A 54,653-nucleotide genomic window follows, 5' to 3' on the forward strand; every position below is an offset into this window, starting at 1 on the left:
TGCTATTTCGTCATGGCCGTTTACAAATTAGTATGCCCACACATCTCGGGGAAGGGACAAGACTGTCCCTGAAGAGAAAGAGGGAGAGCCCGATGTCAGCAGCCGAGGGTCCGCTCGTCGTCGGCGTGGACACCTCCACCCAGTCCACGAAGGCGCTGGTCGTCGACGCGTCCACCGGACGGGTCGTCGCGAGCGGCCAGGCGCCGCACACCGTCTCCTCCGGGGCCGGCCGGGAGAGCGACCCGCGCCAGTGGTGGGACGCCCTGTGTGAGGCGCTGCGCCAGTGCGGCGACGCAGCCCACGAGGCCGCGTCCGTGTCCGTCGGCGGCCAGCAGCACGGGCTCGTCACCCTGGACGCCCGGGGAGAACCGGTGCGGCCGGCCCTGCTGTGGAACGACGTGCGCTCGGCACCGCAGGCCCGCCGGCTGGTCGAGGAGCTGGGCGGCCCGAAGGCCTGGGCGGAGCGCACCGGGAGCGTGCCGGGCCCCTCCTTCACGGTCACGAAGTGGGCCTGGCTGGCCGAGAACGAACCGGAGGCGATCCGCGCCACCAAGGCCGTACGCCTCCCCCACGACTACCTCACCGAGCGCCTCACCGGTCTGGGCACGACCGACCGCGGCGATGTCTCGGGCACCGGCTGGTGGGCGTCGGCGACCGAGTCGTACGACGACGAGGTCCTCGCGCGCGTGGGGCTCGATCCCGCGCTGCTGCCCCGTGTGGTCCGCCCCGGTGAGGTGGTCGGCACCGTGCGAGACAGCCACGACCTGCCGTTCTCCAGGGGAACCCTGGTCGGAGCCGGCACCGGTGACAACGCGGCCGCCGCGCTGGGACTCGGTCTGCGCCCCGGCACCCCCGTGCTGAGCCTCGGCACCTCGGGCACGGTGTACGCCGTCTCGAAGCAGCGCCCCGCCGACCCGACGGGCACCGTCGCGGGCTTCGCCGACGCCCGCGGCGACTGGCTGCCGCTGGCCTGCACCCTGAACTGCACGCTCGCCGTCGACCGCGTCGCCGCCCTGCTGGGTCTCGACCGCGAGGCGGTGGAACCCACCACGGAGGTCACCCTCCTGCCCTACCTCGACGGCGAACGCACCCCCGCCCTGCCCGGCGCCTGTGGACTGCTCCACGGGCTGCGCCACGACACGACCGGCGGACAGCTCCTCCAGGCCGCCTACGACGGTGCCGTCCACTCCCTGCTGGGCGCGCTCGACCTGGTCCTGGACGCGGACGCGGACCGGTCGACCCCGCTGCTGCTGATCGGCGGCGGAGCCCGGGGCACGGCCTGGCAGCAGACCGTGCGCCGGCTGTCCGGGCGGCCCGTCCAGGTACCCGAGGCCAGGGAACTGGTCGCGCTCGGGGCCGCGGCGCAGGCGGCCGGTCTGCTGACCGGTGAGGATCCGGCGGCGGTCGCCCGGCGCTGGCACACGGCCGCGGGACCCGTGCTCGACGCGGTGGAGCGGGACGAGGCGACGCTGGCCAGGATCTCCGGAGTACTCTCCGACGCGGCCCCGCTGCTGGAGCGCGGGACGGACCCGCGCTGACCGACCCCCGACCGAGGACTGACCCAGGCATGACGGCACCGCTGCACCAGGCGCACCCGGCCGGTTCGGGCCGCGCGCTGCCCGACACCCAGCAGGGCATGCGCCGTCGCAACCTCGCCCGGGTGATGCACACCGTCAGCGCCGAGGGCCCGCTCTCGCGAGCCGCCGTCGCCTCGCGCATAGGGCTCACCCGGGCTGCGGTGTCGACCCTGGTCGACGAGCTCGTCCGCTCGGGTCTGCTGCAGGAGCTGGGACCCGAGCGGCCCGGCCGGGTGGGCAGGCCCGGGTCGGCGCTCGCCGTCAGCGGACACGGTCCCGCGGGGATCGGTGCCGAGGTCGGCGTCGATCACCTCGCGGTCTGCGCGGTCGACCTGCGGGGTGAGGTGCGGGCCAGGGCGGTGCGCCACGGAGCGAACCGCGGCCGCTCCCCCGCGCCGGTGATCGAGGAGCTGACCGGGCTGGTGCGCCGGGTCGTCGCCGAGGCGCAGGGCCAGGGTCTGTGGCCCGCGGGGCTCGCCGTGGCCGTACCCGGCCTGGTGGCCCGCGATGCCCGGACGGTCGTACGCGCCCCGAACCTCGACTGGCACGACACCGACCTGGGCGGCCTGCTCCCCGTCGGTATCCCGCTGACCGTGGACAACGAGGCCAATTTCGGCGCGCTGGCCGAACTCTGGCTCGGCGAGGACACTCCGCGCGACTTCCTGCATGTGTCGGCGGAGATCGGCATCGGCGCGGCGGTCGTCGTGGACGGACGGCTGCTGCGCGGAACGCGCGGGTTCGCGGGCGAGCTGGGGCATGTGCCGGTCCGCCCGGACGGGCCCGAGTGCCCGTGCGGCGGCCGCGGGTGTCTGGAGCAGTACGCCGGTGAGGAGGCGGTGTTGCGCGCGGCCGGTCTGGAGCCGGGCGAGGACCGTGTCGGGCTGCTGGCGGGGCGTGCCGAGGACGGCGACGAAGACGTACGAGGGGCGCTGCGCGACGCGGGAGAGGCGCTGGGCATCGCCCTGACCGGGGCGGTCAATCTGCTGGACCCCGAGAGCGTCGTGCTCGGCGGTGCGCTGTCCGGGCTCTCGCCCTGGCTGCTGCCGTCCCTGCAGGCCGAGTTGGCCCGGCGCACGGCGGGCCCGGCCTGTCCGGTGACCGTGTCACGGCTGGGTCCCGAGGGCCCATTGCTGGGTGCGGCGCACTCGGTTGTGCGGGGGGTTCTGGACGATCCGGCGTCGGTGGCGGAACGGGTCTGAGGCGGAGCCCGGCCTCCTGCACGCCTGATCGGGCGTGCGAGTTCGCCCGATCGGGTGAGCGAGTTTTCCACAAAGGCTCAGCCGTCCACCGGAACAGGTCGCGTTCCCCTGCTCAACTCTCAGGCGTCGTACGGTGATCGCCACCAGCTCGCAACCACGACCGTCGTGTCGCCGTTGGGCAGGTCCCCCCACCGTCAGAGAGGCAATCGTTCATGGAACGCGCACGACCGCACCTCACCAGGCGACGGCTCCTCCAAGGCGCCGCCCTTACCGCAGTCCCGTTCGCTCTGCTCCCCGGGACACGGGCCGCAGCCGCCGGGACCCGGACCGTCGACTGTCCGGCGGCCGAGTGGGCGCCGGCGAGCACGGCCAACTACACGGCGTCCAGCCGCCCCGTGTCCCATCCCGTCGACCGCGTGATCATCCACGTCACCCAGGAGACGTACGCCACCACGCTGTCCATCTTCCAGAACCCGCAGAAGAACGTGTCGGCGCACTACGTCGTCCGCTCGGCCGACGGACACGTGGCACAGTGCGTCCGCGAGGCCGACATCGCCTGGCACGCCGGGAACTGGGACTGCAACACACGCAGTATCGGCATCGAGCACGAGGGGTGGGTGGACCGGCCCGACTGCTTCACCGACGCGCTGTACGAGCGGTCGGCCGGGCTCACGGCCTCGGTCTGCGCGAGATACGGCATCCCCATGGACCGGGCGCACATCATCGGACACCACGAGGTACCGGGGACGGATCACACCGACCCCGGACCGGACTGGGACTGGGTGCGCTACCTGAGGCTTGTCAACTTCGTGTGAGCGAAGGGTTGTCCACACCCACACCCGGAGTGACGATATCCCTTGCCGCTTCACCTTTCGGGAGGTCGAATTGACCGATCCATGGGTGGCCCTCGAGCCGGGGGCCGACCCCGCCGAGCGGGTCCGGATACTGCGCCGCGCACACGAGACGTTCACCGCGGTGGGTGCCGTGCCGCAGCCGGTCCGCGCGGTGGTGGCCGACTCCTGGCGGCGTTCCGCGCGGGCCGGCGTCGGCCCCGACGGCACCGCGAGCGTCGAGCTCTCCGACGGCGACCTCGGCGCATACCGTGCCGAGCACCCGCTCGCCCGGGTGATGCCGCTCTTCCGCGAACTCATGGGCACGTTCGCCGCCGACGGCGAGCACCTCCTGGCGGTGTGCGACGAGCACGCGAGGCTGCTGTGGGTCGAGGGCCATGCGACGACCCGGCAACGAGCGGGGCGGATGAACTTCGTACCGGGAGCGCGGTGGGCCGAGACAGCGGTGGGCACGAACGCGCCGGGCACGGCCGTCGCCGTCGGCCGGCCGGTGCAGGTGTTCGCGGCCGAGCACTTCATACGGCGAGTACAGCCCTGGACGTGCACGGCCGCCCCCGTGCACGATCCGCACACCGGCCGGGTGCTCGGTGCGGTGGACCTCACCGGCGGGGACGGGCTCGCGCATCCGCACAGCCTGGGTTTCGTGCAGGCCGTGGCGCGGGCCGCCGAGTCCCAGCTGGCGCTGCTCGCACCGGAGAGGCACACGGCCGACACGCCCGAGCTGATCGCGCTGGGGCGCGACGAGGCCCTGTTCCGGGCCGGCGGCCGCTCCCTCAGGCTCAGCCGCCGGCACAGCGAGATCCTGGTGCTGCTGACCCGCCACCCGGAGGGTCTGACCGGCGACGAGCTGCTGTGCGCGCTGTACGAGGACGAGTCGGTGACGCCGGTGACGCTGCGGGCCGAACTGGCGCGGCTGCGCAGGATCCTCAGCCCCGGCCTGCTGGCCTCGCGGCCCTATCGGCTCACGGCGCCGGTCGACACCGACGTCGATGTGCTCGAACGGCGGCTGGAGACCGGTGCGGTGACGGCCGCGGCCACCGCCTACCCGGGCCCGCTGCTGCCCGCCTCCCGGGCCCCGGCGGTGGTGCGGCTCAGGAGACGTCTGGCCGACGGCCTGCGTACGGCGCTGATCGCCCGCCGCGATCCCGACCTGCTGGCGGACTGGGCGCACGCGGTGTGGGGCGAGGACGACCTCGACGTATGGCGGGCACTCGCCGCGATACGGCCGACGGCGGCGGTCCGGTCCCGGCTCGCCGCGCTGGAGGCGGAACTGGCGGCGCCGGTACCACCGGCGGCGTGGCCGCGTTCCACGAGCCGCTGACCGCGCCGGGCACCCGTCGGCTGCGCGCAACGTATCTGCAACCTCCTCTTCCCTAGCCTCGCGTCGAGAGCTGCCCAACGGTGGGCGGCGCTTGTGAAGGAGGCCCATCAGCATGACCCGTTACGCGGCGCCCGGCACCGAGGGCGCGATCGTCTCCTACCAGGCGCGCTACGACCACTTCATCGGCGGCGAGTACGTGCCTCCGGCGCGCGGGCAGTACTTCGAGAACCCGTCCCCGGTGACCGGGCAGCCGTTCACCGAGGTCGCGCGCGGCACCGCGGAGGACGTGGAGCGGGCCCTGGACGCGGCCCACGCGGCCGCACCGGGGTGGGGCCGCACCTCGGTGACCGAGCGTTCCGACATCCTGCTCAAGATCGCCGACCGTATGGAGGCGTACCTCGAACCGCTGGCGGTGGCCGAGAGCTGGGAGAACGGCAAGCCGGTGCGGGAGACGCTGGCGGCCGACATTCCGCTCGCCATCGACCACTTCCGCTACTTCGCGGGGGTGATCCGCGCCCAGGAGGGTTCGCTCGGCGAGGTCGACGACGACACGGTGGCGTACCACTTCCACGAGCCGCTCGGCGTGGTCGCACAGATCATCCCGTGGAACTTCCCCCTCCTCATGGCGACCTGGAAGCTCGCACCCGCGCTCGCCGCGGGCAACGCGGTCGTCATCAAGCCCGCCGAGCAGACCCCGGCCTCCATCCACTACTGGATGAGCCTGATCGCGGACCTGCTCCCGCCCGGTGTGGTGAACATCGTCAACGGGTTCGGCGTGGAGGCCGGCAAGCCGCTCGCATCCAGCCCGCGGGTGGCGAAGGTCGCGTTCACCGGCGAGACCACGACGGGGCGGCTGATCATGCAGTACGCCTCGGAGAACATCAAGCCGGTCACGCTGGAGCTCGGCGGCAAGTCACCGAACATCTTCTTCGACGACGTGTGGGCGAAGGACGACGACTTCCGTGACAAGGCGCTGGAGGGCTTCACCATGTTCGCCCTCAACCAGGGCGAGGTGTGCACCTGTCCGTCGCGGGCGCTGGTCCAGCGCGGCCACTACACCGAGTTCATCGAGGCGGCCGTCGCCCGCACCGAGCTGATCAAGCCGGGCCATCCCCTCGACACCGACACGATGATCGGCGCCCAGGCCTCCAACGACCAGCTGGAGAAGATCCTCTCCTACCTGGACATCGGCCGGCAGGAGGGCGCGCGGGTCCTCACGGGCGGCGAACGTATCGAGCACGAGGGTGAGTTGAAGGGCGGCTACTACGTGCAGCCGACCATCTTCGAGGGCGACAACCGTATGCGGATCTTCCAGGAGGAGATCTTCGGACCGGTGGTCTCGGTGACGTCGTTCGACGACTTCGACGACGCCATGAAGATGGCCAACGACACCCTGTACGGCCTCGGGGCGGGCGTGTGGACGCGGGACATCAACACCGCGTACCGCGCCGGCCGCACGATCCAGGCGGGCCGGGTGTGGACGAACTGCTACCACGCCTACCCGGCGCACGCGGCGTTCGGCGGCTACAAGCAGTCCGGGATCGGCCGGGAGACGCACAAGATGATGCTGGAGCACTACCAGCAGACGAAGAACCTGCTGGTGTCGTATTCGCCGAAGAAGCTGGGCTTCTTCTGATCGTGCGCGTTGCCCGGTCGGCGCCCAGCGGCTGTCACACGCAGTTGATCTCCGGCCGGGCGGCGTCGCCCGCGAAGCGGTCCGCCGCGAGGGGTGTGACGTCGACGAACGGTTTCCTGCCGAGGTACAGGTCGCGCAGCACCTCCCCCACCGCCGGGCCCTGGAGGAATCCGTGGCCGGAGAAGCCGGTGGCGTACAGGAATCTGGAGAGCTGCGGGGACTCGCCGATGAGGGCGTTGTGGTCGGGTGTGATCTCGTAGAGGCCGGCCCATGCGCTGCTCATCCCCATGTCGAGGACGGCCGGGGCGCGCATTTCCATGGCCCGGGTCAGCCGCGGCAGCCACGCGTCGGAGACGCTCAGCTCGTAGCCGGGTGTCTCCTCGGGGTCGGACATCCCGAGGAGCAGGCCCTGCCCCTCGCCGTGGAAGTAGAAGGTCGTCGAGAAGTCGATGGTCATCGGCAGGTCCGGCGGGAGGTCCGCGACCGGCTCGGTGAAGGCGATCTGCCGGCGCAGCGGCTCCACCGGCAGATCGATGCCCACCATGGCGCCGAGTTGTGCGGACCAGGCACCGGCGGCGCAGATCACCGTGGATGTGGCGATCCGCCCCCGCGTGGTGACCACGGCGCTGATCTCGTCACCGGCGGTGTCGATGCCGATGACCTCGCAGTTCCGGACGATCCGCGCGCCGTGCCGGCGGGCCCCTACGGCGTAGCCGTGGACCACGGCCTCGGGTGTGCAGTGACCGTCCTGCGGGGAGAACGCCGCGGCGAGCAGCCCGTCCGTCTCGATCAGCGGGGACAGCCGCTTCGCCTCCGCCGGGTCGATCATGCGGCTGGGGACGCCGAGCCGGTTCTGCAGGGCGACACTCCGTTCGAAGGAGGTCACGTCCTCGGGTTCGGAGAGCAGGAACAGATAGCCGACGCGGCGCAGGTCGATCTCGTGTCCGGGCTCGGTGCCGAAGCGGGCGAAGGCCTCCAGACTGCGGGCGCCGAGCAGGATGTTCAGCTCGTCGGAGAACTGCGCCCGCACCCCGCCCGCCGCCCGGCTGGTGGAGCCGGAGGCGAGTTCGTCGCGCTCGACGAGTACGACGTCGGTGACCCCGGCGCGTGCCAGGTGGTAGGCGGCGCTGGTTCCCATCACCCCGCCGCCGACGATCACGACGGCTGCCGAGGAGGGCAGCCCGCCTGCCGAAGTCGCCGCTGGCTCGCTGTTCACGGGCGGCCCCTTCCTGGATCCGGGGGATCCCGCTGGGATGCGAAGATCCTGCCGACACTGGAATGTGCCCTGGTTCAGAGCCCCGAACACGCGCCCGATACGCACATTCGGGGTCTGCCCGCCTGGGTGATCAGCGGTGGCGAGCGGGAACACCCGCTCATAGCTTCGCCATATGACCAAACGACAGATGATCTACCTCGCCTGCGCCGCTGGTCTCCTGGCGACGGGGCTGGGAGCAGCCCCGTCGGCGGACCTGACCATCGTGCACCGTGTGACCCCCGGCGAATCCATCCAGGAGGCCGTGAACGCGGCCCGACCGGGGGACACCGTCGTCCTGTCCCCCGGCACCTACCGTGAAAGTGTCCGCATCACCACGTCGGACGTGACGCTGCGGGGCTCCGGTCCCGGGACCGTCCTCGTGCCCGGCGCCGCCTCCGACAGCACGTGTGCCACAGCCGGCCACGGGATCTGTGTGACAGGGACCGCCGACAGCTCCGTCACCGGCGTCACCGTCCGCGCGCTGACCCTCAGGGGCTTCGCCAAGAACGGACTGTGGGCGTCACGGACCGACCGGCTTGCGGTCCGGGGGGTGACCTCCGAGAAGAACGGTCAGTGGGGCATCGCGCTGGAGCGGTCCCTGCGCAGCGCGCTCAGCCACAACGTCGCCCGGGACAACGGCGATGCCGGGCTGTTCGTGTCCAACACCATCGACGAGGAGGCCGGGGCCCTGGACACCAAGGGCACGGCGGTCCACCACAACCTTCTCGCCGGCAACCGGGTCGGCGTCACGGTCCGGCGGCTGCGGAACGTGTCCGTCGACCACAACGAGGCGACCGGCAACTGCTCGGCCGTCTTCCTCGTGGGCGACGAGACCACCCCGCGCGCGGGTGCGCTGAGCGTGCGCCACAACTACATCCACGCCAACAACAAGTACTGTGCGAAGACGCCACGGCTGCCCTTCCTGCAGGGTTCGGGCATCGTCCTCACCGGCGTCGAGAAGTCCGTGGTGACGAAGAACCTGGTCCAGGACAACGTGGGCGCATCCCCGCTCTCGGGCGGCATCGTGCTGTTCAAGAGCTTCGTGGGTGCCCTCAACGAGAGCAACGACATCCGCGACAACGTCGTCCTGCGCAACGGCACGGCCGATCTGGCCAACCGGGACACGGCCGGCAGGGACAACACCTTCCGGGGCAACACCTGCGCGGTCTCCGAACCCGCGGGACTGTGCTGACCGGTCCACACCGCACTCCCCCCAAGAACAGCACGCCAGCAAAGCGAGGCAATCAATGACAACCGTTGATCCGGCCCCTCCGCCGCCCATGCGGCTGAGGGAGCTCGTTTTCGGGGCGGCCTGCGCCGCCGCCGTTCGCGCGGCCGCCCGCCTGGGTGTCGCCGACGCCCTGGAAGACACGCCCATGACGGTGGAGGACCTGGCCTCGGCGGTGAAGTCCCAGCCGAAGACCCTGCGGCGGCTGCTGCGCGCGCTGGCCTGCCAGGGGATCTTCGTGGAGCGCCCCGACGGAACCTTCGCGCACACGGAGATGTCCCGGCTGCTGCGCGAGGACGACCCGCACAGCCTGCGGTACATCGCCCTGTGGTGTACCGAGCCATGGACGTGGGACGTCTGGCCGAAGCTCGACGAGGCGGTCCGCTCCGGCCGGAACGTCTTCGAGGACGTGTACGGCAAAGAGTTCTTCGAGTACCTCAACGAAGAGGCTCCCGAGTCCGCGCATGTGTTCAACCGGGCCATGACGACGTCCAGCGAGCAGTCGGCGCGGGACGTCGCGAACCTGCTCGATCTGAGCGGGGTGTCCTCGGTCGCCGACATCGGGGGCGGCCAGGGGCAGGTCGTGGCCAGCCTGCTGGAGAAGCACCCCGGGATGCACGGCACGCTGCTCGATCTGCCGGGTGTGGTGGAGAACGCCGATCCGCGTCTGCGCGAGGGCGGCGCGCTGGCCGACCGGGTGAGCATCGTGGCCCGGGACTGCCGCGAGGACATCCCCGTCCAGGCGGACATGTACATCATCAAGAACATCCTGGAGTGGGACGACGACAGCACCCGCAGGGCACTGGCGAACGTCCGCAAGGCGGCCCGGCCCGGTGCCCGTGTCGTGGTCATCGAGAACCTGGTGGACGACACCCCGTCGATGAGGTTCACGACCGCCATGGACCTGTTGCTGCTCCTCAATGTGGGCGGCGCGAAGCACACCCGGCAGAGCATGGTCGACCGGCTCACGGACGCGGGGCTGGTCATCGGCGAGATCCGCCCGGTCAACCCGTATCTCCACGCCTTCGAGTGCACCGTTCCCCGCTGATCGGGAGAAACCCGAGGCCGCCGGCTCCGCGTCTGACGCGGAGCCGGCGGCCTCGGGTTTCTCCGAGCGGGCGCTCAGGAGGCGGCGTCCCGCTCCCAGCGGTAGAAGCAGTGCGCCATGGCGTCCTTGGGGCTGCGCCAGGTCTCGGGGTCGTAGGCGCTGACGAAGGCCGACAGCTTCTCGCTGACGCTGCGGAACTCGGGGTGGCCCGCCACCTTCGCGATGGCGGGTCCCGGGTCCTGGTCGGCTTCGATGAGGTGCAGATAGACGTCGCCGAACTGGAAGAGGCTGCGCCGCCGCACCCCGACCAGGTGCGGGAGTTCACCCCGGTCGGACTCGGTGAACACATCGGCGATCGCCGGCGCCGAACCGGGCGCCATACGGGCGACGATCAGGGCGTGGTGCATCGGGGGTCCTTCCTGAGCGTCCGTCAGCGGGGCATGACGGCCGCGTCCTTGTGGTCACGGGCCGCCTGCTCGACCTTGTCCCGGATGAGGGCCATCTGCGTAAGGGAGTTGCGGTTGATGTTGTCCGTCATCCACTCGTCGTCGACGGGGGCGTCGGGCTTCATCGCGAAGTCCTGCACCCAGCGCATGTGGATGCCGCCCGGCATCTCCGTGTACTCCCACAGGATGTTCATGTGAGCGAACGGGCCGGTCTCCACACGGCGGGCCCGGACGGTGAGCTTGTCGCGGTCCACGGTCCGCTCCGAGACCCAGCTCCAGACCTTCCCGTTCTCGTCGGGGTGCATGGTCAGGCGGAAGGTCGTCGAGTCGCCCTCGCGGGAGAGCACTTCGACGGACGCGTACTCGCTGAAGAGCTGCGGCCAGCTCTCGATGTCGTTGGTCATGTCCCAGACGAGGTCGAGAGGGGCGTCGATGGTGATGCTGTTCTCGGTGTGTCCTGCCACTTCAGGCTCCAGCCTTGAGGGTGTTGTTGACGAGGTCGAGGAATTCCCGGGGGGTCTTGCAGCGCTCCGCGTCGGGGGGCAGCGGCCGGCTGTAGCGGTTCTCCAGCTCGCCGACGATGCCGAGCAGGCCGAGCGAGTCGAGGCCGAAGGAGGCGAAGGGGGTGTCCGCCGCCTGCTTGAGTTCCTTGGGGTCGACGGTGATCCCGGCCGCCTTCTTCATCAGGGTGGCCAGTTCGTCGAGGGTCACTTCGGTGGTGATCATGGGGTGTTCTCCTTCCCGCCCGGTCCTACCGGGCACAGTCCCCGCCGCGGCGCAGCACGAGCGCCGCGTTGGAGCCCATGAGTCCTCTGCTGAGGACCAGGGCCGTGCGCAGCTCGGCGGGGCGAGCGCGAGACATCACGAGGTCGAGGTCGTGGCAGATGTCGAACACATTGGGGGTGGGCGGCACCTGCCCGTGTTCCATGGCGAGCACCGCGGCCGCGATGTCCAGCAGGGGCGCTCCGCAGTAGGCACGCCCGATACCGGTCTTGGGCGCTGTGACGGGGACCCGGGTGCCATGCGCCCCGAGGGCGTCGGCGATGGCCAGTGCCTCGGCGCGGTCGGCCTCCGGGACGCCGAGCGCGTCGGCGAACACGACGTCGATCTCCTCGGGGGCGCACCCGGCCTCGTCCAGGGCTCCGCGGATCGCGCGGGCGAGTCCCTCCCTGGACTGCTCCCACCGGGAGGCTCCGGTGAAGGTGGCGGCATGGCCGGCCACCACGGCCCGGACGGCCGTGCCACGGTCGCGGGCCTGTGCCTCGTCCTCCACGACGAGCATCGCGCCGCCCTCCGCGGGCACGAAGCCGCAGGCTGCCCTGGTGAAGGGGCGGTAGGCGCGATCGGGCTCCTCGACGGTGCTCAGGTCGGGATATCCGAGCTGGCAGACCATCGAGTACGGGGCGAGGGGTGCCTCGGCGGCGCCGACGACGACCGCGCCGGTGCCGCGCCCCACGGCGCGGGCGGCGTGCGCGACGGCGTCGAGGCCGCCCGCCTCGTCGCTCGCGACCACTCCGCAGGGCCCCTTGAAGCCGCCGCGGATGGAGATCTGACCGGTGCTGGCGGCGTAGAACCAGGCGATGGACTGGTACGGGCCGACGAACTTGGATCCCTGTCCCCACAGTTTCTGCAGTTCGCGCTGTCCGAACTCGCCGCCTCCGGAGCCGGCGGCGGTGACCACGCCGATGGAGTACGGGTCCGCGGGGTCACCGCTGCCGAGTCCGGCGTCGTCGAGGGCGAGGGCGGCCGCGGCCATGGCGAAGTGGCTGAACCGGTCGGTCTGGACGAGGAAGCGCTCCTCGATGAGGGCCGCGGCGTCGAAGTCCCGGACCTCGCCCGCCACCCGGAGCGGCAGGTGGTCGCATCCCTCACGGGTGATCCGGTCCAGAACGCCGAGGCCTTCCCTGAGGGACTTCCAGTACGCGTCGACGCGTGTGGCGTTGGGCGCGATCACACCGATCCCGGTGACGGCCGCGCGCCCGGGGCGCTGAGTGCTCATCGTGTCCTCCCGCCCGGCCCGGTCAGGAGCACCGCGGACTGGAAACCGCCGAAACCGCTGCCGACGGAAAGCACGTTCCTGAGCTTCCGCGGACGTGCGGTGCGCGGCACGTAGTCCAGGTCGCATTCGGGGTCGGGGGTCTCGTAGTTCGCCGTCGGAGGCACGACCTGGTGAGTGATGGCCAGGACGCAGGCGACGACTTCGATCGCGCCGATCGCGCCGAGGGAGTGCCCCACCATGGATTTGATGGAGCTCATGGGCGTGTCGTAGGCGTGGGCGCCCAGGGACCGCTTGACCGCGGCGGTCTCGTGCCGGTCGTTCTGCCGGGTGCCCGAGCCGTGCGCGTTGACGTAGTCGATCAGCGTGGGGTCGAGGCGGGCCTGGTCGAGCGTGGTGTCGATCGCCCGGGCCATCTCCAGTCCCTCGCCGGTCAGACCGGTCATGTGGTAGGCGTTGCCGTAGGTGGCGTAGCCGCCGATCTCGCAGTACACGTGCGCGCCGCGGGCCCGGGCGTGCTCGTACTCCTCCAGGACGAGCACCGCCGCGCCCTCGCCCATGACGAAGCCGTTGCGGTGGGCGTCGAAGGGCCGGGAGGCGTGCTCGGGGTCGTCGTTGTTGGGCGACGTCGCCTTGATGGCGTCGAAGCAGGCCATGGTGATCGGGGAGATCGGCGAGTCCGACGCCCCGGCCATGCAGACGTCGGCGCGGCCCTCGGCGACGGTGTGGAAGGCGTAGCCCACCGCGTCGAGTCCGGAGGTGCAGCCGGTGGAGACCGTCTGCACCGGGCCCTTGGCACCGAACTGCTCGGCGACGACCGAGGCGAGCGTGCTCGGCGAGAACGCCAGGTGCAGTTGCGGTTCGGCCGCGCGGTGGTCGACGTCCCACCGCTGCCCGCCCTCGCTGACCAGGACGTAGTCGTGTTCCAAGCGGGTGGTGCCGCCGACGGCGCTGCCCAGGGAGACGCCGATGCGCCAGGGGTCCTCCTGGCCGGTGTCGAGTCCGGAGTCGCTTACGGCCTCTTCGGCGGCCACCGCGGCGAACTGGATGTAGCGGTCCGCGTGGTCGCGAAGCTCCGGGTCGAGGCCGTGCGCGAGCGGGTCGAAGTCGCATTCGGCCGCTATGCGTGAGCGCAGGCCCGCCGGATCGAAGAGGGTGATGCCGCGGGTCGCGGTACGGCCGCCCGCCAGGAGGTCCCAGAACGCCGCCGCCCCGGTACCGCCCGGAGCGACCACACCTATACCGGTGACAGCCACCCGCCGGGTCACTTTATGGCCCCGCTTCGCTCGGACGGCTGTCCGTGGTCCGGCGCGGACAGATCCGGTCCGCCGACGGCGAACTCGGGGCCGTGCGCGATGCCGTCGGTTCCCTCCGTGTCGACGTGGCCGAGACTCGGACGCGGGGCGAGCGGGCCCAGGTGGAAGACCATCCGGGCTTCCGCATCGCCGACGTTGCGGAAACGGTGCCGCATGTTGATCGGGATCAACAGACCCTGATCGGGCTTGAGCGCATGCGTGTCGCCGTCCAGATCCACTTCGAGGGCGCCGGCGACCACGAAGACGAACTCTTCGGAGTACGGGTGGTAGTGCTCGCCGATGCGCTCGCCGGGCTGGATGATGGCCAGGCCCATGAAGCCGCTGGTGGACCCGACGGTGGCGGGGGTGAGCATGGCCCGCAGGTCGCCCCCGCGCCTGCGATTGGGTTCCGTCTCGTTCAGATCCACGATGCGTGGATGCTGCTTGATCATGGTTGATACCTCCGGGTGTGGCAGTGACGTCCGGGGGAAGCCGCCGAGGACACCGCCTCGGCCGTCCGTCAGGACTCCGCCGAGCTGCGGTCGGTGATGGGCATCATGTCGGCGTGCGACAGGAGCCGGTTGATGTTGCGTTCCGTCTCCAGGGAGCCCTCGACACCGATCGCGGCACCGTCGAGGAGGCGCTCCAGCTCGGCGGTCTGCTGCATGCCCTTGAGGCCGAGGGAGGCGGCGGGGTCGGCGTCGAGTTCGCCCTCCATGTCGATGAGGCGCACCACGAGGTTGTCCCGCTGGAAGACGGTGCTGCCGTACACCGGGCTGTCCGGGTCGTCCGCGGCGATCTCGTCCTGATGCGCGAGCAGCCGCGCCAGGTCCATCCCGCAGCCTTCCTTGGCCGGGTAGTACAGCGCGTGACGCCGCAGATCGGCCGGTCTCGGCCGGTCCGACACCACATGGTGTACGGCGGGCAGCGCGGCCCGGGTGAAGAAGACCCGCGCGGAGTCGGGGTCGCTCAGGTCGCGGTCCTGCTCCAGGTACGGGTTGATGGCCTCCTCGACCGCCCGCACCTCGGGCTGGCGGGCGACATGACGCAGCGCCACCAGAAGGTCACCCTGGACCTCCACGGCCCGCACCACGCGGTTGCCGTGCATGAAGAGCGAGGTGCGGCGCAGCCGTGTGTGCTCGTCGACCTGGGCCTCGGGTGACTCGTACCCGGCCAGGATCTCCGCGACCTTCGACTCCGAGCCCGGCTTGACGGTGAAGGTGAGGGCGTGCCGGACCACACCGTCGCCCACCCGGGCCGCCACCTGCATGTCCTCAGTGGCCGGCTGCGAGGTGATCGGCTGGCTGGGGCTGGTCTCGCGGAGGATGCTGTAGCGCATCGAGCGGGTGTCCCGGACGCAGCTGTGCATCGGCCGGACGGTTTCGACGTGCTCCTCGCTGTTGACCCACGCCAGGAAGGGCGGGGCGCTCTCCCACTCGCTGGTGATGAGCCACTGCGAGGGGTTCTCGATCGACTGGCAGAGCTGGTCATTGATGTGACCGGGAACGGACGCAACCTGGTTGCGCATGTGCTCGTACGCGTCGAGGAACTGCTGCTGGGCGCCTTCGTACAGGTCCAGCAGCAGGATCACCCGCAGCCTGGCTCCGTCGAACGCCGACTGGGATATGCGTCCCGAGATGGTCATGCGACACCTCTCCCCTTCTCCATAACGAGGTCGGAAACGACCGCCGTGTCCGAAATGCCGGGGTCGTCTTGAGCTGATCGTCGACGGGAGCCCCGGGGAGCGCGAGCCCCGCAGGGCGGACGAGTGAACCGCGCGCCATTCGGGTGCCCTGGGCGCGCCCGCCCGGCCACGAAGGGGCATGGAGTCTGCGACCCATCCCCGACTCACCTCGCAGGTGACGCTGGAGGCAATGAATGAACCGCTTGAAAGAGGCCGACGAGGTCTGTCATCACACGCCGGTCCTCATCGTCGGCGGCTCTCTGGTGGGCCTGTCCACCTCCCTGTTCCTGGGGCGTCTCGGCGTGCCGCACATCCTGGTCGAGCGGCACTCCGACACCTCGATCCACCCGCGCGGGCGCGGGAACAACGTGCGCACGATGGAGCTGTTCCGGGTGGCCGAGACCCAGCGGCGCATCGAGGAGGCCGCCTCGGTCCTGGCCGACAACCACGGCATCCTGCAGACGCCGACGCTGGTGGGCGACGCGGGCGAGTGGCTGTTCAAGGACATCGACCCGGGCGGCGGGCTCGCCCGCTTCAGCCCGAGCACCTGGTGCCTGTGCAGTCAGAACGATCTGGAACCGGTGCTGCTGGAGTGCGCGCGCGAGCTGGGCGGCGATCTTCGGTTCTCCACCGAGCTGATGTCGTTCGAGCAGGACGCCGAGGGAGTGACCGCTCGTGTCAAGAACCGGGACACCGGCGAGCACACCACCGTCCGGGCGGACTACCTCGTCGCGGCGGACGGTCCGCGCAGCCCCGTCCGTGAGCAGCTCGGCATCGGGCAGAGCGGCCCGGGCGACCTCTTCCACAACGTGAGCGTCACCTTCACCTCCCGCGGCCTCGCCGACGTCGTCGGTGACCGGCGCTTCATCGTCTGCTACCTGACCAACCCGGACGCCGACGGGGCACTGCTGCCGGTCGACAACCGGGAGCACTGGGTGTTCCACGCTCCCTGGCATCCCGAACACGGTGAGACGCTGGAGGAGTTCACCGACGAGCGCTGCGCGGATCACATCCGGCGGGCCGTGGGTGTGCCGGACCTCGATGTGGAGATCACGGGCAGAGCGGCCTGGCACGCCGCCGAGAGGGTCGCCGAACGGTACGCGCAGGGCCGGGTGTTCCTCGCCGGCGACTCGGCCCACGAGATGTCCCCCACGGGGGCGTTCGGCTCCAACACCGGTATCCAGGACGCGCACAACCTCGCCTGGAAGCTGGCCGCCGTGCTGGGCGGCTGGGCCGGACCCGGCCTGCTGGAGTCCTACGACGCGGAGCGCCGCCCGGTCGCGGAGGCGACGAGCGCACGCGCCTCGTCGCGGTCGGTCGAGCACAGCCACCCCGGATACACCCCCGCCCCGGGCGCCGGCGGTCCCGGCGGCAAGAAGGGCGGAATCCTCAATGTGGTGCTCGGCTACCGCTATCCGCGGGGCGCCGTCCTGGGCGGCGATCCGGCTGCCCCGGTCGTGCCCGACGGCATGCGGCTGGCGGGCGAGCCGGGCAGCCGGGCGCCCCACATGTGGCTGCAGCGCGACGGCGCCCGTCTCTCCACCCTCGACCTGTACGAGCGGTCCATGGTGCTCCTGAGCTCCGGGGACGGCGCCGGCGAGTGGCATGCCGCGGCCGCGGGCATCGCGGAGCAGCTGTCCGTGCCGCTGGACTCGTACCGGATCGGCGCCGGGGCCGACTGCGAGCTGTGCACCGAGGGCGAGACGGACTGGGCGCAGGTCCATGGGATCACCGCGGACGGTGCGGTCCTGGTCCGCCCCGACGGATTCGTGGCGTGGCGGTCCGAAGGGGCGTCGGCGGATCCCGGGACGACCCTGCGGGCGGCCCTCGCCTCGCTCCTGGACCGGAGCTGAGCCGGCAGCCCCTGCAACCGACGCCGGACGCAGTCGCGCCGGCCTGACAAGCACCCGGCCCGGGACTGCGGCGAGACGCTCGCCGTGGTCACCGGGCCGGGGTGTTTCCGGGCCCTGCTATGCCGTCAGACATCGGTCAGGACGCGCGGCCGGCCGCGTTCCTGCGGCGCAGCGCGTACACGCCCGCGCCGGCGGCCGCAAGGACGGCCAGCCCGCCCGCGGCGGCACCCGGCGTGGCGAGCGTGCCCTCGTCGTCCGACGCGGCGAGCGCGCCGCCGCCGGTGTGCATACCGCCGTGGGGCTTGTGGTGACCCCAGTCCTTGCTGGGCTTCTCGGCCTCGGCAGCCGGGTCCTCCTCGCCCTTGGTCCAGTCGTCGCCGCCCACCGCGGTCAGCGCACCGCCGCCGGTGTGCATCCCGCCGTGCGGCTTGTCGTGCTCCCACTTCTTGCTGTGGGAGGAGTCCTCCTTGTTCCAGTCGTCCCCGGCGTGGGCGCCGGGCGCGGCGATCGCGAGGGCGGCCGTGGCCGCCGCAGTGGCGAACAGAATGCGGGCAGAGCGCATTGTGCAGTCCTTCCGCCTCAGCCGGGCCGCTGACCCCTTGTCAGCTGGCTAGACCCGGCTGCGACGTGATCCACCGTCAGCCCGTCGCCCTCGGCTCACCACTCGAGCCGGGCACCTGGCGGATCTCCGCCGGGGCCGCCGCTCGGCGTCCGTTCCCCTCAGCAATGTCCACAGGCCGCTCTGACCTGGCACTTCACCGCGTCACTGCCGTCGTGCCCGATCCCCTGCCCCGCCTCAGGGACTACCCGATCGGCGGAGACACGACTGCGCGAGCGCCTGCCCCGGCGGCGGCACGCAACCCTTTCGCAACCTTCCTTGTGCTCCTCTGCTCACCATGGACGAGGAATCCGAGATCGCCCGTGTAGAGCTCACCGCCGAGGCCGCCCGTCTGGTGCGCCGGCTCAGCGAGACCCACGGCCCCCTGATGTTCCATCAGTCCGGCGGCTGCTGTGACGGCAGCGCACCCATGTGCTACCCGGACGGCGAGTTCCGCACCGGCGGCTCGGACGTGCTGCTCGCGGAACTCGCCGTGGAGGGGGTCGAGGAGCCGGTGCGGTTCTGGATGTCGAGAAGCCAGTACGAGGTGTGGAGCCACACCCGGTTGATCGTCGACGTCGTCGAGGGCCGGGGCAGCGGATTCTCGCTGGAGGCACCGGAAGGGGTACGTTTCCTCACCCGTTCGCGTGTCGTCGACGGATAGCGGCCTCGCCGGTCATCTCCGTCTGGTGCACTTCCCCTGATTCCTGGGACAGTTGACGGGACGTCAGGGGGGACCTGTGACGCTTCGGCACCAGCGGTGGGATGTCAGATCCGTTCTCGCGTCATGCGCGGCATGGGGCACTCTGGCCGGTGCGACCCTGGCGGGGGCGGCACCGGCCGAAGCATTGCCCGGCGCGACCCGCATCGCACCGGGTGTCACCTACCGGCACTACGACATACAGGCGGCCAAGGGGCTGACCCACGCCCATGTGCTGAGCGTCGACCTGCGCGACAGGCGCATACGCGTCGACCTGCTGTATCCGGGGGCCGTCGCCGCCCGGGGCACGGTCTCCCGGCTGGCGGACACCCAGGGCGCCGTCGCGGGCGTCAACGGCGACTTCTTCAACATCACCGAGACGCAGCACCCGGGCGTCGAGGCCACGGGAGCCGCCGTGGGACCGGCGGTCACACAGGGTCGCGCGCTCAAGGCGGCGGTGCCCGACGGCCAGCGCTTCGGCCCCCGCCTCCCGCCGGGCACGAACACCCGGAACGTGATCGGCGTGGGGACGGACCGCAGGGCGCGGCTGGACAGCCTGTCCTTGGACGGTTACGTCGGCACCTCGGAGGGGCGGTTGACGCTCGGCGGACTCAACCAGTACGCGCTGCCGGTGGGGTCGGTCGGCGCGTTCACCTCCACCTGGGGCAGCGCCTCACGGGTTCGGGCCACCTGCGGCACGGACACCGACCGCGCCGCTCCGTGCAGCACGGACACCTACGAGGTGACGGTCCGTCACGGCAGGGTGGTGTCCACGGCGAACCATCCGGGCAGCGGCCCGATCGCCCGGGGGACCACCGTGCTCGTCGGCCGGGAGGCGGGTGCACAGCGGCTGCGGAAGCTGGCCAAGGGCGCGGCCGTGACGGTGTGGCACCGGCTCGTGGCGTCCTCGTCATGGATCCCGTACCGCTTCGCGCTCGGCGGTTACCCGGTCCTCAGGGGCGGACGGCCGCTGCCCGGCCTCGACAACGCGACCTCGGCGGTGCGCACCGCCGTGGGCATCGCGGACCGCGGCAGGCGCCTGCTGCTGTTCGCGGTGGACGGGGCCCCCGAGTACCGCAGCGGCCTGACGATCGCGGAAGTGGCCGAAGCCCTGCGGGACCTGGGCTCGGCCGAGGCCTTCAGCCTGGACGGCGGCGGGTCGACGACGCTGGTCGCCCGCGCGCCCGGAGCGGACGCGGTCACCGTGCGCAACCACCCCAGTGGCGGTGTGGAACGCCCCGTCCCGAACGGGATCGGGGTGTTCCGCGCAGGGTGACCGTCACGGTCTCAGGCTGCCGACGATGTCCGCCGTGGCGGTGAAGCCGCTGTGGATGGTCGGTGCGATGCTCGAACTGGCCAGGTAGAAGCCGAGCAGCGCGCAGACCAATGCGTGGGAGACCTTCAGCCCTCCGTTGCGCAGGAAGATCGCCGCCAGGATCAGAAGCAGCAGCACCACAGAGATGGAAATGGCCATCGTCAACCTCCTCCGCCACGTCCGCTTCGCGGCGTTCCGCCGTAAGTGTGGCGTAGCGGAGGGTTCGTCCGGGCGGCTGACCTGTCCTCCGAACGTGTGGTGTCTACGCTGAGCGGTGGGCGTCCAGGAAGGATTCCAGCCCGGCGAGGTCGTCGGTGTTGATGTGGTCGACGTCCGCGGCGAGCAGTTCGGACCACAGTGCGTCCCGGGCGGGGCTGGCCAGATCGGGGGTGGCCCAGAACCGGACCCTCTGCCCGCGCTCGTGCGCCGTCCGCATGATGGTGCGCAGCTTCTGCCGCTCAGCGTCCGGGAACGGCCCCGCACCCTGCCAGGTGAAGTTGAGTGTCCAGTTGTCGCTGATGAGCGGGATGAAGGAGGCGGGCGCCGGGCCGCCGAGGTCGGCGAGCCGTCCGTCGTAGAAGGCCCGGCGGACGCTCTGGGCCTCCATCGGCGTACGGGCGGCCCGGTCGCCGGAGATCACGGCGGTGACCGGGCCGGGGTGGACGCGGCCGTGGGCGTAGGTCGTGAACAGGTGCTTGTAGCGCCGCAGATGGCGGTCGAGTTCGAGGTACGTCGACGCGCCCTCGGTCTTGATGTCGATGAGCAGCTGGAAGGGCTTGCGGTAACCCCGGTACACCGCACCGTGGTTGGCCTTGACGCGGGCGGCCAGCGGGTCGAGGTAGAGGGATTCGAGGGTGCGGGAGGGATCGAGGTCCACCGGGTCGTGGGCGACGAGAAGCTGGTCGCCCACGAGGTAGATGTCGGCCTCGACGCTGCCGAAGCGGTGGCCGAGGGCGTCGAACAGGGGGCGCGGGTGCTCGTAGTCGTTGTGGGCGTGCGCGCGCCGCAACGGACGTGGGCCGTGCCGGTGTTCCGTGGCGAACGCGCTGCCGGCGGGCGGAGCGAGCACAGCAGCGAGCGTGGTGCCGAATGCGGTGAGGGCTCTGCGACGGGTGATGAGGGCCATGTTCTGCCTCCCTGTGGGGCGGGTCCGAACCACAGGGAGTATGAAGCTGTCCGGGCCCCAACGAACCTGTACATGCCAGGAGTTGGCCGGACTGCCGTCGCTTGTTCATTCCTTCCGCGAGGGCGCACGAAAAAGCCCGCCCCTGGTCGGGCGGGCTTTTCCAGATGAACGTCAGGGGGCTTGCAGGTCGACCAGTTCGGCCAGCGTCGTACGGTGGGCGCCCGCCGTGCCACAGGCGATCGAGTCGGCCTTCGCCCGCTTCAGATACAGATGGGCCGGGTGCTCCCAGGTCATTCCGATGCCGGCGTGCAACTGGACGGCCTCTTCGGCGGCGTGGACGGCGACCGGGGCCGCGTAGGCCTGGGCGACGGCGACCGCCACATCGATGTCCTCGCCGGTCGCGAGGGCGTCCGCCGCGTTGCGGGCGGCCGCGCGCAGGCTGACGACCTCCAGCCACAGCTGGGCGAGCCGATGCTTGAGCGCCTGGAAGCCGCCGACCGGCCGGTTGAACTGCGTGCGCTCCTTGAGGTAGCGGACCGTCTCGGTCAACGCCCAGTCGGCGACGCCGAGTTGTTCGGAGGCGAGCAGCCCCGCTCCGGCGCGCAGGGCTCGTCGTACGGCGGGCTCGGCGTCCCCGAGGCGACGGCCCGCTGCTCCGTCGAGGGTGACGGTCGCAAGGGGCCGGGTCAGGTCGAAGGACACCTGCGGGGTGACGGTCGCGGCCTCCGCGTCGACCGCGTACAGCCCGCCGTCGTCCGCCGGAACCAGCAGGACATCGGCGACGGCGGCATCCGCGATCCCGGTCAGCTCCCCGTACAGGGCTCCGTCCTCGTGCCGTACGGTCCGGTGGGCGCCGCCCGGTGCGACGTTCAGCGCGACGGCGAGCGCGCCGATCCTCCGTCCGGACGCCAGCTCGGCGAGAAGGCCGTCGGCCGAGCACTCCAGCAGGGCCTCGGTGGCGACGACGGCGCTCGTCAGGTACGGCACGGGGGCGACAGCGCGCCCCAACTCCTCCAGGACGACGGCCGCTTCGCGGTGCGTGGCGCCCTGACCGCCCTGCGCCTCGGGTACCAGGAGGCCCGCGAGCCCCATGCCGTCGGCGAGGGCCTTCCACGCGGCCAGGTCGTGCGGGGCGTCCGACTCGGTCCGGGCGATCACGCCGGCCGCGGCGCAGTGGTCGGCCAGCAGATCGCGGACGGCGGCGCGGAGGGCTTCTTCCTCCTCGGAGTAGAGCAGGTCGGGCTGCGTGCTCATCGGGCGAGGTCCTTCCATGCGACGTCCTTGTCGGTGCGCGGTTCGGCGGGCAGGCCGAGGACGCGCTCGGCGACGATGTTCAGCAGGACCTCGCTGGTCCCGCCCTCGATGCTGTTGCCCTTGGAACGGAGGTAGCGGTACCCGGCCTCCCGGCCGGTGAAGTCCACGAACTCCGGCCGGCGCATGGTCCAGTCGTCGTACAACAGGCCCTCCTCGCCGCGGAGTTCGACCTCCAGGCCGCTGATCTCCTGGTTGAGACGGGCGAAGGCGAGCTTCATGCCGGCGCCCTCGGGGCCGGGCTGGCCCGCGACGAGCTGCTGGCGCAGGCGCTCGCCGGTGAGACGGGCGACCTCGGCCTCGACCCAGAGCTTCAGCAGCCGCTGGTGCAGATCGTGGGTGCGCAGCTCCGGGCGCTCGCGCCAGGTCTTCGACACCGGGCCGATCATGCCGCCCTCGCGGGGCAGCCGCATGCCGCCGATGGCGACGCGTTCGTTGTTCAGCGTGGTCTGCGCGACGCGCCAGCCGTCCCCGACCTCGCCGAGGCGGCGGGAGTCGGGGATGCGGACGCCGGTGATGAAGACCTCGTTGAACTCGGCCTCGCCGGTGATCTGGCGCAGCGGCCGGACCTCGATGCCGGGGTCGGTCATGTCGCAGATGAAGTAGGTGATGCCCTGGTGCTTGGGCACGTCCGGGTCGGTGCGGGCGATGAGGATGGCCCAGCGGGCGACATGGGCGCTGGAGGTCCACACCTTCTGCCCGTTGACGACCCAGTCGTCGCCCTCCTTGACGGCCCGCGTACCGAGGGCCGCCAGGTCGGACCCGGCACCCGGCTCGCTGAAGAGCTGGCACCAGACCTCCTCGCCCGTCCACAGAGGCCTGAGATACCGCTGCTTCTGCTCCTCGGTGCCGTAGCGCAGGATCGTCGGCGCGGCCATCCCCAGACCGATGCCGATGCGGCGCGGGTCGTTGTCGGGTGCGCCCGCGGCCTCGAGTGCGGCGTCCACGACGACCTGGAGGGAGCGCGGGGCGCCGAGTCCACCGAGGCCGTCGGGGTAGTGCACCCAGGCCAGCCCGGCGTCGAAGCGGGCCCTGAGGAAGGTCTGCCGGTCGGTCGTGGCAGGTGGATGGGCCGCCAGCAACTGCGCTGTACGGCGCTTGAGTTCGGCTGCGTCCATCATGCGGCGGCTCCGTTCGGTACGACGGCGACCCGGCCGGTGGTGACGCCGTCGGCGACCCGCTGCACGGCGGCCGCGGCTCCGTCCAGCGGCACCCGCTCGCTCACCAGCGGCTTGATCGCGCCCCGGGCGGCGAGCTCGGTGAGCTGTTCGTGGCAGTGCTGGACCAGCCTCGGGTTCTTGGTGTTGTAGAGGCCCCAGTGCAGGCCGAGGATCGAGTAGTTCTTCACGAGGGCGTGGTTGAGCGCCGGGCTGGGGATGGTCCCGCTGGCGAAGCCGACGACGACGATCCGGCCCTCGAAGGCGACGGCCTTGGCGGACTGGGTGTAGGCGTCCCCGCCGACCGGGTCGTAGATCACGTCGGCGCCCCGGCCTCCGGTGGCCCCCTTCACGGCGGCCACGACGTCCTCGGCGCGCCGGTCGATCACCACGTCACAGCCCAGCTCCCGGGCGACGGCGGCCTTGCCGGCACCGCCGACGACACCGATCACCGTGGCGCCCGCCGCCTTGCCGAGCTGCACGGCCGCGCTGCCGACCCCTCCCGCGGCGGCGTGCACGAGCAGCGTCTCACCGGCTTCCAGGCGAGCCCGCCGGTGGAGACCGAACCAGCCCGTCTGGTAGCCGATGTGCAGCGCGGCGGCCTCGGCGTCGTCGAGGGCGTCGGGGGCCGGCAGGACAGCGGCGGCGTCGGCGACGGCGTACTCGGCGAAACCGCCGTGCGGCAGCGACGGGTTGGCGATCACGCGGCGCCCGTCCTCGGTCTCGCCGCAGATCTCCACGCCCGGCGTGAACGGCAGCGGCGGGCGGACCTGGTAGTGGCCCCGGCACATCAGCGCGTCCGGGAAGTTGATGTTGGCGGCACACACCCTGAGCAGGACCTGGCCCTCGCCGGGCACGGGCCGCTCCACCTCCTGGAGCCGCATCACCTCGCTCGGCTCGCCGTTCTCGTGCACTTGCCATGCCTGCATGCGGTGCCTCCACGGGACTACGTCGTCTGACCGGGGTCGACCGCATACTAAGCGGTCGCTTGCCCATCAGGGAACAGTCATGCGCGTCACGTGCGCGCCGGTCGCGCCCTTACGTGCATCCGCTCCCCCTGCGGCCCGAACAGACTCAGGAACTCCACCGGCCCCTCCCCCGTCGACCCGAACCAGTGCGGCACGCGCGTGTCGAACTCGGCGGCCTCCCCGGCGGTGAGCACCACGTCGTGCTCGCCCAGCACGAGCCGCAGCCGCCCGGACAGCACGTACAGCCACTCGTAGCCCTCGTGCGTCCGCGGGTCCGGGTCGAGTCTGCGCTGCGGTTCGAGCACCTTGAACGCCTGGAGACCGCCGGGCTGCCGGGTGAGCGGCCAATGGGTGCGCCCGTTGCGTACCACCGGCGCGGCCCGCACCCGGGGGTCCCGTACCGACGGGGCGCCCACCAGTTCGTCCAGGGCCACCTCGTGGGCCCGCGCGATCGGCAGCAGCAGCTCCAGGCTGGGCCTGCGCAGACCCGACTCCAGCCGGGACAGGGTGCTCACCGAGATCCCGGTCGCCTCGGACAGCCCGGCCAGCGTCGCACCCCGCTCCTTCCGGATCCGCCGCAGCCGCGGGCCCACCTCCGCGAGAACCTCGTCCATGTCGTCGTCCCTCATGCATTCATTGCAGTTTCGGCAAACAGGTTTGTCAACGCGGCACCGATCATCGCCGTCCGGGTGTAGAGCGCCCGCCTCCGGTGCACCATGGCTGCATGCTGCTGACCCGGCTGGCCCGTGTGTCCCAGGAGGTCGCCGCCACCTCGGCGCGCTCCCGGAAGATCGCGCTCCTCGCCGAGCTGTTCCGGGACGCCGAGGCCGAGGACGCGCCGATCGTCATCCCGTATCTGGCGGGACGGCTGCCGCAGGGCCGGCTCGGTATCGGCTGGAAGGTGCTGAGCCGTCCCGCCGCCCCGGCGGCCGGGCCGGCCCTGACCGTGCGCGAGGTGGACGCCCGGCTCACCGAGCTGAGCAAGGTCTCGGGCACCGGCTCGCAGGAGCGACGGGCCCGGCTGGTCGGGGAGCTGATGGGCGCGGCCACCGCCGACGAGCAGCGGTTCCTGCTGGGGCTGCTCACCGGCGAGGTCCGGCAGGGCGCACTGGACGCCGTCGCCGTCGAGGGTCTGGCCGAGGCGACCGGTGCGCCGTCGGGAGACGTCAGACGTGCGGTGATGCTGGCGGGCTCGCTGCAGACCGTGGCTCAGGCCCTTCTCACCGACGGCCCCGCCGCCCTGGACCGCTTCCGGCTCACCGTCGGCCGCCCGGTCCTGCCGATGCTGGCGCACAGCGCCTCCTCGGTGGCCGAGGCGGTCGGCAAGCTCGGCCCCTGCGCGGTCGAGGAGAAGCTGGACGGCATCCGCGTGCAGGTCCACCGGGACGCGGGCACCGTACGGGTCTATACCCGCACCCTCGACGACATCACCGACCGCCTGCCCGAACTCACCTCGGTGGCACTGGAGTTGACGGGCGAGCGGTTCATCCTGGACGGCGAGGTCATCGCGTTCGGCGCCGGCGGACGGCCCCGGTCGTTCCAGGAGACGGCCGGGCGCGTCGGCTCCCGCGTGGACGTGGCCACGGCCGCCGAGGCGGTGCCCGTCTCCCCCGTCTTCTTCGACGCGCTGTCCGTCGGCGACCACGACCTCCTCGCCCTTCCCTTCGCCGAGCGGCACGCGGAACTGGCCCGGCTCGTGCCCGAGCCGATGCGGGTGCGCCGCACCCTGGTGTCCGGGCCCGCGGACGTGGCCGAGGCCGAGGAATTCCTCGCCGGGACGCTGCGGCGCGGCCACGAGGGCGTCGTCGTGAAGTCCCTCGACGCCCCCTACAGCGCCGGCCGGCGCGGCGCGTCCTGGCTGAAGGTCAAGCCCGTCCACACACTCGACCTGGTGGTCCTGGCCGCCGAGTGGGGGCACGGCCGGCGCACCGGCAGGCTCTCCAACCTGCATCTGGGCGCCCGCACCGCGGACGGCTCCTTCGCCATGCTCGGCAAGACCTTCAAGGGCATGACCGACAAGATGCTGGCCTGGCAGACCGACCGGCTCCGGGAACTGGCCGTCGAGGACAACGGCTATGTGGTGACCGTACGCCCCGAACTCGTCGTCGAGATCGCCTACGACGGCCTGCAGCGGTCCACCCGCTATCCGGCCGGCGTCACCCTGCGCTTCGCCCGCGTGGTCCGCTACCGCGAGGACAAGCGCCCGGAGGAGGCCGACACGGTCGAGACGCTGCTCGCCGCGCATCCGGAGGTGACACCGTGACCGCCAGGCGGAGCGCGGGCCTGCTGTTGTTCCGGCACACCGACCGCGGCCTGGAGGTGTTGCTGGGCCATATGGGCGGTCCGTTCTTCGCCCGGCGCGGCGCCGGCGCGTGGACCGTGCCCAAGGGCGAGTACGAGCCGGACGAGACCGCCTGGGACGCGGCTCGCCGCGAGTTCCGGGAGGAGCTGGGCCTGCCGCCGCCCGACGGCGAGGCCGTACCGCTCGGGGAGGTCCGGCAGACCAACGGCAAGATCGTGACGGTCTGGGCGGTCGAGGCCGACCTCGACCCGGCGACGGTGGACCCGGGCACCTTCCGGATGGAGTGGCCGCCGAAGTCCGGGCAGACCCAGGAGTTCCCCGAACTCGACCGCGTCGAGTGGTTCGGCCTGGACCGCGCCCGGGAGGTGATCGTCAAGGCTCAGGCGGCGTTTCTCGACCGGCTGGCGGAGCACCCGGACTGAGCCGAGTCGATCCGGACGCATCCGCGTTGCGGTCGCCACCGCCGCGCGGGATCGTCGAAGTACACCCGCCCCGAGGAGGTCGGTCATGCCCATCGCGACGGTGAACCCGGCGAACGGCGAGACGCTCAAGACGTACGAGGCCATGGGCGCCGAAGAGATCGAGCGCAGGCTCCAGCTCGCGGAGGCCACCTTCCGCACCTACCGGACCACCGGCTTCGGCGAGCGGGCCCGCCTCATGAACCGGGCCGCCGATCTCCTCGAAGAGGACCAGCGGGACATCGGCCGCGTCATGACGACCGAGATGGGCAAACCCGTCAGGCAGGCCCGCGCGGAGGCCGCCAAGTGCGCGAAGGCCATGCGCTGGTACGCCGGGCACGCCGAGGAACTGCTCGCCGACGAGGACCCCGCCCACTCCGATGTGAAGGACTCCGGCGCGGCCCGCGTCCGTGTGCGCTACCGGCCGATGGGACCGGTGCTCGCGGTGATGCCGTGGAACTTCCCGCTGTGGCAGGTGATCCGGTTCGCCGCGCCCGCGTTGATGGCGGGCAACGTCGGTCTGCTCAAGCACGCCTCGAACGTGCCGCAGACCGCCCTCTACCTGGAGGACCTCTTCCACCGGGCGGGCTTCACGGAGGGCTGCTTCCAGACCCTGCTGGTCGGCGCGGGAGCGGTCGAGGAGATCCTGCGCGACGAGCGCGTCAAGGCCGCCACTCTCACCGGCAGCGAGCCCGCGGGCCGCGCGGTCGCCTCCGTCGCCGGGGACATGGTGAAGAAGACGGTGCTGGAGCTGGGCGGCAGCGACCCCTACGTGGTCATGCCCTCGGCGGACCTCGACCGTGCCGCCCAGATCGCGGTGACCGCGCGCGTGCAGAACAACGGGCAGTCGTGCATCGCGGCGAAGCGCTTCATCGTGCACACGGACGTGTACGACGCCTTCGCCGAACGGTTCACCGCGGGCATGAAGGCGCTGAAGGTCGGCGACCCGCTGGAGGAGGAGACGGACGTCGGACCGCTGTCGAGCGAACAGGGCCGCAAGGACCTGGAGGAGCTGGTCGACGACGCGAAGCGCGGCGGGGCGGCCGTCCTGTGCGGAGGGGTGGTCCCGGACCGGCCCGGCTGGTACTACCCGCCGACCGTCCTCGCCGGTATCACCCGCGAGATGCGCATCCACCGCGAGGAGGCGTTCGGCCCGGTGGCCACGCTGTACCGCGCGGGCGATGTGGACGAGGCCGTGCTGATCGCCAACGACACGCCGTTCGGGCTGAGTTCCAACGTCTGGACGCGGGACGACGCCGAGGTCGACCGTTTCGCACGGGACCTGGAGGCGGGCGCCGTGTACATCAACGGGATGACGGCGTCCCACCCGGCGTTCCCGTTCGGCGGGGTCAAGCGGTCCGGCTACGGCCGTGAGCTGTCCGGGCACGGAATCCGCGAGTTCTGCAACATCACCACGGTATGGCACGGAGCGTGAGCTCTCCGCAGTTACGATCCCCTCTGTGAACCGCGAAGTGACTCTGCCTCTGATCGTCGACGACCGCGGGAACTTGCAGGTGGCGGCATCCGACGTCAGCAAGCTGCTGCGGACGGTGGGCGGGCGGTGGCTGCATCTCGTGGAGGCCGGGCAGGAGGGGCTCGACGAGGACACGGTCGCCGCGCTGACGATCGAGCTCGCGAAGCTGGCCGACCGGATCGATGTGGCCTGCATCGCGCACAGCAGCGGAGGTACCTCGACGGCATGAGCGACGAGACTCTCACCGAGATCCTGCCCCCGATCCGGCACTGGCCGGCGCTCGATCTGTCCGGCGTCGACTTCGATCCGGTCCTGACCGAGCTGATGCATGAGGGTCCGGTCATCCGCGTTCAGCTGCCCGACGACGAGGGCTGGGCCTGGCTGGTCACCCGCCACGACGACGTACGCAAGGTGACGGGCGATCCCCGGTTCAGCCGCGAGGCCGTCCTTGAGCGGCAGCCCGCACGGCTCACCCAGCACTTCGTGCCGTCCCTCGGCGCGGTCGGCTTCCTGGATCCGCCCGCCCACACCCGGCTGCGCGGCGCCATGGCGGACGCCTTCACCGCGCACGGTGTGGAGCGGATCCGTCAGGAGTCGCGGCGGCTGCTCGGCGAGCTGGTCGACGAACTCCTCCAGGACGGTCCGCCCGCCGACCTCGTCGCCACCGTTCTGAGCCCCTTCCCCGTCGTGGTGACCAGCGAGCTGCTGGGTGTCCCGGCCGCCGACCGGCACGGCCTGCGCACCTGGACCCGGCTGATCCTGTCCTCCTCGACCGATGCGAGGATCAGCGAGCGGGCGCGGGAGGAGATGGGCGCCTACTTCGCCGAGCTCATCGGCCGGCGCGAGGGCAGCACGGACGAGGACGTCTCCTCGCTGCTCGGCGCGGCCGTGGGGCGCGGGGAGGTGACCTTGGAGGAGGCCGTCGGCCTCGCGGTGCTTCTCCAGACCGGCAGCGAGGCGGTCACCCACACCTGCGGGCAGCTGTTCTATCTGCTGCTGACCCGCCCCGACCTTGCCGAACGGCTGCGCGCCGAGCCGGAGATCCGCCCGCAGGCGATCGACGAACTCCTGCGCTACATCCCGCACCGCACCACGGTCGGGCTGTCCCGGATCGCCACCGAGGACGTGGGGATCCGGGGTGTACGGATCCGGGCGGGCGACGCGGTCTATGTGTCGTACCTGGCCGCGAACCGTGACCCGGACGTCTTTCCCTTCCCGGAGACGATCGACTTCTCGCGCAGCCCGAACCCGCATCTGTCGTTCGGCTCCGGCCCGCACCAGTGCCCGGGCGGGGCGCTGGCCCACCTGGAGGCCGGGCTGCTGGTCGACGCGCTGCTGGACCGGGTGCCGGAACTGCGGCTCGCCGTGCCTCCCAAGGAGGTGCCCTTCAGGAGAGGCACACTGATCCGGGGCCCCGAGTCGCTGCCCGTGACATGGTGACCGGCTCCCTCCGGTGAGCTACCGGATCGGCATCCCCGACAGCGTGCGGGCGATCACCAGGCGCTGGATCTCGCTGGTGCCCTCGAAGATGGTGTAGATCGCCGCGTCCCGGTGCATCCGCTCCACCGGGTACTCCCGGGTGTAGCCGTTGCCGCCGAGGATCTGGATCGCCTCGGCGGTGACCTTCTTCGCGGTCTCGCTCGCGAACAGCTTGGACATCGACCCCTCGGCCGCCGTGAACGGCTTGCCGCTGACCGCCATCCACGACGCACGCCAGACGAGCAGGCGGGCCGCGTCGACCGAGGTGCGCATGTCCGCCAGCTGAAAGGCCACGCCCTGGTTGTCGATGATCGGCCGGCCGAACTGCTCACGCGTCTTCGCGTATTCGAGGGCGACCTCGTACGCGGCCCGGGCGGTGCCCACGGCCATCGCGCCCACGGCAGGGCGCGACGCCTCGAACGTGGCCATCGCCGCGTTCTTGACCCGCTCGCCGCCCGCCTTCGCCCGCTCACGGGCGCGGGCCAGCCGCTCGTCCAGCTTCTCCTTGCCGCCGAGCAGGCACGAGCCGGGGACCCGGACGTTCTCCAGGACGACCTCGGCGGTGTGCGAGGCGCGGATGCCGTGCTTCTTGAACTTCTGGCCCTGGGACAGTCCCGGCGTGTTCGGCGGGATGATGAAGGAGGCGTGTCCCTTCGAGCCGAGCTCCTGATCGACGACGGCGACGACGACATGGACGTTGGCGATGCCGCCGTTGGTCGCCCAGGTCTTCGTGCCGTTGATCACCCACTCGTCCTTGGCCTCGTCGTAGACGGCACGCGTGCGCATGGAGGCGACGTCGGAGCCGGCGTCGGGCTCGGAGGAGCAGAACGCGGCGACCTTCACGTCGTTGGTGTCGCCGTACATCTGGGGGATCCAGGTGCCGATCTGCTCCTCGGTGCCGTTGGCGAGGACGCCTACGGCGGCGAGGCCGGTGCCCACGATCGACAGGGCGATGCCCGCGTCGCCCCAGAAGAGTTCCTCCATGGCCATCGGAATGCCCAGGCCGGTGGGGTCGAAGTACTGCTGGGCGTAGAAGTCGAGGGAGTAGATACCGACCTTGGCGGCCTCCTGGATGACCGGCCAGGGAGTCTCCTCACGCTCGTCCCATTCGGCGGCCGCGGGGCGGATGACGTCGGCCGCGAAGCCGTGCAGCCAGTCCCGGACCTCCTTCTGTTCGTCGTTGAGCTCCATGGTGAACTCGGCCATGTCCCCTCCTGCGGCGGCGCATACTTGCATGTTACTTGCGGTAACACGAGTGTGTTACCGACGGGTAAGAAAAGTCAACTCCCGATAACCGCTCGGCAGCCCGTTCGATCTCGAGACGGTGTTGAGTGTTAGTTTGCGCAGGCGTCACCAAAACAGCACGGGTGGGGAGAGCACATGGACACCACGCAGCGGACCGAGCAGCAGCGGTCCGCCGACCGACGACGGCGCGAACTGCTGGAGGCCGCCGACCGAGTGGTGCTGCGCGAGGGCCCGCAGGCCTCGATGAACGCCATCGCCGCCGAGGCCGGCATCACCAAGCCGATCCTCTACCGGCACTTCGGTGACAAGGGCGGACTTTACGCGGCGTTGGCCAAGCGGCACACGGACGCGCTGCTCGACTCGCTCCGCGCTGCGGTGGACGCCCCGGCGGACCGGCGGGAGCGGGTCGAGGCCACGCTCGACACGTACCTCGCGGCGATCGAGGCACGGCCCCAGGTGTACCGCTTCCTGATGCATCCGGCCGAGGGCGCCCCGACCGGCGACCAGGGCTTCGACGTCGGCAAGCAATGGGCTCCGCTGCTGCGGCGGATGGGCGAGGAGCTGGCCCAGGTCATCGAGGAGCGGCTGGATCTCGGGCCCGGGAGCCAGCAGCTGGCGCGGGTGTGGGGGCATGGGATCGTCGGCATGATGCATGCGGCGGGCGACTGGTGGCTGGGAGAACGGCCTTGCTCGCGGGCGGAGTTGGTGCGGAGCCTGGCCGACCTGTTGTGGGGGCGGCTGGCTGCGGCGGGGGACAAGGTCGGCAGTCCGGGGTTCTGAGCCGACCAAGGGTGCGGGGCACTGTTCACTCTGCGGCTCCGCCGCATGGGCGCGATCAGCCACAGCCGGTCCGCTGTCGCCAGACCTCAGCGCCCCCACGGCGCCCGCGCGGCCTGCCGCAACACCCGCCGCTTACGCCACCCCGTGAGGTGATCGACGTACACCCGGCCCTCGAGGTGATCGCACTCGTGCTGCAGGCACCTCGCGAAGAACCCCGTCGCATGGACCGTCACCGGCTCCCCGGTCACCGTGAACCCCTCGACCACCGCATGGTCGTACCGCTCCGTCCCCGCCTCCAGCCCCGGCAGGGACAAACAGCCCTCCGGGCCGCGGAACACCAGACCGTCCGCCTGAACGAGGCGGGGGTTCACCATATGGCCGAGGTGGCGGACGTCCTCGTCGTCCGGGCAGTCGTACACGAACACCCGCAGCGGCTCCCCCACCTGGTTCGCCGCGAGGCCCACTCCCTGCGCCGCGTACATGGTCGCGAACAAGTCCTCCACGAGGGCGGCCAGTTCGGGTCCGAAGTCCGTGACCTCCCGGCACGGCTCGTGCAGTGCCGCGTCGCCGAGCAGGTTGAGGGGCCGGACCCGCCCGCGGGCGCCCGGGATCGAGCCGTGTCGCATGGGCGCAAGAGTACGGTCTCGTCGGCCCCCGCCCGTCGCACGGGCACGGGCCGGGATTCGGGAGTGCGAATGGATCTCGATAGGCTGACCACCACCACGTTGCCGACAGGCAGAGGCCCCGGCGCGTACGCAAGGAGGATCGAGAACTGATGGCAGGCAACTCGGACCCGCTCACGCCGCGGGCCAAGCTCGCCGTGACCGCGGGCAAGGCGGTCGCGGCGGCATCTCGCGCCGCGGGGCGCGGCAGCGGTTCGGTGATCGGTGGCCGGGTGGCGCTCAAGCTCGACCCGGACCTTCTCGCCCGGCTCGCCCAGAACCTGGACGTCATCCTGGTCTCGGCGACCAACGGCAAGACCACGACCACCCGGCTGATCGCCGAGGCGCTGCGCGCCGCGGGCCCGGTCGTGTCCAACGCGCTCGGCGCCAATATGCCGGCCGGTATCACCTCGGCGCTCGCGGGCGGCTCGGACGCGCGCTACGGCGTCATCGAGGTCGACGAGAAGTACCTGGCCGGGGTCGCCCGGGACACCGACCCGAAGTGCATCGCCCTGCTCAACCTCTCGCGCGACCAGCTCGACCGTGCCGCCGAGACCCGTATGCTCGCGGAGAACTGGCGCGAGGGTCTCGCCGGGTCCAAGGCCGTCGTCGTCGCCAACGCGGACGACCCGCTCGTCGTGTGGGCGGCCTCCTCCTCCCCGAATGTGATCTGGGTCGCGGCCGGGCAGATGTGGAAGGACGACGCCTGGTCGTGCCCGTCCTGCGGTGGCGTGATGCAGCGCCCCGGTGAGGACTGGTTCTGCGGCGAGTGCGGTTTCCGCCGGCCCACACCGAGCTGGGCGCTGTCCGGGGACCACGTCCTCGACCCGCACGGCTCCGCCTGGCCGATCCACCTCCAGCTGCCGGGCCGCGCCAACAAGGCCAACGCCGCCTCCTCGGCCGCCGTCGCCGCCGTGTTCGGTGTGCCGCCGCAGGTCGCCCTGGAGCGGATGTACCAGGTGCAGGCCGTCGCCGGCCGCTACGACGTGGTGCAGTTCATGCAGCGCGACCTGCGGCTGCTGCTCGCCAAGAACCCGGCCGGCTGGCTCGAAACGTTCAGCCTGATCGATCCGCCGCCGACCCCGGTCATCCTCTCCGTGAACGCGCGCAGCGCCGACGGCACCGACACCTCGTGGCTGTGGGACGTCGACTACACGCGCCTCACCGGCCACCCGATCTTTGTCATCGGCGACCGGAAGCTCGACCTCGCGGTGCGTCTGGAGATCGCAAACCAGCAGTTCCAGGTGTGCGAGAACCTCGACCAGGCCGTGCAGGCGGCCCCGCCCGGCCGGATCGAGGTCATCGCGAACTACACCGCGTTCCAGGACCTGCGCCGCCGCGTCGGCAACTGAGCGACTGGGCCACCAGGGCCACCGAGCAACCGACCAACAAGGACGATGACTTCATGAGCGACAACAGCCTGCGGATCGTCTGGGTCTACCCGGACCTGCTCAGCACCTACGGCGACCAGGGCAACGTCCTCGTCGTGGAGCGCCGGGCCCGGCAGCGCGGCCTCGACGTGGCCCGCCTCGACGTGCGCAGCGACCAGCCCATCCCGACCTCCGGCGACATCTATCTGATCGGCGGCGGAGAGGACCGGCCGCAGCGGCTCGCGGCCGAGCGGCTGCGCCGCGACAGCGGTCTGACGCGTGCGGTCGAGAACGGCGCGATCGTGTTCTCGGTGTGCGCCGGCTACCAGATCCTCGGCCACGAGTTCATCAACGACCTCGGCCAGCGCGAGCCCGGACTCGGCCTGCTCGACGTGGTCTCGGTGCGCGGCGAGGGTGAGCGGTGCGTCGGTGACGTGCTCGCCGACATCGACCCGCGGCTGGGCCTGCCCCAGCTGACCGGGTTCGAGAACCACCAGGGCGTCACCCACCTCGGCCCGGCGGCCCGCCCGCTCGCCCAGGTGCGCGCCGGCCGGGGCAACGGCACGGGAGACGGCACGGAGGGCGCGTACAACGACACGGTCTTCGGTACGTACATGCACGGGCCGGTGTTCGCACGGAACCCGCTGCTCGCCGACCTGCTGCTGAAGCTGGCGCTCGATGTGAACGCGCTGCCGCCGACCGACGACCGCTGGTTCGAGGCGCTGCGCAACGAGCGCATCGCGGCTGCGGAGCAGCCTGCGTGATCACAGTTGCGGAGCAGCCTGCGTGATCACAGTTGCGGAGCAGCCTGCGTGATCACAGTTGCGGAGCAGCCTGCGTGAGCCAGGTACACCACCGGTTCCGCCAGGTGTAACCAGCCCGTCTGACGGCCCTTCCGCACAGGTGAGCGGGCCCGTCCAGCAGGCGGACGGGCAGTGCGGCCCCGCCCCCTCATGCCGCTAGGCTGGCGGGGATCGAACCGGACAGCGTGGTCCGGACCCGGCCCACGTTGAGAAGGTTGTTTCGGGCTATGCGTATTGGTGTCCTCACGTCCGGCGGCGACTGCCCCGGCCTGAACGCCGTCATCCGGTCCGTCGTGCACCGTGCCGTCGTCGACCACGGCGACGAGGTCATCGGCTTCCGGGACGGCTGGAAGGGCCTCCTGGAGTGTGACTACCTCAAGCTCGACCTCGACGCGGTGAGCGGCATCCTGGCTCGCGGCGGCACGATCCTCGGCTCCTCCCGGGTCCGTCCCGAGCATCTGCGGGACGGCGTCGCGCGGGCCAAGGGCCACGTGGCGGAGCTCGGGCTCGACGCGATCATCCCGATCGGCGGCGAGGGCACGCTCAAGGCGGCCCGGCTGCTGTCGGACAACGGCCTGCCGATCGTCGGCGTGCCGAAGACCATCGACAACGACATCGCGGTCACGGACGTGACCTTCGGCTTCGACACGGCGGTGGGCGTCGCGACCGAGGCCCTGGACCGGCTCAAGACCACCGCCGAGTCCCACCAGCGCGTGCTGATCGTGGAGGTCATGGGCCGCCACACCGGCTGGATCGCGCTGCACTCCGGCATGGCGGCGGGCGCCCACGCCATCGTCGTACCGGAACGCCCCTTCGACATCGAGGAGTTGGCGGCGCGGGTCGGCGAGCGGTTCGAGGCCGGCAAGCGGTTCGCGATCGTCGTCGCCGCGGAAGGGGCCAAGCCGAAGGCCGGTTCCATGGACTTCGACGAGGGCGGCAAGGACATCTACGGCCATGAGCGCTTCGCCGGGATCGCGCGGCAGCTGTCGGTCGAGCTGGAGGAGCGGCTCTGCAAGGAGGCCCGGCCGGTCATCCTCGGGCATGTCCAGCGCGGCGGGACGCCCACGGCGTACGACCGGGTGCTGGCCACGCGGTTCGGGTGGCACGCGGTGGAGGCGGTGCACCGGGGCGAGTTCGGGCGGATGACCGCGCTGCGGGGGACGGACATCGTGATGGTGTCGCTCGCGGAGGCGGTGGAGACGCTGAAAACGGTTCCCGCGGGGCGGTACGCCGAGGCGGAGTGTGTTCTCTGACGTCGGGCCCGAGCAGGCTCCCCCGCCCCCGGTCGCAACAGTGACCGGGGGCGGTTCTACTCTGGGTCCGGACAGACAGCGCACAACCCGTACGAAACAGGAGCCGTTGGATGGATCACAGCGGGCACGGCACGACCATGGAGCTGCCGCCGTTCACGCTGGGGCGGGGGCTCGAGTGGTCCGCGGACCCGTTCTTCCTCGTCGCCTGCCTCCTGGGGCTCGGACTCTACGGCTGGGGTGTGGTGCGGCTGCGGCGGCGGGGGGACGCGTGGCCGGTGGGGCGGACGGTCGCGTACGTCGTCGGGGTGCTGAGCATCGCGCTCGTGATGTGCACCAAGCTCAACGACTACGGCATGGTCATGTTCAGCGTGCACATGGTGCAGCACATGGTCATCAGCATGCTGTCGCCCATCCTGATCCTGCTCGGCGCCCCGATCACGCTGGCGCTGCGCGCGCTGCCCACGGCGGGGCGGGGCCGCAAGGGGCCGCGGGAGCTGCTGCTGATGCTTCTGCACAGCCGGTACATGCGGATCGTCACGCACCCCGTGTTCACCATCCCGATGTTCATCGCCAGCCTGTACGCGCTCTACTTCACTCCGCTGTTCGACTTCCTGATGGGCTCCAAGGCGGGGCACATCGCGATGATGGTGCACTTCCTCGCCGTCGGCGTCGTCTTCTTCTGGCCGATCATGGGTGTGGATCCGGGGCCCAGCCGGCCGGGCTATCTGATGCGCATGCTGGAGCTCTTCGCGGGCATGCCGTTCCACGCGTTCTTCGGCATCGCGCTGATGATGGCGTCCGCGCCCATGGTCGAGACGTTCAAGAACCCGCCCGCCTCCCTCGGCATCGACGCGCTGTCGGACCAGAACGCGGCCGGCGGCATCGCCTGGGCGTTCAGTGAGATCCCGTCCGTGCTGGTGCTGATCGCGCTGCTGTTCCAGTGGTACGCCTCGGAGCAGCGGCAGGCCCGGCGCAAGGACCGGGCGGCCGACCGGGACGGCGACAAGGAGCTGGAGGCGTACAACGCCTATCTGGCCTCGCTCAACGCTCGCGGAAACTGAACTTCCTCAGGCCGGCCCGGCACGACGGGGGCACCATGGAGGGGACCGAACCATGAGGAGGGTGTTGCGATGCCCGGTTCTACGAACGGTTCCACGAAGACGATGGGGGTGCTCACCGTCGGCGGACTCGTCGTGGTGACGGCCTACACGGTGGCACTCGGCAGCAACGGCTGGCTGTGGTTCGGCTGGGTCGTGCTGGGACTGATCACTCTCGGGATGATCGCCACCCGCAGTGCCTGACCCTCACCCGGCGGTGAGCCGCCCCGCCGAGTGCACCCCCGGCTGGTACTTCGGCAGCCGGGCGGTGATCTTCATCCCCGCTCCCACGGCCGTCTCGATGACGAGGCCGTGGTCGTCTCCGTAGACCTGACGGAGCCGGTCGTCGACGTTGGACAGCCCGATGCCACCGGACGGGCTGACCTCACCGGCGAGGATGCGGCGCAGCACCTCGGGGTCCATTCCGGCGCCGTCGTCCTCGATCACCACGAGGGCCTCGGCGCCGGCGTCCTGTGCGGTGATGCTGATGTGGCTCTTGCCGGCGGTCGCCGCCCTGCCCTCCAGCCCGTGCTTGACGGCGTTCTCGACGAGCGGCTGCAGGCACAGGAAGGGCAGGGCGACCGGCAGCACCTCGGGGGCGATCTGGAGGGTGACGGAGAGGCGGTCGCCGAAGCGTGCCCGGACGAGCGCCAGGTAGTGCTCGATGGCGTGGAGTTCGTCGGCGAGCGTGGTGAAGTCGCCGTGTCTGCGGAACGAGTAGCGGGTGAAGTCGGCGAATTCCAGGAGGAGTTCGCGGGCGCGTTCGGGGTCGGTGCGGACGAACGAGGCGATCACCGCGAGTGAGTTGAAGATGAAGTGCGGGGATATCTGGGCCCGCAGGGCCTTGATCTCGGCCTCGATGAGACGGGTGCGGGACCGGTCCAGATCGGCGAGCTCCAGTTGTACGGAGACCCAGCGGGCGACCTCTCCGGCGGCCCGTACCAGCACGGCGGACTCGCGGGGCGCGCAGGCGACGAGGGCGCCGTACACACGGTCGTCGACGGTGAGCGGGGCGATGACCGCCCAGCGGACCGGGCAGTCGGGGGCGTCGCAGGTCAGCCGGAAGGCCTCGCCGCGGCCGGTCTCCAAAGGGCCCGCGAGGCGTTCGGTGATCTCGGTGCGGTGGTGGCCGCCCGCCCCGTCCCAGACCAGGACCTCCGACTGGTCGGTCAGACAGAGCGCGTCCGTGCCGAGCAGGGAGCGCAGTCCACGGGCGGACTTGCGCGCGGTCTCCTCCGTCAGCCCGGCCCGCAGCGGGGGCGCGGCGAGGGAGGCGGTGTGCAGGGTCTGGAAGGTCGCGTGCTCGACGGGGGTGCCGAGCCCGCCGAGGTTGTGCGGGCGCGCGGTGCGCCGGCCGAGCCAGAACCCCGCGGCCAGCAGCGGGAGCACGGCCACGCAGAGTCCGGCCAGGAATCCGCTCATGCGCTCACCTCCGGTCGGCGGCTGGTCAAGCCTTCACCTCCGCGCGCAGTTCCTCCGGCAGATGGAAGCGGGCGAGGACCGCCGCCGTCCCCGGAGGGACCCGGCCGGAGGTGGCCAGGGACACCAGCACCATGGTGAGAAAGCCCAGGGGCACCGACCACAGCGCGGGCCAGGCGAGCAGGGCGTGCAGCCGGCCCGTGCCGGGCAGCCCCGCCATGGTGGCGGCCACGGCCACGAACGCGGCGCCGCCGCCCACCAGCATCCCGGCGGCCGCGCCGGGCGGGGTCAGCCGCCGCCACCAGATGCCGAGGACGAGCAGCGGGCAGAAGGACGAGGCGGAGACGGCGAAGGCCAGTCCGACGGCGTCGGCGACCGGCAGCCCGCCGACCAGCACGCTGGCCGCGAGCGGCACGGCCATCGCGAGCACCGTGCCGAGTCTGAAGTGCCGTACGCCCCGGGTGGGCAGCACGTCCTGTGTCAGCACGCCCGCCACGGCCATGGTCAGCCCGGATGCCGTGGACAGGAACGCGGCGAAGGCCCCGCCCGCCACCAGCGCGCCGAGCAGATCGCCGCCCACGCCGCCGATCATGCGCTCCGGCAGCAGCAGGACGGCGGCGTCGGCGTCGCCGGTGAGGGCGAGCTCGGGGGCGTAGAGCCTGCCGAGCGCGCCGTACACGGGCGGCAGGAGATAGAAGGCGCCGATCAGGGCGAGGACGGCGACCGTGGTGCGGCGGGCGGCGACTCCGTGCGGGCTGGTGTAGAAGCGCACGACGACGTGCGGCAGGCCCATGGTGCCGAAGAAGGTGGCGAGGATCAGCCCGTACGTGGCGTACAGCGGGCGCTCCTCGCGGCCCGTGGCCAGGGAGGTGGACATGCCGCCGTTGCTGCCGCGGTCGGCGGCCGGGACGGTGGCGCCCCGGTCGAAGGTCAGCCGGGTGCCCTGCTCGATGCGGTGCGTTCCGGCCGGCAGGCGGAGCCGCTGGTCGTCGTGCGGGCGGCCGTCGACCGTGCCGTTCACCGTGACAGTCAGCGGCCGGTCCAGCTGGAGGTCGAGGCTGTCGTCGACGCGGACGACCCGCTGCTCGCGGAAGGTCACCGGTTCCTCGAAGGCGCGGCGGGGCGCCCCGTCGCCCTGCCAGGCGAGGACCAGGAAGAGGGCGGGGACGAGCAGGGCGGTGAGCTTGAGCCAGTACTGGAAGGCCTGCACGAAGGTGATGCTGCGCATGCCGCCGGCGGCGACGGTCGCCACCACGACGACCGCCACGATCACCCCGCCGAGCGAGTCGGGCGCGCCGGTGAGCACGGCCAGCGTCAGCCCGGCGCCCTGGAGCTGGGGCAGCAGATAGAGCCAGCCGACGCCGACGACGAAGGCCCCGGCCAGCCGGCGTACCGCCTGGGAGGCGAGGCGGGCCTCGGCGAAGTCGGGCAGCGTGTAGGCGCCGGAGCGGCGCAGCGGGGCGGCGACGAACAGCAGGAGGACCAGGTAGCCGGCGGTGTAGCCGACCGGGTACCAGAGCATGTCGGGGCCCTGCACCAGGACCAGGCCCGCGATGCCGAGGAAGGAGGCGGCCGAGAGGTACTCGCCGCTGATGGCGGCCGCGTTCAGTCGGGGGCCGACGGTGCGGGAGGCGACGTAGAAGTCGGAGGTGGTCCGGGAGATGCGCAGGCCGAACGCACCGACGAGGACGGTCGCCACGACGACGAGGGCGACTGCGGAGACGGCGTAGCCGGAGTTCACGGCCTCAGCGGTCCTCGACCAGGCGCACGAAGTCCCGTTCGTTGCGCTCCGCGCGCCGGACGTACCAGCGGGCCAGCAGCACCAGCGGGACGTACAGGCAGAAGCCGAGCACCGCCCATTCCAGGCGGCGGGCGTCCGGCATCGCCGCGAAGACCAGCGGCAGCGGGCCGATCAGCATCCCCAGGACCGCGAACACGGCGAGGGCGGCCCGCAGTTGGGTGCGCATCAGGGAGCGCACATAGGTGTGGCCGAGGGTGGTCTGCTCGTCTATCTCGGTGCGCGGCCGGTAGTAGCCGAAGGCGCGGCGGGCCCGCCGGGGCGGGCCGGTGACGACGACACGGCGTTCGCCGGGGTCCTGGGGCACCTCACGACCTCCTCATCAGCAGATCCCGCAGTTCGCGCGCGTGCCTGCGGCTGACCTGGAGTTCCTCGCCGCCGACCAGGACGCTCACGGTGCCGGCGTCCAGTCGGAGTTCTCCAACGTGGCGCAGGGCGACGAGATGGCGGCGGTGGATGCGGACGAAGCCGCGGGACCGCCAGCGTTCCTCCAGGGCGGACAGCGGGATGCGGACGAGGTGGCTGCCCTTGTCGGTGTGCAGCCGGGCGTAGTCGCCGCGGGCCTCGACATGCGTGATGTCGTCGACGGCGACGAAGCGGGTCACGCCGCCCAGCTCGACGGGTATGTGGTCGGGGTCGGGCTCGTGCACGGGGATCCGGGGGGCGGCGTCGCTGCGCTCGGCGGCCCGGCGGACGGCTTCCGCGAGCCGTTCCTTGCGCACCGGTTTGAGCACGTAGTCCACGGCCTTGAGGTCGAAGGCCTGGACGGCGAAGTCCTCGTGGGCGGTGACGAACACGACGAGCGGCGGCTCGGCGAAGCCGGACAGCAGCCGGGCCAGATCCAGTCCGTCGAGGCCGGGCATATGGATGTCGAGGAAGACGACGTCGATGGCCTCCGGCCCGCCGGGCCCGGACTGAAGCGCACGGTTGATCCGGCGCAGCGCCTCGGTCGCGTCGCCGGCGCCCTCGGCGGTGCTGACCCGGGGGTCCGCGTTCAGGAGGTAGAGCAGCTCCTCGAGCGAGGGGCGTTCGTCGTCGACGGCGAGGGCGCGCAGCATGAACGTGGAGTGTAGGAGCAATCCGCACGTTAGGACATGTGCCGGGCGTGGCCGTCGTGGCTGGATACAGTGCCGTCATGAACAGCAGGACCCTCCCGTTCGACGAGCTCGACCGGAAGATCATCACGGCTCTGATGGCGAACGCCAGGACCAGTTTCGCCGAGATCGGGGCGGCGGTCGGCCTGTCCTCGACGGCGGTCAAGCGACGGGTGGACCGGCTGCGCGACACGGGGGTGATCACCGGGTTCACGGCCACGGTGCGGCCGTCGGCGCTGGGCTGGCGGACCGAGGCGTACGTCGAGGTGTACTGCGAGGGCGCGGCCCCTCCGCGGCGGCTCGCGGAGGTGGTGCGCAACCATCCGGAGATCACGGCGGCGATGACGGTCACGGGTGGCGCGGACGCGTTGCTGCATGTGCGGGCGCGGGACGTGGGGCACTTCGAGGAGGTGCTGGAGCGGATCCGGGTGGAGCCGTTCATCCGGAAGACGATCAGTGTGATGGTGCTGTCCCACCTCATCCCGGAGAGTGCCGAGGCGGGTGCCGTCCAGACCGTGCCCGACATTGCCCTGGGTGACGCATCAGACGTGCGCTGACAGGCGAAAGAACGCAGCATTGCTGCGCAAACACGCAGCTCTTGTTTCTTGTCGGGCGTCGGGGTCGCTTTCTACCTTTGTGTCAACCCCTAGTCGACACCGCAGGAAGCGGAGGAACCCCTCTGTGTCCGACACCCGTGTGCAGCGCCGGCGGCGCTACCTCGTCTGCGAACCCAGACATTTCGCCGTGCAGTACGCGATCAACCCCTGGATGCATCCCGACACCCATGTCGACGTCGACCTGGCCCAGGAGCAGTGGCAGGCGCTGATCAGCGCCTACCGCACCCACGGCCACACCGTCGACACGGTGGAGCCGGTCCCCGGTCTCCCGGACATGGTCTTCGCCGCGAACTCGGCGGTCGTCGTCGGCGGCCGTGTCTTCGGCTCCCTCTTCCACGCGCCCGAGCGCCGTCCCGAGTCCACGCACTACGAGACATGGTTCAAGACGGCGGGCTTCGACGTGTACCGGCCCGAGGCCGTGTGCGAGGGCGAGGGCGACCTGGTCTGGACGGGCCGGTACGTGCTGGCCGGCACCGGTTTCCGGACCACGCGCGATGCGCACCGCGAGGTGCAGGAGTTCTTCGGCCATCCGGTGATCAGCCTGACGCTGGTGGACCCGCACTTCTACCACCTGGACACCGCCCTTTTCGTCCTCGACGACGACAACATCGCGTACTACCCGGAAGCCTTCTCGGCGGGCAGCCGCGAGGTGCTGGCACGGCTGTATCCGGACGCGGTGCTCGCCACCCGCGAGGACGCGGTGGCGTTCGGCCTCAACTCCGTGTCCGACGGCCGCCATGTCTTCATCACGCCGCAGGCCGAGACGCTCGCCGCCCGCCTCGACGACCACGGCTACGTCCCCGTCCCCGTCGACCTGTCCGAGTTCCGGAAGGCCGGCGGCGGCATCAAGTGCTGCACTCAGGAGATCCGCTCATGACCGCCCCCGTCCGTACGCGTTCGTCCGCCGACCTGATCGCCGCCGAGGAGCCGGTCCTGGCGCACAACTACCACCCGCTGCCGGTGGTCGTCGCCCGCGCCGAGGGCACCTGGGTGGAGGACGTCGAGGGCCGCCGCTATCTCGACATGCTGGCCGGCTACTCGGCCCTGAACTTCGGCCACCGTCACCCCGCGCTGATCGATGCGGCCCACCAGCAGCTCGACCGCCTGACGCTCACCTCGCGCGCCTTCCACAACGACCGGCTCGCCGAATTCGCCGAGCGGCTGGCCGCGTTGACGGGCCAGGACATGGTGCTGCCGATGAACACCGGCGCCGAGGCGGTCGAGAGCGGCATCAAGGTGGCCCGCAAGTGGGCCTACGAGGTGAAGGGCGTGCCCGCCGACCAGGCGACGATCGTGGTCGCGGCCGACAACTTCCACGGCCGTACGACGACGATCGTCAGCTTCTCCACGGACGAGACGGCCCGGACGGGCTTCGGCCCGTTCACGCCGGGCTTCCGGATCGTCCCGTACAACGACCTGGCCGCGCTGGAGGCGGCGGTCGACGAGACGACGGCGGCCGTGCTGATCGAGCCCATCCAGGGCGAGGCCGGCGTCATCATCCCGGACGAGGGCTACCTGGCCGGCGTACGGGAGCTGACCCGCCGCAAGAGGTGCCTGTTCATCGCGGACGAGATCCAGTCGGGGCTCGGCCGCACCGGCCGCACCCTCGCCGTCGAGCACGAGTCGGTCGTCCCCGACCTGGTGCTCCTCGGCAAGGCGCTGGGCGGCGGCATCGTGCCGGTGTCCGCGGTGGTGGGCCGCCGCGATGTGCTCGGCGTGCTGCGGCCGGGCGAGCACGGGTCGACGTTCGGCGGCAATCCGCTCGCGGCCGCGGTCGGCACCGCGGTGGTCGAGCTGCTGGAGACGGGTGAGTTCCAGCTCCGGGCCGCCGAGTTGGGCGTGCTGCTGCGCAACGGACTCACGGACCTGGTGGGCCGGGGCGTCGTCGGATTCCGGGCGCGCGGGCTGTGGGCGGGCGTCGACATCGACCCGGCCATCGGCACCGGCCGCGAGGTGAGCGCCCGGCTCATGCAGGAAGGGGTCCTGGTCAAGGACACCCACGGCTCCACGATCCGCCTGGCGCCGCCGCTGACGATCACCGGCGAGGAGCTGGAGGGCGCGATCGGAGCGCTGGAGAAGGTTCTGACGCAGGGCGCCTGACGCCCGATCGTCGCGAGAGCCCGCCGGATGTCCGGCGGGCTCTCCCACGTCCCGACCTCGTCAGGGCTGCTGCATCCAGTGGTCCGGCCCGGGGTCGCCGCCCGCGGCCACCGCCGCGAGCCGCCCCACGTAGTGGATCCAGCCCTCCTCGTGCGCCGCGCACGCCTCCGGCGTGGGCAGGCCGCTGTGGACCAGACGCAACAGGGTGCCGCCGTCGACCGGTTCGAGGGTGATCTCGACCGTGGTGGTGCCGGGCGGCAGATCCATTCCGCCCTCGGCCCATCCCCAGGTGAAGACGATCCGTTTGGGCGGGTCGACGGCGACGAAGCGGCCCTCGGCGACGTTGTCACGATTGACGTTCGTCCGGTAGCTGCCGCCGGGTTCGAAGGTGAACTCGCCGTCCGTGCCCATCCAGGACAGCCACTTGTCCCGGTCGGTGAAGTAGGAGAACACCGTCTCGGGCCGGGCGGCGATATGCCGTTCGACGACGACCACATCTGTTGCGTTCAAGGGTTCGCCCCTTCGGAGGTACCGGCCCGTTCGTCCCGCTCGGCGGCCTCCGCCAGTTCGGCGAGGGTGTCGAGCCGTGCCGCCCACATGGACTGCAGATAGTCGGCCAGCGGTCCCATGCCCTCGCGGTTGGCCCGGTAGAAGCGCTTCTTTCCGTCCTGGCGCAGCGTAACGAGGCCGGAGTCCCTGAGCACCTTGAGGTGCTGGGACACCGCTCCGAAGGTGACGTCGAACCGCTCGGCGATCTCGCCCGCGGACAGCTCCGCGTCCCAGACCAGCCGCAGGATCTCGCGCCGCCGAGGCTCGGCGACCGCCCGTACCGCATCCATGCAGGTCATTTTAGCCACCACTTGAACTTGCCATCGAGACGATGTCATTTTAGTCTTCACTAAAGCGAGTGGTTTTGGCCGCGGCACATCCGCCGCGGCGACCCGGCAAGGAGCACACGCCATGGCTGACATCGCACTGCAGCTGCACATCGAGGCCGCCCCGCACACCGTGTACGCGGCGATCTCCACGACCGAGGGCATCCACCGCTGGTTCACCACCACCGCGACCGCCGAGCAGGGCGTGGGCGGTCTGTACGAGCTGAGCTTCCCGGGCGTACCGGAGCCGTGGCGGCTGCGCGTGACCGAGGCGGAGGCCGGCAAGCGCCTCGTCCTGGCGGGCGAGAACGGCCCGTGGACCGGCACCGTGCAGACCTACGAGGTCCTGGACCGCCCCGAGGGCGGGGTGACCCTTCGCTTCACCCACGCCGGCTTCCCCGCGGTGGACGACGCCTACCGGGACTTCACCTACGGCTGGGCGACGAAGTTCGTCCAGCTCAAGACCTATGCCGAGACGGGCGAGCCCGCCCCCTTCTTCACCGGCGCATCCGAAGGAGAGAACTCATGAACAGCAGCCTGTACCCCGCCATCCGGGAGTGCGCGGACGTCGTGGTGGCGACGGCGTCCGGCATCCGCCCCGATCAGCTCGGCGACCGCACGCCCTGCGAGAAGTTCTCCGTCGCCGACCTCCTCGACCACCTGGGCGACACGCTGACCGGCTCCGAGCGAGCGGCCCGCAAGGAGCAGCAGCCCGACGAGGGCACCGCATCCATGTCACCGTCCGCCGTGGCCGAGGCAGCCGACCGCGCCGCTGCGGCCTGGGCCGACCCGGCGGCGTACGAGGGCAGCACCGAGTTCGGCCCGGGAGAGATGCCGGCCGCCTTCGCCGCGGCGATCACCCTGGAGGAACTCGCCGTGCACGGCTGGGACCTGGCACGTGCCACGGGCCGGCCCTTCGTCGTCAGCGAGGAGACCGCGAAGGCCGCCCTGGGCGTGGTCGAGCAGATAGCCGAGCAGGCCCGCGCCAACGGCAGTTTCGGCCCGCCCGTGACGGTGGCCGCCGACGCCTCGGCCTTGGACCGGGCGCTGGCGACGAGCGGGCGGAATCCGGGGTGGACCGGCTGAACGCCAACGCCCTGGGTCGGGGTGCCCGCGGGGCGGTGTGCCAGGTCGCCGCAGGCCGGCGGCACACCGCCCCGCCCCGCCGCCACCCGCCGTCAGCCAAGCCCTGCCGCCGTTCCCGGTGACCCGTCCGGCTCGCCTTGCCCCTCGGTCCTGCTCCATGGCCTGACCCGCTCCCCCGCTCCACGGATCCGCCCCAACCGGGCACATCGTGGGAAACTGGTCCTCCCGGTGGCGAGAGCGGGAACCATGAATGACTCGGCGATCGATTACGCGGCGGTGTTCCAGGCCCTGCCCGGCATGGTGGCACTACTCACGCCCGACCTCGTGTACGCGGACGCGAACGAGGAGTTCCTCCGGGTGGCCGGGCGCCGCCGCGAGCAGGTGGTCGGCCGCTTTCTCTTCGACGTCTTCCCGGACAATCCGAACGACTCCGGCGCGACGGGCATGCGCCATCTGGAGGCCTCGCTGCAGCGGGTCCTCGCGACCGGCGAGCGCGACACGATGGCGCTGCAGCGGTACGACGTGGAGGACGCCGACCGGCCCGGGGAGTGGGAGGAGCGCTACTGGAGTCCGGTCAACGCCCCGGTACACGGCCCGGACGGCAAGGTGGTGCTGGTGGTGCACCGGGTCGAGGAGGTCACCGAGCTGATCCGGGCCCGCGGCGGCCCCAGCGGGAGCAGAGCGCGGGTGCTGGAGGCCGAGTTGTACACCCGCGCCCGCGAACTCCAGGACCTCAACGACCGGCTGCGCCAGGCCCACGCCCGCGAGCGCGAGGTCGCCCTCGCCCTGCAGGAGGCGATGCTGCCCGCTCCCCGTCAGCTGGGCCATCACCGGGCCGCCGTACGCTACCGGCCCGCCGTCGGTGCGCTGAACGTCTGCGGGGACTGGTACGACCTGGTCGACCTGGTGGGCGGCCACCGGCTGGGCGTGTCCGTGGGCGACGTGGTCGGTCACGGGCTGGAGGCCGCGGGGGTGATGGGCCAGCTGCGCAGCGCGCTCAGTGCCGCGTCCCGTGTCGCCGCGGGCCCCGCCGAGGCACTGGACGTCCTGGGGAGATACGCCCATGTCGTCGACGGCGCCGAGTCGGCCACCGCGGCCACCACCTTCGTCGACTTCGACCAGCGCACCATCACCTACAGCAGCGCCGGCCACCCTCCACCCGCCCTGGTCCACCCCGACGGCCGGGTGGAGTTCCTCGACCGGGCCACCGATCCCCCGCTGGACGCCCCTCCCGATCCCGGTCCGAGGGTGCAGGCCGCCACCACGTTCACCGACGGGGCGACGCTCGTGCTCTACACCGACGGTCTGATCGAGCGGCGCCACGAAGACATCGACACGGGTCTGGCCCGCCTCGCCGGCTCCCTCACGCGCCACCGCGCGGCGGAACCCGAGCGGCTCGCGGACGCCGTTCTGCTGGAGCTGCTGCCGTCCGGCGGTGCCACCGACGACACGGCGCTGATCGTGGTGCGACTATGACGGACCGTCAGATCCCGTGCGTGGTACAGCACATGAGCCCTGGGGTTCAAGAGGCGGCCGCCCGCCAGAGGTACCCGGTGATTGCGCCACGCGGCCCGTGCAGGTTCCCAGTGACCAAGCCTGCACCTAGACTGACACCCCCCACGACACGCCGTTTGACCTGCTGGAACACGGCGGTTGAGGCGATCCGCCGGAGTGAGGAGCGAACCCCTTGTTCTACTACGTGCTCAAATACGTGTTGCTGGGTCCTCTGCTGAGACTGGTCTTCCGGCCCCGCATCGAAGGCCTCGAACACGTACCGCAGTCGGGCCCGGCGATCGTGGCGGGCAACCATCTGTCGTTCTCCGACCACTTCCTGATGCCCGCGGTCCTCAAGCGGCGCATCACCTTCCTGGCGAAGAAGGAGTACTTCACGGGAGGCGGGCTCAAGGGCCGCCTCACCGCGGCCTTCTTCCGCAGCGCGGGGCAGATCCCGGTCGACCGCACCGGCAAGGAGGCGGGCCGGGCCGCGATCCGCGAAGGACTCGGGGTACTGCGCAAGAACGAACTGCTCGGCATCTACCCGGAGGGCACGCGCTCCCACGACGGCCGCCTCTACAAGGGCAAGGTCGGCGTCGCGGTGATGGCGCTCAAGGCCCAGGTCCCGGTCATCCCCTGCGCCATGATCGGCACCTTCGAGGCACAGCCGCCCGGCAAGGTGATTCCGAACATCCACCCCGTGGTGATCCGCTTCGGCAAGCCCCTCGACTTCTCCCGGTACGCCGGCATGGAGAACGAGAAGGCGATCCTGCGCGCCGTCACCGACGAGATCATGTACGCGATCCTGTCGCTGTCCGAGCAGGAGTACGTCGACCAGTACGCCACCGTCGCAAAGGCCGAGGAGGCCGCGGCCCGCGCGGACAAGGAGCGCCGCTTCCCGCGGATACCGCTCAGCTGACCGCCCCTTCCCGTCTGCCGTCGGCAGAACACCGTGGCACAGGGCAGGGGGACGCCCGTACCGTCGCGGCATGAGACGTGCAGTGGTGATCGGGGCGACGGGGCAGATCGGGCGGGTGGCCGTGGGTGCGCTGGCCAGGGACGGCTGGCAGGTGACGGCCGTCTCGCGGGGCGGCGGGCGGGACGAGGACTGGCCCGACGGCGTGCGGGTCGCGCCCGCCGACCGGGGGGAGGACGGGGCCCTTGCCGCCGTGGTCGGCGACGGCTGCGACGTCCTGGTGGACATGGTCGCCTACGGCCCGGAGCACGCACGGCAGTTGACTTCTCTCGCCGACCGGGTCGGCTCGGCCGTGGTCATCTCCAGCGTGTCGGTGTACGAGGACGACAAGGGCCGCACCTTCGACACCCAGCAGGAGCCGGACGGCTTCCCCGAGTACCCGGTGCCGATCACGGAGAACCAGCGCACGATCGCGCCCGGCGAGTCCTCGTACAGCACCCGCAAAGCAGGACTGGAGCACGAACTCCTCGCCGTGGGCGAGCAGTTGCCCACGACGCTGTTGCGGGCGGGCGCGATCCACGGACCGCACTGCCGGACCCCGCGCGAGCTCTACTTCGTCAAGCGCAATCTCGACGGGCGGCGCCGGCGCGTGCTCGCCTTCGGCGGCCGGAGCCGGTTCCATCCGGCAAGTGTCCACACCATCGCGGAGCTGATCCGGCTCGCCGCCTCCCGTCCGGGCACCCGTGTGCTCAACGCCGTGGATCCGGACGCGCCGACGGTGGCGGAGATCGCGAGGGCCATCGACGAGGTGATGGGCGTCGAGACGGAGAGCGTCCTGGTCGACGGACCCGCTCCGGCACCCGCCGTGGGTGACACGCCCTGGTCGGTCCCCGTGCCTGTCGTCTGCGACATGTCGGCCGCAGAGCGGGAGTTGGGCTACCGCGCGGTGGCCCGCTACGCGCAGACCCTGCCCGGCACCGTCGCCTGGATCGAGCGGCAACTGGCAGGGCGGGACTGGCGGGAGGCCTATCCGAAGATGTTCGAAGTGTACGGCGACCTGTTCGACTATGCGGCGGAGGACGCCTGGCTCGCCTCGGCATGAGAAAGGGGCGGCCGGTGGTCCCGGCCGCCCCTCACCTCGTACGACTGCCGGCTGCTACGGCTTCGGCGTGGCGTGCGGCGTGCACGTCACGTCGGCCGCGTCCAGCTTGCCGGTGAGCAGGTAGGCGTCCACCCGCTCGTTGACACACGGGTTGACCAGGCCGGTCACACCGTGGGAGCCCGCGTTCTTCTCGGTGATGAGACGGGAGCCCTTGAAGCGCTTGTGCAGTGCGACGGCGCCCTCGTAGGGGGTGGCCGCGTCACGCTCGGACTGCACGATCAGCACCCCGGGCAGGCCCTCGCCGGTCTTCACCTTCAGCGGGGTCTGCTGCTTGGCCGACCAGGTGGCGCAGGGCAGGTTCATCCACGCGTTGGCCCACGTCATGAACGGGTGGTTCTTGTGCAGCCGCGTGTTGTCCCGGTCCCACTTCCGCCAGTTGGTGGGCCACTTGGCGTCGGCGCACTCCACCGCCGTGTAGACGGCGTTGCTGTTCTCCGAGGCGGCGTTGCCCGCAGTGTCGGACAGGTCCGGTGCGGCGGCGTCGACGAGCGCCTGCGTGTCGCCGGCCACGTACTTGCTGAACACCGTTGCGACGGGCACCCACGACGAGTCGTAGTACGGGGCGCTCTGGAAGAACGCGATCAGCTCGGCCGGGCCGACCACCCCGCCGATGGGGTTCTTCTTGGCCGTGGCGCGCAGCTTGAGCCACTGGTCCTGGACGGCGGCGCGGGTCGTGCCGAGGTGGAAGGCGGCGTCGTTGGCGGCGACCCAGTCCTGCCAGTCCTTCCAGCGCCCCTCGAAGGCGACGTCCTGGTCGAGGTTGGCCTCGTACCAGATCTTCTCCCGCGACGGGTTGACCACGCTGTCGACGATCATCCGGCGGACATGGCCCGGGAACAGCGTGCCGTAGACGGCGCCGATGTACGTGCCGTAGGAGACGCCCAGGAAGTTGAGCTTCTTCTCACCGAGAGCCGCCCGGATCACATCCAGGTCGCGCGCGGTGTTCGGCGTGGTCATGTGCGGCAGCATCTCGCCGCTGCGCTCGTGGCAGCCGTCCGCGTACTCACGGGCGAGCTTGCGCTGGGCGCGCTTGTCGGCCGCGGAGTCCGGCACCGGGTCCGCCTTGGGCGCCTTCACGAACTCCTGCGGGTCGATGCAGGAGATCGGCGCGGAGTGGCCGACACCGCGCGGGTCGAAGCCCACGAAGTCGTACGCCTTCGACGTGTTCACCCACAGGGGGTTCTTGGTGGTGACACGGCGCGGGAAGCGCAGGCCGGAACCGCCCGGACCGCCGGGGTTGTAGATGAGCGCGCCCTGGCGCTCCGCCTTGGTCCCGGTGTTGCCGATGCGGTCGACGGCCAGCTTGATCTGCTTGCCGTTCGGCTTGGCGTAGTTGAGCGGCACCGTGACCCAGCCGCACTGGATCGGCTTCTCCAGCCCCCAGTCGGCCGGACAGTCCTGCCAGTCGACCCCGGCCTTCGCGGCCCGCTCCGCGGCGATCGCCGCACCGCGGGCCTCACGGTCCTGTCCGGGCCGGCTCCCCGTGCTCGCACTGGCGGAGGGCGCCACGGCGCCCGCGATCAGTGTCGCCGTGACGAACACGCCGGCCGAACCGAGCGCCATCGCCCGGCTCTTTGGTCTGACGTCCCTCAAGTGGGACCTCCCCGTACATCGTTGCGATTGGTACGGAGATCCTCTCCACTGCGAGTCCCCTGAGAACAGGGGTAGTTGACCTTCTTTGCCAATCCGATAAACGGAGAGGGCCGTTCGCTCGGCGGAGCTACGCGAAGGAGGCCTGTGCCTGGTCCAGCAGCCCGCGCAGCCGCAGCGCATCCGGTGCCACCGCGGTCACCAGCGCGGCGGGCCCGGCCAGCGGCACGACCGCGGCCCCCTCGCCCAGCACCCGCGCCGTCACGGGCTCGGCGGCGAACTCCGACCGTACGACGAGGAGTTGACCCACGGCACGATGTCCCGCCAGCACGGCGGGGCCGTCCCAGCCGCCCGGCGCCCCGGGCCCGCAGGCCAGCTCCTGGTCGAGGACGGTCCGCCCCGCGATCCGCAGACGAAGACGGCTGACGAGCCGCCCGGGTTCCTCACCGGCCCGGCCGAGCACCTGCTCCTCACGCAGCACCAGCCGCGCCGTGGCACCGAGATCGGCATACGTGGTGACATAGAGGTCGCTGCCACGGGCGGAGATCAACTGCTCGGGCAGCCAGTGCAGTTCGCCGCCGTTTTCGACACCGAGCCGCACGTCGTAGCGGGCCTCGTCCTTCGTCTGGCCCGGCAGGGCGATGGTCGCGGCGGCCGACCCGACCCGCAGCCGGGCCCCCTCCGCCACACCGGCCTCCACGGTGAAGTGGTCTCCGCCGAGCGGCCCGCTCATCGCACCGACGAGCATCACCCTCGCCTCGGCGCCGCTGCCCCGGGTCCGGCGCACCGCCAGCGGCCCGTCGCCCTCCAGTACGGGCAGGGAAGTGCCCCCTCTGCCGTCGTCCCGTGCCCGGATGCGCGCCGTGGCCCGTACGCCCGCCCCCGTCATGCCGTCCACTCGGCGAGCCGCGCCCGCACCCAGGCGGCGACGTCCGTCACGCCGGCCTCGCTCCGGAGCGACTGGAAGACGACCGGGAGTTCGGCCCGCTGGGCCTTGGCGTCGGCGGCCATCCGCCCGAGATCGGAGCCGACGTACGGCGCGAGGTCGGTCTTGTTGACCACGAGCAGATCGGCCGTGGTGACCCCGGGCCCGCCCTTGCGCGGAATGTCGTCGCCCCCGGCCACGTCGATCACGAAGATCTGCGCGTCGACGAGCCCCTTGGAGAAGGTCGCGGTCAGATTGTCCCCGCCCGACTCGACGAGCACGAGATCCAACGGCCCGACCTCGTCCTCCAGGTCCTCGACCGCTTCGAGGTTGGCGGAGATGTCGTCCCGGATCGCGGTGTGCGGGCAGGCTCCCGTCTCCACGGCGGTGATCCGCTCCGGCGGCAGCACGGCCTCGCGGAGCAGGAAGTCCGCGTCCTCGCGGGTGTAGATGTCATTGGTGACCACGGCAAGGGACAGCTCCTGCCGCAGGGCACGGCACAACGCGGCGACGGTCGCGGTCTTCCCGGACCCTACGGGCCCACCGAGCCCGATCCGCAACGCCCGCCGCGAGCCGTCGGCCCGACGGGCGTCGGCGCCGACGGCGGGTCCGTCGTGGGATGGGGAGTGGTCAACATGCATGGGGGCGGCTCCTCTTGTGTCTTCTCGGGTGCCTTGGACTGCCGGCCGGCACTCTCGGCCCGTCCGGCGCTTGAGGACGAGGCCGTTCAGGCCGATGGGGATCCAGGGGTCGAAGCCCCCTGGCGGGGTCGAAGGGGCGGAGCCGCTGGAGACGGGACGGGCAGGGGCGGCGGGGGCGACATCCTCCTACGACGCGAACAAACGCACAGGCCATCCCGCATGCGCCTCCGCAGAGATCTCCAGAACCGGCGCGGACCCCGCGGGCAGCGCATCGACCCCTTCCTCAGCAACCCTCCCCGCCGCCTCCGCCGCCAGATCGACCACCCGGTCCACCTCCGGGGCCAGCCGAGCCAACACCGCCGTGGCCTCAAAGGGATCAAGACTCAGCAGCCGCACCGTCGCCGTCGCCGGCCCGCTCACACTCTCGTAAGCCGCGCAGTACGCCGCATCGGCCGCCCCCAGCCCCGCCGACCGCGCCGCCAGCCCCAGCACCACCGGCTGATGCGCCCCCTTGGGGAACTGCCCCGCCACGGCGTCGAGTTCATCTGCAGGCCAGGTCGCACGAGCGGCCCGCATCAGCTGCCGCCCCAGCCTGCGCGCCACGGCCCGCAAGGCGGGCGACGGCGTCCGGGCGTCCGCGGCCTCGTCCAACAGCGAGGGATCCACCCCGAGTGCGGCCGCCGCCGCCAGCGCCGCCGCGACCCGCCCCGACGTGTGCAGCCGCCCCCGGCAGAAGTCCTCCAGGCTCGCGGCCCCCGTGATCCGCCCGGCCTTGACGGCCGCCTCGGCCCCGCCGGAGTGCGCATGCCCTCCGGCGGGAAACCGGCCGTCGGCCAGGACGAGAAGCGCTGCCCCGGACATCAGAACAGGAAGTAACGCTGGGCCATGGGCAGTTCGGCGGCCGGCGTCGCCTCGACGAGCTCCCCGTCGATGTGCACGGCGAAGCTGTCGGGGTCGACGCGCACCTCGGGCCGCGCGGAGTTCTCCCGCAGATCGGCCTTGGTGACCCCGCGCGTGGAGTCGATCGCCATGAACCGCTTCCCGAGCTGGAGCCGCTCCGGCAGCCCGTCCTCGATCGCGAGCGGTGCCACGAAGTTGAACGAGTTGGACGCGGGTGCCCGCCCGATCGCCCCGTACATCGGCCGCGGCAGGACCGGCTGCGGCGTCGGAATCGACGCGTTGGCGTCGCCCATCTGCGCATACGCGATCTGCCCGCCCTTGATGACGAGGTGCGGCTTGACCCCGAAGAACGCCGGCTCCCACAGCACCAGGTCGGCGAGCTTGCCGGTCTCGACGGAGCCGATCTCACGGGCGAGACCCTGCGCGAGCGCGGGGTTGATCGTGTATTTGGCGACATAGCGACGTACCCGGCGGTTGTCGCCACGTCCGTCGCCGGGCAGCGCACCCCGTCGCCGCTTCATGACATGGGCGGTCTGCCAGGTCCGCATG

57 protein-coding genes (1 of these 57 only partly in view) are annotated in these 54,653 nt (G+C 71.4%); 29 read left to right on the forward strand and 28 right to left on the reverse strand.

All coding sequences use genetic code 11. From position 1 onward, the window contains the following. The first annotated feature begins 92 nt into the window (after window positions 1-92). The 5 genes from xylB (at window position 93) to adh (ending at window position 6,584) form a co-directional block, all read left to right on the forward strand. The gene (gene xylB, locus F7R91_RS19175; protein ID WP_150950280.1) at window positions 93-1,538 is read left to right on the forward strand and encodes a xylulokinase; all 1,446 of its coding nucleotides are present in this window, start codon (window positions 93-95) and stop codon (window positions 1,536-1,538) included. Between the two features lie 29 nt (window positions 1,539-1,567). Then, a complete protein-coding gene (locus F7R91_RS19180) occupies window positions 1,568-2,776 on the forward strand; it encodes an ROK family transcriptional regulator (protein ID WP_150950281.1) in 1,209 nt (402 codons plus the stop codon). A 212-nt stretch (window positions 2,777-2,988) separates the two neighbouring features. Further along, a complete protein-coding gene (locus tag F7R91_RS19185) occupies window positions 2,989-3,591 on the forward strand; it encodes an N-acetylmuramoyl-L-alanine amidase (protein WP_150950282.1) in 603 nt (200 codons plus the stop codon). A gap of 70 nt (window positions 3,592-3,661) precedes the next feature. After that, on the forward strand, window positions 3,662-4,948 hold the full coding sequence (locus F7R91_RS19190) for a GAF domain-containing protein (protein WP_150950283.1): 1,287 nt from the start codon (window positions 3,662-3,664) through the stop codon (window positions 4,946-4,948). 112 nt (window positions 4,949-5,060) lie between these two features. Then, window positions 5,061-6,584 (forward strand): aldehyde dehydrogenase, encoded by a 1,524-nt coding sequence (gene adh / locus F7R91_RS19195; RefSeq protein WP_150950284.1) that lies wholly within the window; start codon window positions 5,061-5,063, stop codon window positions 6,582-6,584. Window positions 6,585-6,618: 34 nt separating this feature from the next. Here the strand turns inward: adh and F7R91_RS19200 are convergent, their stop codons facing one another. Beyond that, window positions 6,619-7,764 carry an NAD(P)/FAD-dependent oxidoreductase gene (locus F7R91_RS19200; RefSeq protein WP_150950400.1) on the reverse strand — a complete coding sequence of 382 codons (1,146 nt, stop codon included), beginning with the start codon at window positions 7,762-7,764 and terminating at the stop codon, window positions 6,619-6,621. Window positions 7,765-7,972: 208 nt separating this feature from the next. Here F7R91_RS19200 and F7R91_RS19205 point away from each other — a divergent pair, with 208 nt between their 5' ends. Continuing rightward, the gene (locus tag F7R91_RS19205) at window positions 7,973-9,031 is read left to right on the forward strand and encodes a right-handed parallel beta-helix repeat-containing protein (protein WP_150950285.1); all 1,059 of its coding nucleotides are present in this window, start codon (window positions 7,973-7,975) and stop codon (window positions 9,029-9,031) included. Window positions 9,032-9,086: 55 nt separating this feature from the next. Further along, window positions 9,087-10,115 carry a methyltransferase gene (locus F7R91_RS19210; protein ID WP_150950286.1) on the forward strand — a complete coding sequence of 343 codons (1,029 nt, stop codon included), beginning with the start codon at window positions 9,087-9,089 and terminating at the stop codon, window positions 10,113-10,115. Between the two features lie 74 nt (window positions 10,116-10,189). Here the strand turns inward: F7R91_RS19210 and F7R91_RS19215 are convergent, their stop codons facing one another. The 7 genes from F7R91_RS19215 to F7R91_RS19245 all read right to left on the reverse strand — a co-directional run bounded on the left by F7R91_RS19215 (window position 10,190) and on the right by F7R91_RS19245 (window position 15,497). Continuing rightward, window positions 10,190-10,522: a TcmI family type II polyketide cyclase gene (locus F7R91_RS19215; RefSeq protein ID WP_150950287.1), complete on the reverse strand. Its 333-nt coding sequence runs from the start codon at window positions 10,520-10,522 to the stop codon at window positions 10,190-10,192. Between the two features lie 23 nt (window positions 10,523-10,545). Then, complete coding sequence (locus F7R91_RS19220) at window positions 10,546-11,025, reverse strand: SRPBCC family protein (RefSeq protein WP_150950288.1); 480 nt, start codon at window positions 11,023-11,025, stop codon at window positions 10,546-10,548. A gap of 1 nt (window position 11,026) precedes the next feature. Further along, on the reverse strand, window positions 11,027-11,287 hold the full coding sequence (locus tag F7R91_RS19225) for an acyl carrier protein (RefSeq protein ID WP_150950289.1): 261 nt from the start codon (window positions 11,285-11,287) through the stop codon (window positions 11,027-11,029). Window positions 11,288-11,312: 25 nt separating this feature from the next. Further along, a complete protein-coding gene (locus tag F7R91_RS19230) occupies window positions 11,313-12,560 on the reverse strand; it encodes a ketosynthase chain-length factor (protein WP_150950290.1) in 1,248 nt (415 codons plus the stop codon). After that, on the reverse strand, window positions 12,557-13,825 hold the full coding sequence (locus F7R91_RS19235; RefSeq protein WP_150950291.1) for a beta-ketoacyl-[acyl-carrier-protein] synthase family protein: 1,269 nt from the start codon (window positions 13,823-13,825) through the stop codon (window positions 12,557-12,559). The genes F7R91_RS19230 and F7R91_RS19235 overlap by 4 nt, the downstream gene beginning before the upstream one ends. Beyond that, window positions 13,822-14,304, reverse strand: coding sequence for a cupin domain-containing protein (locus F7R91_RS19240; RefSeq protein WP_150950292.1), 483 nt, complete (start codon window positions 14,302-14,304; stop codon window positions 13,822-13,824). Before F7R91_RS19240 ends, F7R91_RS19235 begins: the two co-directional genes overlap by 4 nt. Before the next feature lie 68 nt (window positions 14,305-14,372). Then, on the reverse strand, window positions 14,373-15,497 hold the full coding sequence (locus tag F7R91_RS19245) for a SchA/CurD-like domain-containing protein (protein ID WP_150950293.1): 1,125 nt from the start codon (window positions 15,495-15,497) through the stop codon (window positions 14,373-14,375). Between the two features lie 233 nt (window positions 15,498-15,730). On the opposite strand from F7R91_RS19245, the gene F7R91_RS19250 reads away from it, so the two are divergent. Continuing rightward, window positions 15,731-17,389 carry an FAD-dependent oxidoreductase gene (locus F7R91_RS19250; protein ID WP_150950294.1) on the forward strand — a complete coding sequence of 553 codons (1,659 nt, stop codon included), beginning with the start codon at window positions 15,731-15,733 and terminating at the stop codon, window positions 17,387-17,389. 136 nt (window positions 17,390-17,525) lie between these two features. On the opposite strand, the gene F7R91_RS19255 is transcribed toward F7R91_RS19250, so the two are convergent. Next, a complete protein-coding gene (locus F7R91_RS19255; protein ID WP_150950295.1) occupies window positions 17,526-17,951 on the reverse strand; it encodes a hypothetical protein in 426 nt (141 codons plus the stop codon). A gap of 334 nt (window positions 17,952-18,285) precedes the next feature. On the opposite strand from F7R91_RS19255, the gene F7R91_RS19260 reads away from it, so the two are divergent. Then, window positions 18,286-18,651, forward strand: coding sequence for a DUF779 domain-containing protein (locus tag F7R91_RS19260; RefSeq protein WP_150950296.1), 366 nt, complete (start codon window positions 18,286-18,288; stop codon window positions 18,649-18,651). Window positions 18,652-18,793: 142 nt separating this feature from the next. Beyond that, window positions 18,794-19,963: a phosphodiester glycosidase family protein gene (locus F7R91_RS19265; protein ID WP_225320699.1), complete on the forward strand. Its 1,170-nt coding sequence runs from the start codon at window positions 18,794-18,796 to the stop codon at window positions 19,961-19,963. A 3-nt stretch (window positions 19,964-19,966) separates the two neighbouring features. Here F7R91_RS19265 and F7R91_RS19270 read toward each other — a convergent pair whose 3' ends face one another. The 6 genes from F7R91_RS19270 to F7R91_RS19295 all read right to left on the reverse strand — a co-directional run bounded on the left by F7R91_RS19270 (window position 19,967) and on the right by F7R91_RS19295 (window position 25,193). After that, a complete protein-coding gene (locus F7R91_RS19270; protein WP_150950297.1) occupies window positions 19,967-20,161 on the reverse strand; it encodes a hypothetical protein in 195 nt (64 codons plus the stop codon). A gap of 103 nt (window positions 20,162-20,264) precedes the next feature. After that, a complete protein-coding gene (locus tag F7R91_RS19275) occupies window positions 20,265-21,128 on the reverse strand; it encodes a phosphatidylinositol-specific phospholipase C/glycerophosphodiester phosphodiesterase family protein (RefSeq protein ID WP_150950298.1) in 864 nt (287 codons plus the stop codon). Window positions 21,129-21,299: 171 nt separating this feature from the next. Further along, window positions 21,300-22,382 (reverse strand): acyl-CoA dehydrogenase family protein, encoded by a 1,083-nt coding sequence (locus tag F7R91_RS19280; RefSeq protein ID WP_150950299.1) that lies wholly within the window; start codon window positions 22,380-22,382, stop codon window positions 21,300-21,302. Then, on the reverse strand, window positions 22,379-23,560 hold the full coding sequence (locus F7R91_RS19285) for an acyl-CoA dehydrogenase family protein (protein ID WP_150950300.1): 1,182 nt from the start codon (window positions 23,558-23,560) through the stop codon (window positions 22,379-22,381). Before F7R91_RS19285 ends, F7R91_RS19280 begins: the two co-directional genes overlap by 4 nt. Further along, window positions 23,557-24,525: an NADPH:quinone oxidoreductase family protein gene (locus F7R91_RS19290; RefSeq protein WP_150950301.1), complete on the reverse strand. Its 969-nt coding sequence runs from the start codon at window positions 24,523-24,525 to the stop codon at window positions 23,557-23,559. The genes F7R91_RS19285 and F7R91_RS19290 overlap by 4 nt, the downstream gene beginning before the upstream one ends. A gap of 86 nt (window positions 24,526-24,611) precedes the next feature. After that, window positions 24,612-25,193, reverse strand: a complete 582-nt coding sequence (locus tag F7R91_RS19295; RefSeq protein ID WP_225320693.1) for a helix-turn-helix domain-containing protein — start codon at window positions 25,191-25,193, stop codon at window positions 24,612-24,614. A 95-nt stretch (window positions 25,194-25,288) separates the two neighbouring features. Here F7R91_RS19295 and F7R91_RS19300 point away from each other — a divergent pair, with 95 nt between their 5' ends. The 5 genes from F7R91_RS19300 to F7R91_RS19320 all read left to right on the forward strand — a co-directional run bounded on the left by F7R91_RS19300 (window position 25,289) and on the right by F7R91_RS19320 (window position 30,238). Then, on the forward strand, window positions 25,289-26,827 hold the full coding sequence (locus F7R91_RS19300; protein WP_150950302.1) for an ATP-dependent DNA ligase: 1,539 nt from the start codon (window positions 25,289-25,291) through the stop codon (window positions 26,825-26,827). Then, a complete protein-coding gene (locus F7R91_RS19305) occupies window positions 26,824-27,288 on the forward strand; it encodes an NUDIX domain-containing protein (RefSeq protein ID WP_150950303.1) in 465 nt (154 codons plus the stop codon). The genes F7R91_RS19300 and F7R91_RS19305 overlap by 4 nt, the downstream gene beginning before the upstream one ends. An 85-nt stretch (window positions 27,289-27,373) precedes the next feature. Further along, window positions 27,374-28,759 (forward strand): NADP-dependent succinic semialdehyde dehydrogenase, encoded by a 1,386-nt coding sequence (locus F7R91_RS19310; protein WP_150950304.1) that lies wholly within the window; start codon window positions 27,374-27,376, stop codon window positions 28,757-28,759. A 25-nt stretch (window positions 28,760-28,784) separates the two neighbouring features. Then, complete coding sequence (locus F7R91_RS19315; protein ID WP_150950305.1) at window positions 28,785-29,027, forward strand: DUF6213 family protein; 243 nt, start codon at window positions 28,785-28,787, stop codon at window positions 29,025-29,027. Continuing rightward, a complete protein-coding gene (locus F7R91_RS19320; RefSeq protein ID WP_150950306.1) occupies window positions 29,024-30,238 on the forward strand; it encodes a cytochrome P450 in 1,215 nt (404 codons plus the stop codon). The genes F7R91_RS19315 and F7R91_RS19320 overlap by 4 nt, the downstream gene beginning before the upstream one ends. Window positions 30,239-30,256: 18 nt before the next feature. Here F7R91_RS19320 and F7R91_RS19325 read toward each other — a convergent pair whose 3' ends face one another. After that, window positions 30,257-31,483 (reverse strand): acyl-CoA dehydrogenase family protein, encoded by a 1,227-nt coding sequence (locus tag F7R91_RS19325; RefSeq protein ID WP_150950307.1) that lies wholly within the window; start codon window positions 31,481-31,483, stop codon window positions 30,257-30,259. A 174-nt stretch (window positions 31,484-31,657) separates the two neighbouring features. Between F7R91_RS19325 and F7R91_RS19330 the strand changes: the two genes are divergently transcribed. Beyond that, entirely contained in the window at window positions 31,658-32,302 is a 645-nt protein-coding gene (locus tag F7R91_RS19330) for a TetR family transcriptional regulator (protein ID WP_150950308.1), read from the forward strand. A gap of 86 nt (window positions 32,303-32,388) precedes the next feature. Here the strand turns inward: F7R91_RS19330 and def are convergent, their stop codons facing one another. Further along, window positions 32,389-32,928, reverse strand: coding sequence for a peptide deformylase (def, locus tag F7R91_RS19335; RefSeq protein ID WP_150950309.1), 540 nt, complete (start codon window positions 32,926-32,928; stop codon window positions 32,389-32,391). A 149-nt stretch (window positions 32,929-33,077) separates the two neighbouring features. Here def and F7R91_RS19340 point away from each other — a divergent pair, with 149 nt between their 5' ends. The 5 genes from F7R91_RS19340 to F7R91_RS19360 all read left to right on the forward strand — a co-directional run bounded on the left by F7R91_RS19340 (window position 33,078) and on the right by F7R91_RS19360 (window position 37,691). Next, window positions 33,078-34,316, forward strand: coding sequence for a MurT ligase domain-containing protein (locus F7R91_RS19340; protein WP_150950310.1), 1,239 nt, complete (start codon window positions 33,078-33,080; stop codon window positions 34,314-34,316). Window positions 34,317-34,369: 53 nt separating this feature from the next. Further along, window positions 34,370-35,098 (forward strand): type 1 glutamine amidotransferase, encoded by a 729-nt coding sequence (locus tag F7R91_RS19345; RefSeq protein ID WP_150950311.1) that lies wholly within the window; start codon window positions 34,370-34,372, stop codon window positions 35,096-35,098. A 266-nt stretch (window positions 35,099-35,364) separates the two neighbouring features. Further along, entirely contained in the window at window positions 35,365-36,390 is a 1,026-nt protein-coding gene (locus tag F7R91_RS19350; protein WP_150950312.1) for a 6-phosphofructokinase, read from the forward strand. Between the two features lie 110 nt (window positions 36,391-36,500). Continuing rightward, window positions 36,501-37,451 (forward strand): cytochrome c oxidase assembly protein, encoded by a 951-nt coding sequence (locus F7R91_RS19355; RefSeq protein ID WP_150950313.1) that lies wholly within the window; start codon window positions 36,501-36,503, stop codon window positions 37,449-37,451. A 69-nt stretch (window positions 37,452-37,520) separates the two neighbouring features. Next, entirely contained in the window at window positions 37,521-37,691 is a 171-nt protein-coding gene (locus tag F7R91_RS19360) for a hypothetical protein (RefSeq protein ID WP_150950314.1), read from the forward strand. A 3-nt stretch (window positions 37,692-37,694) separates the two neighbouring features. Here the strand turns inward: F7R91_RS19360 and F7R91_RS19365 are convergent, their stop codons facing one another. From F7R91_RS19365 to F7R91_RS19380, 4 genes are read right to left on the reverse strand one after another with little or no spacing between them, the layout of a single operon-like run. Then, window positions 37,695-38,909, reverse strand: coding sequence for a sensor histidine kinase (locus F7R91_RS19365; protein WP_150950315.1), 1,215 nt, complete (start codon window positions 38,907-38,909; stop codon window positions 37,695-37,697). Window positions 38,910-38,934: 25 nt separating this feature from the next. Further along, window positions 38,935-40,647, reverse strand: coding sequence for a sodium/solute symporter (locus F7R91_RS19370; protein ID WP_150950316.1), 1,713 nt, complete (start codon window positions 40,645-40,647; stop codon window positions 38,935-38,937). A 4-nt stretch (window positions 40,648-40,651) separates the two neighbouring features. Further along, complete coding sequence (locus F7R91_RS19375) at window positions 40,652-41,011, reverse strand: hypothetical protein (protein WP_150950317.1); 360 nt, start codon at window positions 41,009-41,011, stop codon at window positions 40,652-40,654. A gap of 1 nt (window position 41,012) precedes the next feature. Next, window positions 41,013-41,762 carry a LytR/AlgR family response regulator transcription factor gene (locus tag F7R91_RS19380; RefSeq protein WP_150950318.1) on the reverse strand — a complete coding sequence of 250 codons (750 nt, stop codon included), beginning with the start codon at window positions 41,760-41,762 and terminating at the stop codon, window positions 41,013-41,015. 77 nt (window positions 41,763-41,839) lie between these two features. On the opposite strand from F7R91_RS19380, the gene F7R91_RS19385 reads away from it, so the two are divergent. The 3 genes from F7R91_RS19385 to rocD all read left to right on the forward strand — a co-directional run bounded on the left by F7R91_RS19385 (window position 41,840) and on the right by rocD (window position 44,515). Then, window positions 41,840-42,355, forward strand: coding sequence for an Lrp/AsnC family transcriptional regulator (locus F7R91_RS19385; RefSeq protein ID WP_150950319.1), 516 nt, complete (start codon window positions 41,840-41,842; stop codon window positions 42,353-42,355). A 124-nt stretch (window positions 42,356-42,479) separates the two neighbouring features. Further along, entirely contained in the window at window positions 42,480-43,292 is an 813-nt protein-coding gene (ddaH, locus tag F7R91_RS19390; protein ID WP_150950320.1) for a dimethylargininase, read from the forward strand. Further along, a complete protein-coding gene (gene rocD / locus F7R91_RS19395) occupies window positions 43,289-44,515 on the forward strand; it encodes an ornithine--oxo-acid transaminase (protein WP_150950321.1) in 1,227 nt (408 codons plus the stop codon). The genes ddaH and rocD overlap by 4 nt, the downstream gene beginning before the upstream one ends. A gap of 60 nt (window positions 44,516-44,575) precedes the next feature. On the opposite strand, the gene F7R91_RS19400 is transcribed toward rocD, so the two are convergent. Further along, the gene (locus F7R91_RS19400) at window positions 44,576-45,025 is read right to left on the reverse strand and encodes an SRPBCC family protein (protein ID WP_150950322.1); all 450 of its coding nucleotides are present in this window, start codon (window positions 45,023-45,025) and stop codon (window positions 44,576-44,578) included. Further along, window positions 45,022-45,354, reverse strand: coding sequence for an ArsR/SmtB family transcription factor (locus tag F7R91_RS19405; protein WP_150950323.1), 333 nt, complete (start codon window positions 45,352-45,354; stop codon window positions 45,022-45,024). Before F7R91_RS19405 ends, F7R91_RS19400 begins: the two co-directional genes overlap by 4 nt. Window positions 45,355-45,475: 121 nt before the next feature. On the opposite strand from F7R91_RS19405, the gene F7R91_RS19410 reads away from it, so the two are divergent. The 5 genes from F7R91_RS19410 to F7R91_RS19430 all read left to right on the forward strand — a co-directional run bounded on the left by F7R91_RS19410 (window position 45,476) and on the right by F7R91_RS19430 (window position 49,988). Continuing rightward, a complete protein-coding gene (locus F7R91_RS19410) occupies window positions 45,476-45,919 on the forward strand; it encodes an SRPBCC family protein (protein WP_150950324.1) in 444 nt (147 codons plus the stop codon). Further along, complete coding sequence (locus tag F7R91_RS19415) at window positions 45,916-46,476, forward strand: TIGR03086 family metal-binding protein (RefSeq protein ID WP_150950325.1); 561 nt, start codon at window positions 45,916-45,918, stop codon at window positions 46,474-46,476. Before F7R91_RS19410 ends, F7R91_RS19415 begins: the two co-directional genes overlap by 4 nt. Before the next feature lie 246 nt (window positions 46,477-46,722). Beyond that, a complete protein-coding gene (locus F7R91_RS19420) occupies window positions 46,723-47,952 on the forward strand; it encodes a PP2C family protein-serine/threonine phosphatase (RefSeq protein WP_150950326.1) in 1,230 nt (409 codons plus the stop codon). 211 nt (window positions 47,953-48,163) lie between these two features. Next, window positions 48,164-48,889, forward strand: a complete 726-nt coding sequence (locus tag F7R91_RS19425; RefSeq protein WP_150950327.1) for a lysophospholipid acyltransferase family protein — start codon at window positions 48,164-48,166, stop codon at window positions 48,887-48,889. Window positions 48,890-48,959: 70 nt separating this feature from the next. Beyond that, window positions 48,960-49,988: an NAD-dependent epimerase/dehydratase family protein gene (locus F7R91_RS19430; RefSeq protein WP_150950328.1), complete on the forward strand. Its 1,029-nt coding sequence runs from the start codon at window positions 48,960-48,962 to the stop codon at window positions 49,986-49,988. Between the two features lie 54 nt (window positions 49,989-50,042). Here the strand turns inward: F7R91_RS19430 and F7R91_RS19435 are convergent, their stop codons facing one another. The 5 genes from F7R91_RS19435 to F7R91_RS19455 all read right to left on the reverse strand — a co-directional run. Further along, window positions 50,043-51,611, reverse strand: coding sequence for an alpha/beta hydrolase (locus F7R91_RS19435; protein ID WP_150950329.1), 1,569 nt, complete (start codon window positions 51,609-51,611; stop codon window positions 50,043-50,045). A 157-nt stretch (window positions 51,612-51,768) separates the two neighbouring features. Next, the gene (locus tag F7R91_RS19440; protein ID WP_150950403.1) at window positions 51,769-52,527 is read right to left on the reverse strand and encodes an urease accessory protein UreD; all 759 of its coding nucleotides are present in this window, start codon (window positions 52,525-52,527) and stop codon (window positions 51,769-51,771) included. Further along, window positions 52,524-53,204: an urease accessory protein UreG gene (gene ureG, locus F7R91_RS19445; protein ID WP_150950330.1), complete on the reverse strand. Its 681-nt coding sequence runs from the start codon at window positions 53,202-53,204 to the stop codon at window positions 52,524-52,526. Before ureG ends, F7R91_RS19440 begins: the two co-directional genes overlap by 4 nt. 186 nt (window positions 53,205-53,390) lie before the next feature. After that, window positions 53,391-54,065, reverse strand: coding sequence for an urease accessory protein UreF (locus tag F7R91_RS19450; protein ID WP_150950331.1), 675 nt, complete (start codon window positions 54,063-54,065; stop codon window positions 53,391-53,393). Then, a protein-coding gene (locus F7R91_RS19455; RefSeq protein WP_150950332.1) for an urease subunit alpha crosses the window boundary here: on the reverse strand, window positions 54,065-54,653 show its end. 1,133 nt of this gene lie beyond the right edge of the window; 589 of the gene's 1,722 nt are visible here — the last part of the coding sequence; its start codon lies off the right edge, out of view; it ends in the stop codon at window positions 54,065-54,067. Before F7R91_RS19455 ends, F7R91_RS19450 begins: the two co-directional genes overlap by 1 nt.

The sequence above is a fragment of the Streptomyces luteolifulvus genome, assembly GCF_008806595.1.
In the GTDB taxonomy this organism is placed as follows: domain Bacteria; phylum Actinomycetota; class Actinomycetes; order Streptomycetales; family Streptomycetaceae; genus Streptomyces; species Streptomyces luteolifulvus.

Excerpts from the sequence above, each read along its gene's own strand:
- xylB (WP_150950280.1), top strand. The coding sequence starts at position 93 with ATGTCAGCAGCCGAGGGTCCGCTCGTCGTCGGCGTGGACACCTCCACC.
- F7R91_RS19180 (WP_150950281.1), top strand. The coding sequence starts at position 1,568 with ATGACGGCACCGCTGCACCAGGCGCACCCGGCCGGTTCGGGCCGCGCG.
- F7R91_RS19185 (WP_150950282.1), top strand. The coding sequence starts at position 2,989 with ATGGAACGCGCACGACCGCACCTCACCAGGCGACGGCTCCTCCAAGGC.
- adh (WP_150950284.1), top strand. The coding sequence starts at position 5,061 with ATGACCCGTTACGCGGCGCCCGGCACCGAGGGCGCGATCGTCTCCTAC.
- F7R91_RS19205 (WP_150950285.1), top strand. The coding sequence starts at position 7,973 with ATGACCAAACGACAGATGATCTACCTCGCCTGCGCCGCTGGTCTCCTG.
- F7R91_RS19210 (WP_150950286.1), top strand. The coding sequence starts at position 9,087 with ATGACAACCGTTGATCCGGCCCCTCCGCCGCCCATGCGGCTGAGGGAG.
- F7R91_RS19215 (WP_150950287.1), bottom strand. The coding sequence starts at position 10,522 with ATGCACCACGCCCTGATCGTCGCCCGTATGGCGCCCGGTTCGGCGCCG.
- F7R91_RS19225 (WP_150950289.1), bottom strand. The coding sequence starts at position 11,287 with ATGATCACCACCGAAGTGACCCTCGACGAACTGGCCACCCTGATGAAG.
- F7R91_RS19230 (WP_150950290.1), bottom strand. The coding sequence starts at position 12,560 with ATGAGCACTCAGCGCCCCGGGCGCGCGGCCGTCACCGGGATCGGTGTG.
- F7R91_RS19240 (WP_150950292.1), bottom strand. The coding sequence starts at position 14,304 with ATGATCAAGCAGCATCCACGCATCGTGGATCTGAACGAGACGGAACCC.
- F7R91_RS19245 (WP_150950293.1), bottom strand. The coding sequence starts at position 15,497 with ATGACCATCTCGGGACGCATATCCCAGTCGGCGTTCGACGGAGCCAGG.
- F7R91_RS19250 (WP_150950294.1), top strand. The coding sequence starts at position 15,731 with ATGAACCGCTTGAAAGAGGCCGACGAGGTCTGTCATCACACGCCGGTC.
- F7R91_RS19255 (WP_150950295.1), bottom strand. The coding sequence starts at position 17,951 with ATGCGCTCTGCCCGCATTCTGTTCGCCACTGCGGCGGCCACGGCCGCC.
- F7R91_RS19260 (WP_150950296.1), top strand. The coding sequence starts at position 18,286 with ATGGACGAGGAATCCGAGATCGCCCGTGTAGAGCTCACCGCCGAGGCC.
- F7R91_RS19270 (WP_150950297.1), bottom strand. The coding sequence starts at position 20,161 with ATGGCCATTTCCATCTCTGTGGTGCTGCTGCTTCTGATCCTGGCGGCG.
- F7R91_RS19275 (WP_150950298.1), bottom strand. The coding sequence starts at position 21,128 with ATGGCCCTCATCACCCGTCGCAGAGCCCTCACCGCATTCGGCACCACG.
- F7R91_RS19280 (WP_150950299.1), bottom strand. The coding sequence starts at position 22,382 with ATGAGCACGCAGCCCGACCTGCTCTACTCCGAGGAGGAAGAAGCCCTC.
- F7R91_RS19285 (WP_150950300.1), bottom strand. The coding sequence starts at position 23,560 with ATGATGGACGCAGCCGAACTCAAGCGCCGTACAGCGCAGTTGCTGGCG.
- F7R91_RS19290 (WP_150950301.1), bottom strand. The coding sequence starts at position 24,525 with ATGCAGGCATGGCAAGTGCACGAGAACGGCGAGCCGAGCGAGGTGATG.
- F7R91_RS19295 (WP_225320693.1), bottom strand. The coding sequence starts at position 25,193 with ATGAGGGACGACGACATGGACGAGGTTCTCGCGGAGGTGGGCCCGCGG.
- F7R91_RS19300 (WP_150950302.1), top strand. The coding sequence starts at position 25,289 with ATGCTGCTGACCCGGCTGGCCCGTGTGTCCCAGGAGGTCGCCGCCACC.
- F7R91_RS19310 (WP_150950304.1), top strand. The coding sequence starts at position 27,374 with ATGCCCATCGCGACGGTGAACCCGGCGAACGGCGAGACGCTCAAGACG.
- F7R91_RS19320 (WP_150950306.1), top strand. The coding sequence starts at position 29,024 with ATGAGCGACGAGACTCTCACCGAGATCCTGCCCCCGATCCGGCACTGG.
- F7R91_RS19325 (WP_150950307.1), bottom strand. The coding sequence starts at position 31,483 with ATGGCCGAGTTCACCATGGAGCTCAACGACGAACAGAAGGAGGTCCGG.
- F7R91_RS19330 (WP_150950308.1), top strand. The coding sequence starts at position 31,658 with ATGGACACCACGCAGCGGACCGAGCAGCAGCGGTCCGCCGACCGACGA.
- def (WP_150950309.1), bottom strand. The coding sequence starts at position 32,928 with ATGCGACACGGCTCGATCCCGGGCGCCCGCGGGCGGGTCCGGCCCCTC.
- F7R91_RS19340 (WP_150950310.1), top strand. The coding sequence starts at position 33,078 with ATGGCAGGCAACTCGGACCCGCTCACGCCGCGGGCCAAGCTCGCCGTG.
- F7R91_RS19345 (WP_150950311.1), top strand. The coding sequence starts at position 34,370 with ATGAGCGACAACAGCCTGCGGATCGTCTGGGTCTACCCGGACCTGCTC.
- F7R91_RS19350 (WP_150950312.1), top strand. The coding sequence starts at position 35,365 with ATGCGTATTGGTGTCCTCACGTCCGGCGGCGACTGCCCCGGCCTGAAC.
- F7R91_RS19355 (WP_150950313.1), top strand. The coding sequence starts at position 36,501 with ATGGATCACAGCGGGCACGGCACGACCATGGAGCTGCCGCCGTTCACG.
- F7R91_RS19360 (WP_150950314.1), top strand. The coding sequence starts at position 37,521 with ATGCCCGGTTCTACGAACGGTTCCACGAAGACGATGGGGGTGCTCACC.
- F7R91_RS19365 (WP_150950315.1), bottom strand. The coding sequence starts at position 38,909 with ATGAGCGGATTCCTGGCCGGACTCTGCGTGGCCGTGCTCCCGCTGCTG.
- F7R91_RS19380 (WP_150950318.1), bottom strand. The coding sequence starts at position 41,762 with ATGCTGCGCGCCCTCGCCGTCGACGACGAACGCCCCTCGCTCGAGGAG.
- F7R91_RS19385 (WP_150950319.1), top strand. The coding sequence starts at position 41,840 with ATGAACAGCAGGACCCTCCCGTTCGACGAGCTCGACCGGAAGATCATC.
- rocD (WP_150950321.1), top strand. The coding sequence starts at position 43,289 with ATGACCGCCCCCGTCCGTACGCGTTCGTCCGCCGACCTGATCGCCGCC.
- F7R91_RS19405 (WP_150950323.1), bottom strand. The coding sequence starts at position 45,354 with ATGGATGCGGTACGGGCGGTCGCCGAGCCTCGGCGGCGCGAGATCCTG.
- F7R91_RS19410 (WP_150950324.1), top strand. The coding sequence starts at position 45,476 with ATGGCTGACATCGCACTGCAGCTGCACATCGAGGCCGCCCCGCACACC.
- F7R91_RS19415 (WP_150950325.1), top strand. The coding sequence starts at position 45,916 with ATGAACAGCAGCCTGTACCCCGCCATCCGGGAGTGCGCGGACGTCGTG.
- F7R91_RS19420 (WP_150950326.1), top strand. The coding sequence starts at position 46,723 with ATGAATGACTCGGCGATCGATTACGCGGCGGTGTTCCAGGCCCTGCCC.
- F7R91_RS19430 (WP_150950328.1), top strand. The coding sequence starts at position 48,960 with ATGAGACGTGCAGTGGTGATCGGGGCGACGGGGCAGATCGGGCGGGTG.
- F7R91_RS19435 (WP_150950329.1), bottom strand. The coding sequence starts at position 51,611 with ATGGCGCTCGGTTCGGCCGGCGTGTTCGTCACGGCGACACTGATCGCG.
- F7R91_RS19440 (WP_150950403.1), bottom strand. The coding sequence starts at position 52,527 with ATGACGGGGGCGGGCGTACGGGCCACGGCGCGCATCCGGGCACGGGAC.
- ureG (WP_150950330.1), bottom strand. The coding sequence starts at position 53,204 with ATGCATGTTGACCACTCCCCATCCCACGACGGACCCGCCGTCGGCGCC.
- F7R91_RS19450 (WP_150950331.1), bottom strand. The coding sequence starts at position 54,065 with ATGTCCGGGGCAGCGCTTCTCGTCCTGGCCGACGGCCGGTTTCCCGCC.